Source organism: Agrobacterium bohemicum, from assembly GCF_001562555.1.
Classification (GTDB): Bacteria; Pseudomonadota; Alphaproteobacteria; order Rhizobiales; family Rhizobiaceae; genus Agrobacterium; species Agrobacterium bohemicum.
Genome location: NZ_KQ961024.1, coordinates 1 through 56992 on the forward strand (window position 1 = coordinate 1; position 56992 = coordinate 56992).

General features: G+C 56.2%; 53 protein-coding genes, 1 tRNA gene and 1 pseudogene (1 of these 55 cut by a window edge). 35 read left to right on the forward strand and 20 right to left on the reverse strand.

Going from position 1 to position 56992, the window contains the following annotated elements; translation table 11 throughout:
- Positions 1–182 precede the first annotated feature (182 nt).
- A complete protein-coding gene (locus ATO67_RS03170; RefSeq protein ID WP_067644296.1) occupies positions 183–1031 on the forward strand; it encodes an MBL fold metallo-hydrolase in 849 nt (282 codons plus the stop codon).
- A 27-nt stretch (positions 1032–1058) separates the two neighbouring features.
- On the opposite strand, the gene ATO67_RS03175 is transcribed toward ATO67_RS03170, so the two are convergent.
- Complete coding sequence (locus tag ATO67_RS03175; protein ID WP_067644299.1) at positions 1059–1562, reverse strand: pyridoxamine 5'-phosphate oxidase family protein; 504 nt, start codon at positions 1560–1562, stop codon at positions 1059–1061.
- Between the two features lie 365 nt (positions 1563–1927).
- On the opposite strand from ATO67_RS03175, the gene ATO67_RS03180 reads away from it, so the two are divergent.
- Positions 1928–2674 (forward strand): YebC/PmpR family DNA-binding transcriptional regulator, encoded by a 747-nt coding sequence (locus ATO67_RS03180; RefSeq protein ID WP_067645551.1) that lies wholly within the window; start codon positions 1928–1930, stop codon positions 2672–2674.
- A gap of 70 nt (positions 2675–2744) precedes the next feature.
- Here ATO67_RS03180 and ATO67_RS03185 read toward each other — a convergent pair whose 3' ends face one another.
- Positions 2745–3746, reverse strand: coding sequence for an LLM class flavin-dependent oxidoreductase (locus ATO67_RS03185; RefSeq protein ID WP_067644302.1), 1002 nt, complete (start codon positions 3744–3746; stop codon positions 2745–2747).
- 328 nt (positions 3747–4074) lie between these two features.
- Between ATO67_RS03185 and ATO67_RS03190 the strand changes: the two genes are divergently transcribed.
- From ATO67_RS03190 to glmM, 21 genes are all read left to right on the forward strand, one after another.
- Positions 4075–4818 (forward strand): carbonic anhydrase, encoded by a 744-nt coding sequence (locus tag ATO67_RS03190; RefSeq protein ID WP_082760141.1) that lies wholly within the window; start codon positions 4075–4077, stop codon positions 4816–4818.
- A 113-nt stretch (positions 4819–4931) separates the two neighbouring features.
- A complete protein-coding gene (ruvC, locus tag ATO67_RS03195) occupies positions 4932–5444 on the forward strand; it encodes a crossover junction endodeoxyribonuclease RuvC (protein ID WP_067644305.1) in 513 nt (170 codons plus the stop codon).
- Positions 5445–5472: 28 nt separating this feature from the next.
- Positions 5473–6090, forward strand: a complete 618-nt coding sequence (gene ruvA / locus ATO67_RS03200; protein WP_067644308.1) for a Holliday junction branch migration protein RuvA — start codon at positions 5473–5475, stop codon at positions 6088–6090.
- Between the two features lie 54 nt (positions 6091–6144).
- The gene (locus ATO67_RS03205; RefSeq protein WP_067644311.1) at positions 6145–6423 is read left to right on the forward strand and encodes an AbrB/MazE/SpoVT family DNA-binding domain-containing protein; all 279 of its coding nucleotides are present in this window, start codon (positions 6145–6147) and stop codon (positions 6421–6423) included.
- Positions 6420–6827, forward strand: coding sequence for a type II toxin-antitoxin system VapC family toxin (locus ATO67_RS03210; RefSeq protein WP_067644318.1), 408 nt, complete (start codon positions 6420–6422; stop codon positions 6825–6827). The genes ATO67_RS03205 and ATO67_RS03210 overlap by 4 nt, the downstream gene beginning before the upstream one ends.
- Positions 6824–7864, forward strand: coding sequence for a Holliday junction branch migration DNA helicase RuvB (gene ruvB / locus ATO67_RS03215; RefSeq protein ID WP_067644320.1), 1041 nt, complete (start codon positions 6824–6826; stop codon positions 7862–7864). Before ATO67_RS03210 ends, ruvB begins: the two co-directional genes overlap by 4 nt.
- Before the next feature lie 2 nt (positions 7865–7866).
- Entirely contained in the window at positions 7867–8760 is an 894-nt protein-coding gene (locus ATO67_RS03220; RefSeq protein WP_067644323.1) for a metallophosphoesterase, read from the forward strand.
- 50 nt (positions 8761–8810) lie between these two features.
- Entirely contained in the window at positions 8811–9029 is a 219-nt protein-coding gene (locus tag ATO67_RS03225) for a hypervirulence associated TUDOR domain-containing protein (RefSeq protein ID WP_067644326.1), read from the forward strand.
- Positions 9030–9043: 14 nt separating this feature from the next.
- Positions 9044–9625: a DinB family protein gene (locus ATO67_RS03230; protein ID WP_067644329.1), complete on the forward strand. Its 582-nt coding sequence runs from the start codon at positions 9044–9046 to the stop codon at positions 9623–9625.
- Positions 9618–10130 (forward strand): NUDIX hydrolase, encoded by a 513-nt coding sequence (locus tag ATO67_RS03235; protein WP_067644333.1) that lies wholly within the window; start codon positions 9618–9620, stop codon positions 10128–10130. Before ATO67_RS03230 ends, ATO67_RS03235 begins: the two co-directional genes overlap by 8 nt.
- A complete protein-coding gene (locus tag ATO67_RS03240) occupies positions 10127–10645 on the forward strand; it encodes an NUDIX hydrolase (protein ID WP_067644336.1) in 519 nt (172 codons plus the stop codon). The genes ATO67_RS03235 and ATO67_RS03240 overlap by 4 nt, the downstream gene beginning before the upstream one ends.
- The gene (gene ybgC / locus ATO67_RS03245; RefSeq protein WP_067644339.1) at positions 10638–11078 is read left to right on the forward strand and encodes a tol-pal system-associated acyl-CoA thioesterase; all 441 of its coding nucleotides are present in this window, start codon (positions 10638–10640) and stop codon (positions 11076–11078) included. Before ATO67_RS03240 ends, ybgC begins: the two co-directional genes overlap by 8 nt.
- A 260-nt stretch (positions 11079–11338) precedes the next feature.
- Complete coding sequence (gene tolQ / locus ATO67_RS03250) at positions 11339–12058, forward strand: protein TolQ (protein WP_045228480.1); 720 nt, start codon at positions 11339–11341, stop codon at positions 12056–12058.
- A gap of 29 nt (positions 12059–12087) precedes the next feature.
- Positions 12088–12549, forward strand: coding sequence for a protein TolR (gene tolR / locus ATO67_RS03255; protein ID WP_067644342.1), 462 nt, complete (start codon positions 12088–12090; stop codon positions 12547–12549).
- Between the two features lie 7 nt (positions 12550–12556).
- Positions 12557–13741 carry a hypothetical protein gene (locus ATO67_RS03260; protein ID WP_067644345.1) on the forward strand — a complete coding sequence of 395 codons (1185 nt, stop codon included), beginning with the start codon at positions 12557–12559 and terminating at the stop codon, positions 13739–13741.
- An 81-nt stretch (positions 13742–13822) separates the two neighbouring features.
- Positions 13823–15136, forward strand: a complete 1314-nt coding sequence (tolB, locus tag ATO67_RS03265) for a Tol-Pal system beta propeller repeat protein TolB (protein WP_067644347.1) — start codon at positions 13823–13825, stop codon at positions 15134–15136.
- Between the two features lie 206 nt (positions 15137–15342).
- A complete protein-coding gene (gene pal, locus ATO67_RS03270; protein WP_067644350.1) occupies positions 15343–15879 on the forward strand; it encodes a peptidoglycan-associated lipoprotein Pal in 537 nt (178 codons plus the stop codon).
- 156 nt (positions 15880–16035) lie between these two features.
- Positions 16036–17046, forward strand: a complete 1011-nt coding sequence (gene ybgF / locus ATO67_RS03275) for a tol-pal system protein YbgF (RefSeq protein WP_067645555.1) — start codon at positions 16036–16038, stop codon at positions 17044–17046.
- A 4-nt stretch (positions 17047–17050) separates the two neighbouring features.
- A complete protein-coding gene (tilS, locus tag ATO67_RS03280; RefSeq protein WP_245303813.1) occupies positions 17051–18385 on the forward strand; it encodes a tRNA lysidine(34) synthetase TilS in 1335 nt (444 codons plus the stop codon).
- Between the two features lie 154 nt (positions 18386–18539).
- Entirely contained in the window at positions 18540–20501 is a 1962-nt protein-coding gene (gene ftsH, locus ATO67_RS03285; protein WP_067644353.1) for an ATP-dependent zinc metalloprotease FtsH, read from the forward strand.
- Between the two features lie 216 nt (positions 20502–20717).
- Positions 20718–22070 (forward strand): phosphoglucosamine mutase, encoded by a 1353-nt coding sequence (gene glmM / locus ATO67_RS03290; protein ID WP_067644356.1) that lies wholly within the window; start codon positions 20718–20720, stop codon positions 22068–22070.
- Positions 22071–22131: 61 nt separating this feature from the next.
- Here the strand turns inward: glmM and ATO67_RS03295 are convergent, their stop codons facing one another.
- The gene (locus ATO67_RS03295) at positions 22132–23808 is read right to left on the reverse strand and encodes a putative bifunctional diguanylate cyclase/phosphodiesterase (protein ID WP_245303815.1); all 1677 of its coding nucleotides are present in this window, start codon (positions 23806–23808) and stop codon (positions 22132–22134) included.
- Positions 23809–23872: 64 nt separating this feature from the next.
- Between ATO67_RS03295 and ATO67_RS23440 the strand changes: the two genes are divergently transcribed.
- The 8 genes from ATO67_RS23440 to ATO67_RS03330 all read left to right on the forward strand — a co-directional run bounded on the left by ATO67_RS23440 (position 23873) and on the right by ATO67_RS03330 (position 32827).
- Positions 23873–24043, forward strand: a complete 171-nt coding sequence (locus ATO67_RS23440; protein WP_245303817.1) for a hypothetical protein — start codon at positions 23873–23875, stop codon at positions 24041–24043.
- Positions 24044–24544: 501 nt separating this feature from the next.
- Positions 24545–25351, forward strand: coding sequence for an outer membrane protein (locus tag ATO67_RS03300; protein WP_067644361.1), 807 nt, complete (start codon positions 24545–24547; stop codon positions 25349–25351).
- A gap of 212 nt (positions 25352–25563) precedes the next feature.
- Positions 25564–26742 (forward strand): phosphoserine transaminase, encoded by a 1179-nt coding sequence (locus ATO67_RS03305; protein WP_067644364.1) that lies wholly within the window; start codon positions 25564–25566, stop codon positions 26740–26742.
- 75 nt (positions 26743–26817) lie between these two features.
- Complete coding sequence (gene serA / locus ATO67_RS03310) at positions 26818–28413, forward strand: phosphoglycerate dehydrogenase (RefSeq protein ID WP_067644367.1); 1596 nt, start codon at positions 26818–26820, stop codon at positions 28411–28413.
- Between the two features lie 204 nt (positions 28414–28617).
- Positions 28618–29688 carry a Tim44 domain-containing protein gene (locus tag ATO67_RS03315; RefSeq protein ID WP_067644369.1) on the forward strand — a complete coding sequence of 357 codons (1071 nt, stop codon included), beginning with the start codon at positions 28618–28620 and terminating at the stop codon, positions 29686–29688.
- 369 nt (positions 29689–30057) lie between these two features.
- Entirely contained in the window at positions 30058–31245 is a 1188-nt protein-coding gene (locus tag ATO67_RS03320; protein ID WP_067644371.1) for an OpgC family protein, read from the forward strand.
- 174 nt (positions 31246–31419) lie between these two features.
- The gene (gene mnmA / locus ATO67_RS03325; protein WP_067644374.1) at positions 31420–32616 is read left to right on the forward strand and encodes a tRNA 2-thiouridine(34) synthase MnmA; all 1197 of its coding nucleotides are present in this window, start codon (positions 31420–31422) and stop codon (positions 32614–32616) included.
- 134 nt (positions 32617–32750) lie between these two features.
- Positions 32751–32827, forward strand: a tRNA-Met gene (locus ATO67_RS03330).
- Here ATO67_RS03330 and ATO67_RS03335 read toward each other — a convergent pair.
- The 8 genes and pseudogenes from ATO67_RS03335 to ATO67_RS03370 all read right to left on the reverse strand — a co-directional run bounded on the left by ATO67_RS03335 (position 32822) and on the right by ATO67_RS03370 (position 44460).
- Positions 32822–35074, reverse strand: coding sequence for a glycosyltransferase family 4 protein (locus ATO67_RS03335; protein ID WP_067644377.1), 2253 nt, complete (start codon positions 35072–35074; stop codon positions 32822–32824). The genes ATO67_RS03330 and ATO67_RS03335 overlap by 6 nt on opposite strands.
- Positions 35071–38313, reverse strand: a complete 3243-nt coding sequence (locus tag ATO67_RS03340; RefSeq protein ID WP_082760142.1) for a glycosyltransferase — start codon at positions 38311–38313, stop codon at positions 35071–35073. Before ATO67_RS03340 ends, ATO67_RS03335 begins: the two co-directional genes overlap by 4 nt.
- A 98-nt stretch (positions 38314–38411) precedes the next feature.
- Positions 38412–39566, reverse strand: a pseudogene (locus tag ATO67_RS03345) (glycosyltransferase family 1 protein); the annotation flags it as partial.
- Between the two features lie 72 nt (positions 39567–39638).
- The gene (locus tag ATO67_RS03350) at positions 39639–40799 is read right to left on the reverse strand and encodes a glycosyltransferase (RefSeq protein ID WP_067645561.1); all 1161 of its coding nucleotides are present in this window, start codon (positions 40797–40799) and stop codon (positions 39639–39641) included.
- Positions 40800–40863: 64 nt separating this feature from the next.
- The gene (gene katE, locus ATO67_RS03355; protein WP_103089226.1) at positions 40864–42987 is read right to left on the reverse strand and encodes a catalase; all 2124 of its coding nucleotides are present in this window, start codon (positions 42985–42987) and stop codon (positions 40864–40866) included.
- A 128-nt stretch (positions 42988–43115) separates the two neighbouring features.
- Positions 43116–43718 (reverse strand): general stress protein, encoded by a 603-nt coding sequence (locus tag ATO67_RS03360; RefSeq protein ID WP_067644383.1) that lies wholly within the window; start codon positions 43716–43718, stop codon positions 43116–43118.
- Positions 43719–43760: 42 nt separating this feature from the next.
- Complete coding sequence (locus ATO67_RS03365) at positions 43761–44111, reverse strand: hypothetical protein (protein ID WP_067644385.1); 351 nt, start codon at positions 44109–44111, stop codon at positions 43761–43763.
- 85 nt (positions 44112–44196) lie between these two features.
- Complete coding sequence (locus ATO67_RS03370; protein WP_067644389.1) at positions 44197–44460, reverse strand: hypothetical protein; 264 nt, start codon at positions 44458–44460, stop codon at positions 44197–44199.
- Between the two features lie 225 nt (positions 44461–44685).
- Between ATO67_RS03370 and ku (ATO67_RS03375) the strand changes: the two genes are divergently transcribed.
- Positions 44686–45477 carry a non-homologous end joining protein Ku gene (gene ku, locus ATO67_RS03375; RefSeq protein ID WP_067645563.1) on the forward strand — a complete coding sequence of 264 codons (792 nt, stop codon included), beginning with the start codon at positions 44686–44688 and terminating at the stop codon, positions 45475–45477.
- A gap of 10 nt (positions 45478–45487) precedes the next feature.
- Here the strand turns inward: ku (ATO67_RS03375) and ligD are convergent, their stop codons facing one another.
- From ligD to ATO67_RS03390, 3 genes are read right to left on the reverse strand one after another with little or no spacing between them, the layout of a single operon-like run.
- The gene (gene ligD / locus ATO67_RS03380) at positions 45488–47968 is read right to left on the reverse strand and encodes a DNA ligase D (protein WP_067644392.1); all 2481 of its coding nucleotides are present in this window, start codon (positions 47966–47968) and stop codon (positions 45488–45490) included.
- 2 nt (positions 47969–47970) lie between these two features.
- On the reverse strand, positions 47971–48810 hold the full coding sequence (gene ku, locus ATO67_RS03385; protein WP_067644397.1) for a non-homologous end joining protein Ku: 840 nt from the start codon (positions 48808–48810) through the stop codon (positions 47971–47973).
- Positions 48807–49073 (reverse strand): hypothetical protein, encoded by a 267-nt coding sequence (locus ATO67_RS03390; protein WP_067644400.1) that lies wholly within the window; start codon positions 49071–49073, stop codon positions 48807–48809. The genes ku (ATO67_RS03385) and ATO67_RS03390 overlap by 4 nt, the downstream gene beginning before the upstream one ends.
- A 171-nt stretch (positions 49074–49244) precedes the next feature.
- On the opposite strand from ATO67_RS03390, the gene ATO67_RS03395 reads away from it, so the two are divergent.
- Positions 49245–50708 carry a sensor histidine kinase gene (locus ATO67_RS03395; protein ID WP_157940995.1) on the forward strand — a complete coding sequence of 488 codons (1464 nt, stop codon included), beginning with the start codon at positions 49245–49247 and terminating at the stop codon, positions 50706–50708.
- Between the two features lie 3 nt (positions 50709–50711).
- Complete coding sequence (locus tag ATO67_RS03400; protein WP_067644406.1) at positions 50712–51083, forward strand: response regulator; 372 nt, start codon at positions 50712–50714, stop codon at positions 51081–51083.
- A 446-nt stretch (positions 51084–51529) separates the two neighbouring features.
- Here ATO67_RS03400 and dps read toward each other — a convergent pair whose 3' ends face one another.
- The 6 genes from dps to ATO67_RS03435 form a co-directional block, all read right to left on the reverse strand.
- Positions 51530–52018 carry a DNA starvation/stationary phase protection protein Dps gene (gene dps, locus ATO67_RS03410; protein ID WP_067644409.1) on the reverse strand — a complete coding sequence of 163 codons (489 nt, stop codon included), beginning with the start codon at positions 52016–52018 and terminating at the stop codon, positions 51530–51532.
- A gap of 114 nt (positions 52019–52132) precedes the next feature.
- A complete protein-coding gene (locus tag ATO67_RS03415) occupies positions 52133–52396 on the reverse strand; it encodes a hypothetical protein (protein WP_067644414.1) in 264 nt (87 codons plus the stop codon).
- Between the two features lie 123 nt (positions 52397–52519).
- On the reverse strand, positions 52520–54037 hold the full coding sequence (locus ATO67_RS03420) for a tripartite tricarboxylate transporter permease (RefSeq protein ID WP_067644417.1): 1518 nt from the start codon (positions 54035–54037) through the stop codon (positions 52520–52522).
- A gap of 94 nt (positions 54038–54131) precedes the next feature.
- A complete protein-coding gene (locus ATO67_RS03425; RefSeq protein ID WP_067644419.1) occupies positions 54132–54626 on the reverse strand; it encodes a tripartite tricarboxylate transporter TctB family protein in 495 nt (164 codons plus the stop codon).
- Positions 54623–55567, reverse strand: a complete 945-nt coding sequence (locus ATO67_RS03430) for a Bug family tripartite tricarboxylate transporter substrate binding protein (protein ID WP_067644421.1) — start codon at positions 55565–55567, stop codon at positions 54623–54625. The genes ATO67_RS03425 and ATO67_RS03430 overlap by 4 nt, the downstream gene beginning before the upstream one ends.
- Positions 55568–55809: 242 nt before the next feature.
- Entirely contained in the window at positions 55810–56877 is a 1068-nt protein-coding gene (locus ATO67_RS03435) for an ABC transporter substrate-binding protein (protein ID WP_067645567.1), read from the reverse strand.
- A gap of 80 nt (positions 56878–56957) precedes the next feature.
- Here ATO67_RS03435 and ATO67_RS03440 point away from each other — a divergent pair, with 80 nt between their 5' ends.
- Positions 56958–56992, forward strand: the 5' portion of a protein-coding gene (locus tag ATO67_RS03440) for a response regulator (RefSeq protein ID WP_067645566.1). The gene runs 646 nt beyond the window's last position; only the first 35 of its 681 coding nucleotides appear in the window; the start codon lies at positions 56958–56960; its stop codon lies beyond the right edge, outside the window.

Genomic DNA, 56992 nt, shown 5'->3' on the forward strand with positions numbered 1-56992 from the left:
GATCTCCCCACCTGTGGGGGAGATGTCCGGCAGGACAGAGGGGGGTAAGCCACACCCGCCAACCCCAATAGCAATCTACCTCCAATGACGACATTGTGAGCGGCCTCTACCTCTTGCGTCTGGACGATCATCAACCCTTGCCGCATCCTGCCCGCACTCGTCTCGTTATGGGAGTGGTGCCGATGCTTCGCATGCTTATCTTCGCATTGTCAGGGCTTTTGGTGGCCACTGGCGCATCGGCCCAGCAACAGCCAAGCCGCCCTTCCGTGAGCCGCCCGCCCATCAGCCAGTGTCAGGCGATTGCCCAGACCCTGCCCGGTGTGACCTTCGCCAGCTTTCAGCCTTCGAATGTTCAACTGGCGCAGGTGGCGAAGGAAGAGGTGAAGATACAGTATATCGGGCATTCGACGTTTTTGATCACCTCTCCCGAAGGTGTGACAATTGCGACGGATTATAACGGCGTCTATCTACCTCCGGTTACTCCTGCCATCGTCACCATGAACAATGCGCATTCGACCCATTACACGCTGTATCCAGACCCGGCGATCAAAAATGTGCTGCATGGCTGGAGCGATATGCCTGACGAAAAGGCCGTGCATAAGTTACAAGTGGATGACGTTTATGTGCGCAATGTCACATCGGACATCCGCAATCGCTGGGGTGGTGGCGGGCTGTTGAAGAAAGACGGCAATTCGATTTTCATTTTTGAAATCGCCGGCCTCTGCATCGGACATCTCGGGCACCTGCACTACGAACTGACGGAAACCCAATATGCGGAAATCGGACGATTGGATGTCCTGATGGTTCCGGTTGATGGGGGATTGACGATGGGGGCAGACAGCATGAGCCGCATCGTCAAACGGCTGAGGTCGGCACTGATTTTGCCGATGCACCAGCCAAGCGCTCTAGAGCAATTTCTGGTGACGTTCGGCGCCCAGTTCAAGATCGCCTATGCCAGCGATCCTGTCATTCGCGTATCCATGCGGAGCCTTCCCCGCCAACCGCAAATTCTCGTGCCGCAAGGCATGTGAATCCATGATTGGCGGGAGAAGAAGACGTTAAGCGAATGATAGATGCTGGCGTACCCCGACGTCGGGTGTCTTGTCGTCGGACAAGTTCGCCTTGGCGATTTCCCAGCCAAATTTCAGCGTGCTGTCCGTGGAGGCCCAGATATCGGCATCATCGACATGTAGCGCAAGCATCGTCAGTTGCGGATCACTCTTACCATGTTCGTACCAGGCAGCGGTCACTGAATTCCAGTATTCTTCGAGCTTTGCCTTGTCATCGCGCACTTCCAGCTTGCCGGACAGGCAGGCGTGATAGTCATGGTCTTTCCCGACAACGCAAAAGTGGGCGCGTGCGCCCGACTTCAGCGCCTGCACGATATGGGCATCCTTTTTGGTGAAGAACCAGATGGTGTTCGTCTTTGGATCCGCATGAGGAGCCATTGGCTGCATATGGCTGTGGAGGCCTTCCAGACCAAGCATGCCGGCATGAACGGAATTGATTTCGTCCCAGAGCTGCCGGGCAGGGGCTTCGCGTGCTTCACTCAGACTGACCATGGAGTAGTTTCCTTCACATTTCTCGTTATCTTTTGCGATGACGGGGACAAGGCCACCCGCATCGGCACTCCTGACCAAAACGAAGAGAATAGATTTCAGTTCCCTAAAGCGTTTCCTTGTTAACTGGAACAGTTCTGCCGGGTATCTTTCCGCCAGGCTCAAGGGCGATTGGCTCGGGCGTACCTAGGGGTGTGCCCTTCGCCAATCGATTTTGCCCTGACGAAAACCTGCTCCGGCAAAACTGTTCCAGTTAACAAGGAAACGCTTTAATGTGTTGAGAGAAGAGTGGGCGCTTGGGCTTGAACCGCAGGGCTATCACACTTATAAGCACCGCAATCCAAACAAACGATCCGATCAGGGGTGCCATGGCTGGCCATTCACAGTTCAAGAACATCATGCATCGCAAGGGAAAACAGGATTCGATTCGTTCGAAGATGTTCTCCAAACTCGCGCGTGAAATCACCGTCGCTGCCAAATCCGGCCTGCCGGATGTGAGCATGAACGCGGCGTTGCGCCTGGCGGTGCAAAACGCCAAAGCGCAGTCGATGCCGAAGGATAATATCGACCGTGCCATCAAGAAGGCGTCTGGCGCGGATGCCGAGAACTACGATTACGTCCGTTACGAGGGTTATGGCCCGGGCGGCACGGCCGTTATCGTCGAAGCGCTGACAGATAACCGCAACCGCACGGCATCCAACGTTCGCTCGATCTTTACCAAGGCTGGCGGTGTGCTGGGCGAAACCGGATCTGTGTCCTTCTCCTTCGACCGCGTCGGTGAAATCACCTACAAGGCCTCTGTTGGAGATGCCGACAGTGTGATGGAAGCGGCGATCGAAGCCGGTGCCGACGACGTTGAAAGCAGCGAAGATGGTCACACGATCATCTGCGGTTTCGAAGCGATGAACGAAGTCTCCAAGGCTTTGGAAGCGGCTCTCGGAGAAGCGGACAGCGTCAAGTCCATCTGGAAGCCGCAGAACACCGTGCCGGTGGATGAAGAAAAGGCGCAGTCTTTGATGAAGCTCATCGATAATCTCGAAGACGACGATGACGTCCAGAGCGTCTATTCCAACTTCGAAGTATCCGAAGAAATCATGGCCAGACTTTCGGCTTGATTGCCTCTCCGCTAAAATTCAACAAGCCCTCGGCAGTGATGCGCGAGGGCTTTTATGTTTCAGACATGGATCAAGCGGCTAGTTTCAACCCGCCACGCACTTCCGCAAACACTTCCACAGAGCGCAGGCGCTTTTCGATGTCGTGGACTGGCATGGAGATGATCAATTCATCCGCGCCGGTGTCTGACAGGAAATCTGCCAGTTTCCGTTCCACCGTCGTATGAGAACCCACCACCGCGTATCTCAGCGTATGATCGACGGTGATACGTTCCATGTCGCTCCAGTGAGCGTCCATGCTTTCGACGGGTTTGGGGAACTGGGTGCGGATGTTTTTCCGCAGGTTGACAAACTGCTGCTGCGCCGAGGTGAACAGGTGTTGCGCCTCTTCATCGGTGTCCGCGCCTACGCCCATGACGCCCACCATGACATAGGGTTTCGAGAGTGTGGCGGAGGGCTGGAAGCGCTCGCGGTAGATGGCGATAGCATCCATCAGCATATCAGGCGCAAAATGTGACGCGAAAGAATATGGCAGACCAAGGGCCGCCGCCAGATGTGCGCTGTAGACGCTGGAGCCCAACAGCCAGATCGGCACGTTGGTATTCATGCCCGGTACGGACAGAATTGCCTGATCCTGTATCGGTTGACCGAGATATTGTTGCAACTCGAGTATGTCCTGAGGGAAGTTTTCGGCTCCCGCATCGAGGTTGCGACGCAGCGCACGCGCAGTGCGCATGTCGGTTCCCGGCGCACGACCCAAGCCAAGATCGACGCGGCCCGGCAGCAGGGCGGCCAGGGTGCCGAACTGTTCGGCGATGACGAGGGGCGAGTGGTTGGGAAGCATGATGCCACCGGAACCGACGCGAATGCGTTTCGTTGCAGCGCCCACATGAGCGATGACGAGGGAGGTTGCAGCGCTGGCGATGCCGGGCATGCCATGGTGTTCGGCAAGCCAGACACGCTCATAACCGTGGTCTTCCACGTGGATGGCCATGCGGCGCGAATTTTCAAGCGCCTTGCTCACGTTCTCGCCTTCGCCAACTGGGGAGAGATCGAGAATGGAAAAAGGGATCATCGTACGCTCCTGACGCGTTTGATATTTTACGTTGGGCAGGATGTAAGCCGCACGGGCAAATTTGCCAGAGCAGTCGCGGCGAATTGATCGATGGATCAAAAAAACTGGTGTTGAACTGCGACGTTTTGGCACGGCACCTTGCTCGCCTTGTTGCGCCTCCTACGTGATGGTAGCGGACCGGGCCCCTCTGACCAGACCATTTTTCTGGTGATGTCGGACCGCATCGAGCGTGCTCGGTGCAGTCTGGCGGGAAACCCAAACTCTCTGAAGATGCTCGATTTATTTTAGCCAAGCGCTTCAGCGCAACTTGCGAAAGAGAGTGTCAATTATGTGCAATCTATCTCGACGTCTTTTGTTGACCGCCGGGGCAGCGACTGCCGCTGCCGCCATTCCTGCCGTGAGCCAAGCCCAGAGTTCACCCTTGCGGCAGGCAGCGCCCCTGAAACACGCGCCCGTCAAGGATGGGAAGTCAGCATTGACACCGGATGGCGCGCTCGATCTTCTCAAAGAGGGTAATCAGGCATTCCTGCGCGATGAACTGGTGTTTGCCGATCGTAACGAAGCGAGGCGGCTTGAGCTTGCCAAGGGACAGGCACCATTTTGCGCTTACGTGTCCTGCTCGGACAGCCGTGTACCACCAGAACTTCTGTTCGGGCGTGGATTGGGTGAACTCTTCATCATTCGTAACGCCGGCAATACGGTCGATACCGTCGCCATGGGCTCGATCGAATACGCCGTTGCCGTCCTCGGTGTGCCGCTCGTGGTTGTGATGGGCCATGAGAGTTGCGGTGCTGTAAAGGCTGCTATGTCGGTCGTTGAGAAAAATGCCCGCTTCCCCGGACAGATCGACAACATGATCGAGCCCATTATTCCAGCCGTGCTGGAGGCCCGTGGAATGGAGGGCGATGCCACGGAAAACGCCGTCAAACAGAATGTGAGGCGCGTCGTGCGGACATTGAGAGAGGAAAGCGACCCGTTGCTGTTGAAGCCCTTGGCAGACGGCAAGATCAAGATTGTCGGCGCCTATTACCACCTCGATACCGGTGCCGTCGATTTCTTCGATGTGATGTAAAGCAATACGGGGAACGGCGGTGTGCCGCCGCTCCCCCTCACATCAAATGAAGGATGTTGTCGTTTTGTTCACTTATCGCTGGCAGGTTTTGTCGCTCAGAGATAGGGTGCCATATGCAAAATGCGATTCGAATTATCGGGATTGATCCGGGACTGCGCCGAATGGGATGGGGTGTCATAGAAACCTTGGGCAACAGCCTGCGTTTCGTGGCGTCAGGCACCGTGACATCGGATGGCGATATGGATCTGGCTTCACGCCTTTGCCAGTTGCATGACGGCCTTGCCGAGATTGTTCATTCCCATCAGCCACATGAAGCCGCCGTGGAGCAGACATTCGTCAACAAGGATGCGGTGGCGACACTGAAACTGGGACAGGCGCGTGGCATTGCCATGCTGGTTCCGGCGCGCGCTGGGTTGCCGGTTGCGGAATACGCCCCGAATGCGGTCAAGAAAGCGGTCATCGGTGTCGGCCACGGCGACAAGCAGCAAATCCACATGATGCTGAAAATTCTCATGCCGAAGGCGGAGTTCAAGGGCAATGACGCAGCGGATGCTCTCGCCATCGCCATTTGCCACGCCCACAATCGCGTCAGCGAGCGCATGCGGCGCGTTCTGGCGGCCAGCTAACCCTTATACACATCGGACGGGCATCGACATGATCGGAAAACTCAAAGGCACTATCGATGAAATCGGCGACGACCATGTGGTCGTTGATGTGCACGGTGTCTGTTACGTCGCCTATTGCTCGACGCGCACCCTGTCACGCCTCGGCTCCGCTGGCGAAGCCGTGGTTCTCTTCATCGAAACCTATGTTCGTGAAGATCAAATCAGGCTTTTCGGCTTTCTCAGTGCGCTGGAGCGTGAATGGTTCAATCTTCTGCAGAGCGTTCAGGGCGTTGGTGCCAAGGTCGCTTTGGCGGTGCTGTCGACGCTTACCCCCTCCGAGCTTGCGAATGCCATCGCGCTCCAAGACAAGGTGGTCGTTTCGCGTGCGCCCGGTGTCGGGCCGAAAGTGGCGGTGCGTATCGTCACGGAGCTTCGCAACAAGGCTCCCGCGTTTGCGGGTGAGGCCTCCGCCTCCATCGGTTTCAAGCAGGAGCTGGGCGAGGGTGTCGCATCCGCGCCGGTGGCCGATGCCGTCTCCGCACTCACCAATCTCGGCTATTCCCGCGATCAGGCGGCCAATGCTGTGGCCGCTGCGCTGAAGAATGGCGGTGAGGGTGGTGACAGCGCCAAGCTGATCCGGCTGGGGTTACGGGAGCTTTCGCGCTAGGACAGCCTGTGTTAATTTCCTTACGATTTTAAAAAAGTAAGAAAGTCGCTTGTTATGGGGTTCCAGACAACCATCACATCCAAGGGGCAAATGACTGTTCCCAAGAATATTCGAGATCAACTCGATATCAAGCCGGGTGACAAATGCTACGTCTGGGTCCGTAATCGCGAGATGGTCGTCGTACCGCGTAACCAGTCTTTCAACGATCTGGCCGGTCTGTTGGGTGCCCCACCCAATGGCAGAAAGCTGACGATTAACGAAATGAACCCTGCGATCGGATATGCTCTGTCCGATGCCTATAAGGAATCGTTGCGCGACGAGGATGATGAATGAGCGGTCGATTTGGTATCGATACCGATATTCTCCTTCGTGTTGCTGTCATTGATGATCCCGTTCAAAGCGACAGCGTGATGAACTTCATCGACAAGCTGGGAGAAAATGACACGCTTGTCGTGGGCGTGGTCGTCATTATGGAAACGTCATGGGTCTTGGAGCGGTTTTATGGCTACTCCAAGAGTGCCGTTCTTGATTTTGTTCAGGCGATCCTCGAACGTCGTGAAATTGAGGTGCCAGACTATGAGGTGGTGGGCAACGCGATTGATATTTGCCGGAATTCCGGTGCGGATTTTTCCGATGCCGTTATTTCGGAAATGAATAGAATGGCCAGCTGCAAGATGACATACACATTCGATCAGAAAGCGGCCCGCAAAATACCCGGAATGGAACTTCTGACATGAGCGACGCGGCACGGCTGATTTCTTCGGAGAAGCGCGGCGAAGATATCGATACAACGTTGCGCCCGCAGACGCTGGATGATTTTACCGGTCAGGCGGAAGCTCGCGCCAATCTGAAAATCTTCATCGAAGCGGCCAAGAACCGTGGTGAGGCGCTGGACCACGTCCTGTTCGTCGGCCCACCCGGTCTTGGCAAGACGACGCTGGCGCAGATCATGGCCAAGGAATTGGGCGTCAATTTCAAGTCTACCTCTGGCCCCGTCATTGCCAAGGCGGGCGATCTGGCGGCGCTGTTGACCAATCTCGAAGAGCGCGACGTCCTTTTCATCGATGAAATCCATAGGTTAAGCCCGGCTGTAGAGGAAATTCTTTATCCAGCGATGGAAGACTTTCAGCTGGATTTGATCATCGGGGAGGGGCCAGCGGCGCGGTCGGTGAAGATCGATCTGTCAAAATTCACACTGGTTGCGGCCACAACTCGGCTCGGGCTTTTGACAAACCCGTTGCGAGATCGCTTCGGGATTCCCGTGCGCTTGTCCTTCTACACGGTTGAGGAGCTTGAGCTGATCGTGCGGCGTGGGGCCCGCATCATGGGATTGCCGATGACGGAAGAGGGTGCCAGAGAAATTGCGCGTCGCTCACGCGGTACGCCGCGTATTGCCGGACGGCTATTGCGTCGTGTGCGTGATTTTGCCGAGGTCGCGAGGGCGGAATCGGTGACACGTCAGATTGCCGATGAGGCGCTGACGCGGCTGCTGGTCGACAATATGGGCCTTGATCAGCTCGATAAGCGCTATCTGACGATGATTGCCGTCAACTTCGGTGGTGGGCCTGTCGGCATCGAGACCATAGCGGCTGGCTTGTCCGAGCCACGGGATGCCATCGAGGACATCATCGAGCCCTACATGATCCAGCAGGGCTTCATTCAGCGTACGCCGCGTGGCCGTATTTTGACCGCAACCGCGTGGAAGCATCTCGGCATGCAGCCGCCAAAGGATTTGGAAGCGGCGCAATTTCGTCTCACCCTCGAGGACGACTGATCATGATCACCCGCCGGACCCTGCTGAAAACTGCCGCGACAATGGCGGCGGGGCTGGTTTCTCTTGGCGCCTATGCAGGTGGCATAGAACCTTTGGCGCGGCTTTCCACCACCCGCTATCGCATCAACCCGCCGGGTTGGCCTACAGGTCAGCGACTGCGCATCGTGGCGTTGGCAGATTTTCATGCTTGCGAACCGTGGATGCCTGCTGAACGCATCGCCAAAATTTGCGACTACGCCAACACATTGGACGGAGATATCATTCTTCTGCTGGGCGACTACATGTCGGGCATGAAACTGGTGACGGGTGTCGTTCCTCCAGAAGAATGGGCACGCGCTCTGTCCGGGTTGAAGGCAACCTACGGCGTTCACGCCATATGTGGGAACCACGACTGGTGGCAGGACCTTGAAGCCCAGCGGCTGAGGCTGAAAGAGACAGTCGCACATCGGGCTCTGAGGGCCGTCGGTATTCACGTTCATTCCAACGATTCTGTCCGAAGCGGGTCTGCCGACCAGCCATTCTGGATTGCCGGACTGGAAGACCAATGGGCGTATCTTCAAGGGCGCCGAAGGACGGGGCTCGATGATCTGGGCGGAACGCTTGCGCAGGTCACAGATGATGCGCCGATCATTTTGCTGGCACATGAGCCGGATATTTTCACGTCGGTTCCTGATCGCGTTGCACTTACGCTTTCGGGGCATACGCATGGCGGGCAGGTGAACCTTTTCGGTTGGCGACCGGCAGTGCCATCCCGTTATGGCGAGCGATTCGCCTATGGTCATGTGGTCGAGGACAACAGGCATCTCGTCGTGTCCGGTGGGCTGGGATGCTCCATTGCACCCGTTCGCTTCATGTCTCCGCCAGAGGTTGTGGTGATCGAACTCGGCGGGGTGTGAGGAACCATCCCGCAGTCCGGTCATTCACCGTTTTTGGTGAGGAGCGTGTGATGACGAAGTTTCGCAAGGGTACCAAGGTTCAATGGAAATGGGGATCGGGCACGGGTGAGGGCAAGGTTACCGAGAGCTTTACCCAAGATGTCGAACGCAAGATCGAAGGCTCCGTCATCAAGCGCAAGGCAAGTGAAGACGAACCGGCCTATCTGGTCGAACAGGAGGACGGCGGTCGTGTTCTTAAAAGCCAATCTGAACTGGAAAAGCTGGACTGATCCGGGAGCCTGCCATGGCCTATGATCCGTGCCGCGTGTTCAGGAAACTCGCCCGTAACAATCTGCTGGCGAATTTCAGGCTGCACGAAACCTGCCTCCGCCTCTCACGCGATGAGCTGGTGGCCCCAAGAACAGGCTTTTTTCCGACGATCCGCGCGACCCTGAACCACATTTACTGCGTCGATCTTTTTTATATCGATGCCCTCAAGGGCGGCACATTGGGATATGCTGCTTTCTCAATGGCCGAGCCATACAGTGATATGGTCGAGCTGCGCGAAGCGCAGGCGAAACTCGACGCTGATCTCCTGGCATTCACCGATGGGCTGGCGCCTGATATGCTTGCCGATATCGTGCGCATACACAGGGCAGAGCGGATACAGACCGACCGCTGCGACGATATTCTCACGCATCTGTTCCAGCACCAGACGCATCATCGCGGACAGGTTCATGCAATGCTGTCCGGCACCTCCATCAAACCACCGCAACTGGACGAATTCGTCGTTGGTGATGATGCGGGGGTTCGCAAAACGGAACTGGACGCGCTAGGCTGGTCGGAACGTGACCTCATGCTCCCGGAAGCAAAAACATATGACTGAAGACACCCGTATCCGTATGAAATTCAAGCCGAAGCGCATTTTCCAGATGCGCGTTGCAGGCATCGCTTTTCGCGATGGCTATGTGCTGGTGCACCGGGCCACACATGAGAAATTCTGGAGTTTTCCCGGCGGCCGCGCCGAAATGGGCGAACAATCACAGGATACGTTGGCGCGCGAGATGGTGGAAGAGCTTGGCGTCGAGGCCCAGATCGGGCGTCTGCTTTGGGTGGTGGAAAACTTCTTCCATTATGAGGGCAAGGACTGGCACGAGCTTGGTTTTTACTACCTGATGGAACTGCCCGAGACGTTTCCTTTCCACGAGGAAGACATCGTGCACCGCATGCAGGATGGCAAACATCCGCTGGAGTTTCGCTGGGCAAGAGCGACCACGGAAGCCTTGACGCAGTTGGACATTCCGCCCTATTTCATCGCCGGTGAAATCGAAAACCTTCCCGCTTCCGTTCAGCACATCGTTTGGGATGACGGGAACTTGGACGACAAATGAGCGATGTCATTTCTCCACGGCACATGATCAGACTGGATCATAAGCCGCAGCTTTTCAGCTTTCGTGTGGCGGGCCTCGTGTTCCACAACGGTCATCTCCTGGTGAACCGCAGTGTTACCGACCGCTACTGGGCGCTCCCCGGTGGTCGTGCCGAAATCGGGGAGAGTTCGGAAGAAACGATCCTGCGGGAGATTGAGGAAGAACTGCATGTTAAAGCGCGGATCGAGCGTCTCTTGTGGTCAGCCGAGAGCTTCTTTTCATACGGCGAATATGACGCGCATGAGTTGGCTTTCTATTACCTGATCCATCTCGAACAGGCTTTTCCCTTTCATGAAAGCGACATCGTTCATCGTATCGTGGATGGGGTGGATGTCGAGTTTAGATGGTTGCTCGCGACCGCTCCTGTTTTGAAAGAGAGTGATTTACGGCCTGCATTTATCGCCGAGCGGATCGAGGCGCTGCCGGAACGGCACGAGCATCTGATTGTGCGTGAAGGAGTAAAGCGGCATGACTGACCTGACCGTATCCCTCTCCGGCGAACTCATCGAACACGGCCACCGGCTGACGCAGCGTGTCTATTACGAAGACACCGACTTCTCCGGCCTCGTTTATCACGCCCGCTATCTGCACTTCCTTGAGCGTGGTCGCACGGATTATCTGCGTTGCCTTGGCTGCGAGCAGAGCGCGTTGCTGACGGCGGATGAGGAGGGGCTTGTGTTCGTCGTTCATCGCATGGAAATCGACTTCAAGTCACCGGCGCGGATGGACGATGTGCTTGCAATCACCACACTCACCGAAAAAGCTGGTGGGGCGAAGATGGTGCTCAATCAGGAAATCCGGCGCGGGGAAACTTTGCTGGTTACCGCGAAAGTGATTATTGCCGTGATCAATGCCAAGGGAAGACCGCGGCGTCTACCTGATACGATTGCAGAGAAATTTTTGAAGTAAGAATTGGGAAATATGGTGCTGCTGTTTGAAGTGCCTATTTCGTAACACTCCCTTAACCATAATGTAGTCTACCTTAACCATTCGGTATTTGTGCGCCGCACGCCTTCCTTTTACCAAATTTACGGTCAAGGAAGGCTAAATGGTAATATCGGGGCACGGCTCATGGGGTTTTCGGCACTTGCCGCAGGACTTCAAACGTTGATGCGCGTTTAAATCGCCCGGTCATGCACCGGGCGTTTGGATTCGGGGATTGGATTTTTATGGAACAGGCAGGTTTGGCCGCGGCAACGCACGACGTAAGTCTTTGGGCGCTGTTCATGCAGGCTGGTCTCATCGTCAAGCTGGTTATGATCGGCCTCATCGCCGCATCTGTCTGGACGTGGGCCATCGTCATCGACAAATATGTGTCCTTCGGCAAGGCGAAGCGTCAGTTCGACCAGTTCGAACAGGTGTTCTGGTCCGGCCAGTCGCTTGAAGAGCTGTACCGGACGCTGGCGGAACGCCAGAATACGGGCCTTGCGGCGATCTTCGTGGCGGCGATGCGCGAGTGGAAGAAGTCCTTCGAGCGAGGCGCACGGTCTCCCATCGGTCTTCAGATGCGTATCGACCGTGCCATGGACGTGACCATGGCACGCGAAGGCGAAACCTTCGAAGCGCGTCTCGGTTCTCTGGCGACAATCGGTTCTGCGGGTCCGTTTATCGGTTTGTTCGGTACGGTTATCGGTATCATGACCTCGTTCCAGGCGATTGCCGGTTCCAAGTCCACCAACCTAGCGGTTGTTGCACCTGGTATCGCCGAAGCGCTTCTCGCGACGGCCATTGGTCTGGTTGCCGCTATCCCGGCGGTTATCGCTTACAACAAATTCACAGGCGATGCAGGCAAGCTCTCTGCGCGCATGGAAGGTTTTGCGGACGAGTTTTCCGCCATCCTTTCGCGCCAGATCGATGAGAAGCTGCAGACACGTCAGGCCGCGCAGTAAACGCGCACCCGAGCGAGTGGAGTAACATAATGGGAATGTCAGCAGGCGGTGGCGGCGGTGGGTCCGGTGGGCGCCGTGGTCGAGGCCGAGGACGCCGCAAGGGTGGCGCGATCAGCGAAATCAACGTGACGCCCCTCGTGGACGTCATGCTGGTGCTGCTTATCATCTTCATGGTGGCAGCACCTATGATGACGGTCGGCGTGCCTGTTGATCTGCCACAGACATCCGCCAATGCCCTAAATTCCGATACGCAGCCGATTACCATTTCCGTCAATGCCGATGGCGTGATCCATTTACAGGAAACGCCGATCCAGGCGACGGAAGTCGCTGACAAGCTGCAGGCGATTTCGACGACCGGCTATAACGAGCGTATTTTCGTGCGTGCGGACTCGGTTGCGGCCTATGGCATCGTTGCCGATGTCATGGCGCGTATTCAGGCTGCGGGCTTCAAGAATATCGGCCTTGTAACGCAACAGAAACAGGACAATTGATCTAAGTATGAAGGGCAGCGTCACCACATCTGCGATCGTGCACGCCTCGCTGCTGGCCTTTGCCCTCGTGTCTCTGGGCTCGCCAGCGCCGCTTGAGGTGTCTCAGGCTGAGTCGATGCCTGTCGATCTCGTGTCCGTGGAAGAGATGACCCAGATCCAGCAGGGCGACAAAAACGCGCCCAAGGCCGAAAAATCCGCGCCTGTTCCGACAACCCGGCCTGATATCATTCCCAATGCCCAGAACATGGGCAACAACACCGCTGATCTCGACGCTCCGCCGACACCAACGGAAAAGCCCAACAATAACGACAGTGCTGCGGCTCCGCCCAAGCAAGAAAAACCAGCGCCTGTTGTGGATACCAAGCCCAACGATGTGAAAGACATCGTCAAGGAAGAGACGTCTGCGCCAAAGCCGCAGGAGACGGCATCGCTGCCCATTCCCAAGCCGGAAATAGCGACACCACCGACGCCGACGCAACCGCCTGCCGAACAACAGGCGCAGGAGCCTCCGCCGCAAAATCAGGAGCCTGCCGAAATTCCGGTGCCGCCGAATGTGCCGCGCCCGAATTCCCGCCCGCAGCCGCCTGAGCCGAAGCCGGAGCCGCCCAAGCAGGCCGAACAAAAGCCAGCCGAGCAGAAGCCTGCTGAAAAGCCAGCGGAGAAGAAGCCGGAGCAGGCTAAATCGAACGAGAAGCCGTCCGACAAGAAACCGGCAGACCGCAAGCAGGAAACCGCCAAGTCTGCCGCTTCGCAGGCCAGCGAGTTCAATGCCGACGAGATTTCTGCATTGCTGAACAAGCAGGCTCCCTCCGGTGGTGGCGCGAAACGCTCGACCGAGACGGCGTCGCTGGGTGGCAAGAAGACGATTGGTACCGGCTTGAGTGCCAGTGAAATCGACAGTGTCAGAGGTCAAATCCAGAACAACTGGGCTATGGCATCCGGTTTGACCGGCGTTTCCGAGGTGCGGGTTGTCGTTCGCGTGTCTCTCGACCAGTCCGGCAACATCGTCGGCCAGCCGGAAGTGACTGCGACCGGCGGACCGGAAGGGACGCGACGCGCTGTTGAAGGCAGTGCGCGTCGCGCAATCTTCAGGTCTGCGCCGTTGAAAAATCTGCCAGTTGAAAAATACGATGGCGAAAGGGGATGGAACACGTTGGTCCTGAACTTCGACCCATCCGAATTCGCGCTTTAAACCGACAGTTTTGGGACCGATGGAAAGACCAATGCCCAATTCGATGTCCAATTTTTGTATGAAGCTGAAAGGCTTGTCTCAATGATCAAGTTCTCTCTCCTGCGTGCGGTAATGGTTGCCTCCGGCATGCTGTTTTCCTTCGCAGCGGTCACACCGGCCAGTGCTGAAGTTCAAATCAATATCAACAAGGGCAACGTCCAGCCGCTGCCGATTGCGGTCACCGATTTCATGTCGGGTGATGGCATCGGCGCGCAAGTTTCGCAGGTTATCGCAGCCGACCTGCAGCGTTCAGGCCTGTTTGCTCCGGTCAACAAAAACGCTTTTATCGAAAAGATCAGCAACCCGGACCAACAGCCACGCTTCGAAGACTGGAAGGTCATCAATGCGCAGGCACTGGTCACGGGCCGCGTAACCAAGGAGGCCGATGGCCGTCTGCGCGCCGAGTTCCGCCTGTGGGACACGTTTGCCGGTCAGCAGATGAGTGGTCAGCAATTCTTTACCCAGCCGGAAAACTGGCGTCGTGTCGCCCACATCATCGCCGATGCTATCTATGAGCGCGTCACCGGTGAAAAGGGTTACTTCGATACCCGCGTCGTTTTCGTCTCTGAAAGCGGACCCAAGACCGACCGAAAGCGTGCGCTTTCGATCATGGACCAGGACGGCTTCAACGTTCGCAACCTGACCACGACGAAAGACCTTGTTCTGACGCCGCGCTTCTCGCCAAGCCGTCAGGAAGTCACCTACATGTCGTTCGAGGGTCAGCAGCCGCGCGTTTATCTGTTGCAGCTGGAAACCGGACAGCGTGAAGTTGTCGGCAACTTCCCCGGCATGACGTTCTCTCCGCGCTTTTCGCCCGACGGTCAGAAGGTCATCATGAGCCTTCAGCAGGAAGGCAACGCCAACATCTACACCATGGACCTGCGCTCGCGCACCACGACGCGCCTTACCAATACGGGTGCCATCGATACGGCACCGTCCTATGCACCGGATGGTCAGCGCATCGCCTTTGAAAGCGACCGTGGTGGTCGCCAGCAGATTTACGTCATGAATGCGGATGGTTCCGGCCAGACCCGTGTGTCCTTTGGCGATGGTTCCTACTCGACGCCTGTCTGGTCTCCTCGCGGCGACCTGATTGCATTCACCAAGCAATCTGGCGGCAAGTTTTCCATCGGCGTCATGAAGCCTGATGGTTCAGGCGAGCGCATCTTGACCACAGGCTTCCACAATGAAGGCCCGACCTGGGCACCGAACGGTCGCGTTATCATGTTCTTCCGCCAGAATGCCGGTTCGGGCGGCCCGCAGCTCTATTCCATCGATCTGACGGGTTATAACGAACAGTTGATCAAAACACCGACATTCGCGTCGGACCCGGCATGGTCGCCGCTTCTGGATTGATTTTCCTATTGCGGCGGCACTGAGCACAGTTGCCGCCGTATTCTACGCATGCCCTTATCCGGAACTGCCTGCTTTCTTACCGCTACGTGTTGCGGGGACACAGAAAATGAGGCATTTCCTTTCTGTTAACCATAATTGTTTGGGGGCAATTAACTGCATTCGGTTATTGTCTGGCAACGTTACTGAATTCTAAGGAGAGACCGGCAATGAGCCGTACAAACACTTCGGCACTCGGCCCGATGCAGAGAATTGCCCGCAACCCGGCCATGATCGCTCTGACGCTTGCGCTTGCGCTGGCCGGTTGCGCCAACAAGAAGAACATGCCCAACAGTGCTGGCGAACTTGGCCTTGGCGGCGGCGCAGGCTCTGCAACGCCGGGCTCTGCCCAGGATTTCACCGTCAACGTCGGCGACCGTATCTTCTTCGATACCGACAGCACATCCATCCGCGCAGATGCGCAGCAGACGCTGCAGCGTCAGGCACAGTGGCTGGCTCGTTATCCAAACTACGCCATCACCGTTGAAGGCCACGCCGATGAGCGCGGCACACGCGAGTACAACTTGGCGCTCGGCGCACGCCGTGCCGCTTCGACCAAGCAGTTCCTGGCATCGCAGGGTGTTCCTGCAAACCGCATGAGGACCATTTCCTACGGTAAGGAACGTCCGGTTGCTGTTTGCGACGATATCTCCTGCTGGTCGCAGAACCGTCGCGCTGTCACCGTTCTCGGTGGCGCAGGCATGTAATTGCCTCGCAATTTTGTGAGGATGATTGAAAGGCGGTCTTCGGACCGCCTTTTGTTTTTTCCATAGTTTGGCCGAAGTTAAGTTGCTTTTTGATGCCAAATGGAAAAAATCCGGTTTTGCGTCGTTGGGGCGCAAATCAACCAGACAGGACGCAACATGAAGAAACTTGTGGTGGCGGGAATGCTGGGGCTTGCAGCCTGCACAGGCTTGAGCGGCACTGCCGTTTCAGGGCCGCTGTTTGGGTGGGGTGGGGGCTCTGGCACGGTCAATTCGCGACAAGCACCGGTGGTGAATGTTCAGGCGAATGACACCTACCGAGTACAACAACTGGAAGAACAGCTTCGTCAGCTCAACGGTCGTATCGAGGAAATGAGTTTCCAACTGCTGCAAATGCAGGAAACGATCCGCAAGGCGCAGGAAGACAACGAGTTCCGTTTTCAAGAACTTGAAGGCGGAAAGTCTGCCGCACCGACTGCACCGAAGAAGAAGGCCGAAGCCGATATTCCATCGTCGGGCGGCCAGGACGATGTCGCAACCATCATTGAAACGCCGTCCCAAGGCGGCGCTTCAATGGGTGGCACGCCGGGTGCAGGCCAAACGGCAACAGGTCCACGGAGCAATGCCGCTCCAGGTGAAACGACGCTCGGCTCGATCGAGCTCGACCAGCGCGGCATGCCGATTGGCGGTTCACTGAACAGCAACGCGCAGAATTCTGCAGGTGCTCTTCCCGGTGTTGAAACCGGTGGCTCCCCCAGCCCTGATCCGGTCAACACCGCAGCTTTGACCAGCGAGAACGATATCTACCAGGCGGCCTACAGCCACGTTCTGTCGGGTGATTACAAGGCGGCGGAAAAGGGCTTCGAGCAGTATATCCAGGGTTACCCCAAAGGCGCAAAAGCTGCGGACGCAAACTTCTGGCTGGGTGAGGCGCAATATAGCCAAGGCAAATTCACCGATTCAGCCAAGACGTTCCTGAACGCACACCAGACCTACAGCAAGTCGCCCAAGGCGCCTGAGATGCTACTAAAGCTCGGCATGTCTCTGGCTGCACTCGACAACAAGGAAACTGCCTGCGCAACACTTCGCGAAGTGCCAAAGCGTTATCCCAGCGCCTCCAAGACCGTTCTCGGCAAAGTCACGAGCGAACAGAAACGCCTGAGCTGCTGAGCAGGTGCTGACCGGTGATGGCGATCTGTCGTTTTCCGTAGAGCCGATTGCGCCCCTAGAGGCAGCGCGGCTGTTTATCGACAAAATTTCAAAGCCCGCCCGCATTCTCGTTGCCGTTTCCGGTGGCAGCGATTCGACCGGCCTGTTGATCGCGCTGCATCGGGTTTTGACCGATACGGGCAGCCGCGACATCTCGCTGCAAGCCGTGACAATCGACCACGCATTGCGTGGCGGGTCCGCGGATGAAGCGAGGGGCGTCGCAGAGCTTTGCGCCCGGCATGGCATTGTTCACCATATCCGCCGATGGGATGGTGACAAACCGGCCACCGGAATTTCAGCCGCCGCCCGGCTTGCACGGTATGCTTTGATTGGCGAAGTGGCAGCGGAGATCGGCGCTGATGTCATTGCGATTGGCCATACGCATGGCGATCAGCGGGAAACCATCGCCATGCGCAGCGCTCGAAGCCAGCGTCATGACAATCTCGGTCTCGCTGGTATGGCGGACGCGGTTCTCTATGCCGGTCGTCATTGGATCGTGCGCCCGTTTCTAGTCTCCACACGTCAGGATATTCGCGACTTCCTGAGAGAAAAGGGGCAATCCTGGTTCGATGACCCCACCAACAACGACGCCAAATACGAGCGGGTGCGGGTGCGGATTCGTCACTCGGAACCGCAAAGGACTTTGATTGATCAGTCAATCAACAGATCGATGCTATCTGCTGCGGCGGCGCACTGGATTGAAAAACAAGCCGAATCTCATCTTGACTGCCTGATCAAGATAAAACCCGCTGGTTTGCAGTCAGATACTGCCATCGTCCGGTATGCGCTCTCGGCGCTGGCGAGCGTCATCGGCGGCCGGCGCTTCGCAATGGCGGCGGATAGCATGGACAGGGTCATGGCATTCCTGTCCAAGGGTGAGCCAGGGCGGATAACGGCGAGCCGCGCGGTTTTCGAGCTGCGTAAGGATGCGCTTTATCTGATGCGGGAAACCCGGGACATACCATCCTTGGCGGTTGCCGCAGGTGCCACCGCCCTGTGGGACGAGCGATTCGAGATCACGAATCGGTCAACGCGTACCCTGTTGATTGGCGGCAAACACGCACGAATGGCGGTTGATCTGCCCGCCTCCATTCCAAAAAGCGTTGCGAAACGGGTAATGCAGATCACGCCTACCATTGAGGTCGAGGGTAACGAAGGGTCTGCTGCGGAGGCAGGGGAGGTTGATATTCGTCCGCTGCTTGTGCCTTACGATCTGTTTTTACCGCGGTTCGATCTCGAATTGGCGAACGTGATCGCCCGCCTTATCGGTCGTTCCGCCTACCCGCAGCCTCCGGTCTAGCCGAACCTGCGCTTTTCACACGGATTTTCTCAGAGTTTTTACCTCAAATCGCATCTGATGTCCCCGCCTGCCTTGGCAAGGGCGACTGTGCTCCTTATGTTAGGGTCAACATAATGGCGGGCGCGCATTTGCCCGTTGGAGTTCGGGGAGTTCGATGAACCCAAATTTTAGAAATTTCGCCTTGTGGGCAGTGATTGCTCTGTTGCTGATCGCATTGTTCAGCATGTTCCAGACATCACCGTCACAATCGGCTTCACGTGAGATTCCCTATTCGCAGTTTCTGCGCGATGTCGATTCCGGGCGTGTTCGTGACGTCACCGTTACCGGTAATCGCGTTCTCGGCACTTACAGCGATGGCGGCACTGCGTTTCAGACCTATTCGCCGGTGATCGATGATTCGCTGATGAATCGCCTTCAGGGTAAAAACGTCACCATCGTGGCGCGCCCTGAGAGCGACGGTTCATCCGGCTTCCTGAGCTACCTCGGTACGTTGCTGCCGATGTTCCTTATTCTGGGTGTATGGCTATTTTTCATGCGACAGATGCAGGGTGGCTCGCGTGGCGCGATGGGCTTTGGCAAGTCCAAGGCCAAGCTTTTGACCGAAGCGCATGGCCGGATCACCTTCGAAGATGTCGCCGGTGTCGATGAGGCAAAGCAGGATCTCGAAGAGATCGTGGAATTCCTGCGTGATCCGCAGAAGTTTCAGCGCCTCGGCGGCAAGATCCCACGCGGCGTTCTGCTCGTTGGCCCTCCGGGCACGGGTAAGACCCTGCTGGCTCGCTCCGTTGCGGGTGAGGCCAATGTACCTTTCTTTACGATTTCCGGTTCGGACTTCGTTGAAATGTTCGTCGGCGTTGGTGCGAGCCGTGTCCGCGACATGTTCGAGCAGGCCAAGAAGAACGCGCCCTGCATCATCTTCATCGACGAAATCGACGCGGTCGGTCGCCATCGTGGCGCCGGTCTCGGTGGTGGCAACGATGAACGCGAACAGACGCTGAACCAGCTTCTGGTCGAAATGGATGGTTTCGAAGCCAATGAGGGGATCATTCTCATTGCCGCTACCAACCGTCCTGATGTGCTTGACCCGGCTTTGCTGCGTCCAGGCCGCTTCGACCGTCAGGTTGTCGTGCCGAATCCTGACATTGTTGGTCGTGAACGCATCTTGAAGGTTCATGCTCGCAACGTGCCATTGGCACCGAACGTCGACCTGAAGGTTCTGGCTCGTGGTACGCCCGGTTTCTCCGGTGCTGACCTTGCGAACCTCGTCAATGAAGCAGCCCTTATGGCCGCACGTCGCAACAAGCGCGTGGTGACCATGGCCGAATTCGAAGACGCCAAGGACAAAATCATGATGGGTGCGGAGCGTCGCTCTTCCGCCATGACCGAGGCCGAAAAGAAGCTGACCGCCTACCACGAAGCCGGCCACGCGATTACAGCGCTGAAGGTGCCGGTTGCCGATCCGCTGCACAAGGCAACCATCATTCCGCGCGGTCGTGCGCTTGGCATGGTCATGCAGCTGCCTGAAGGCGACCGCTATTCCATGAGCTACAAGTGGATGGTTTCCCGTCTCGTTATCATGATGGGTGGCCGCGTGGCGGAAGAGCTGACCTTCGGCAAGGAAAACATTACCTCCGGCGCGTCGTCCGATATTGAGCAGGCCACCAAGCTTGCCCGTGCGATGGTCACGCAGTGGGGCTTCTCCGATGCGCTTGGTCAGGTTTCCTACGGTGAAAACCAGCAGGAAGTCTTCCTTGGTCACTCGGTTTCACAGTCCAAGAACGTTTCCGAGGCGACTGCACAGACGATCGACACCGAAGTTCGTCGTCTGATCGATGAAGCCTATACGGAAGCGCGTCGTATTCTGACGGAAAACCACGATGGCTTCGTTGCCATTGCCGAGGGTCTTCTCGAATATGAAACGCTGACAGGCGAAGAGATCAAGGCGCTGATCCGCGGCGAAAAGCCAGCACGTGATCTGGGCGATGATTCTCCGGGTCGTGGTTCTGCTGTTCCGAAAACCGGGACTAAGAAGGATGGTCCTACCGAAGCCAAGGGTGACGGTGAGACCAAGGGCGACGGCGAGGCTGAAGGCGGCCTTGAACCGCAACCGCGCTGATGTCTTGAACAGACTTGATATGAGGGCCGTCCGCTGTGCGGGCGGCCTTTTTCATTGTGCGTATGTTTCTGTCGCGCCAAACAGAGTTGGTAACAACATATATTGGCCTTTCGCGGTAATTGACGTGTTGTTTTCCGGCTTTTATGGCATCTAACCAGAAAGGCTTGGCGCGGTTTAAAAGCGCTTGCCGAGCACGGGACAAATTCTGGAGTTCACATGACACGTCGCTATTTCGGAACCGATGGTATTCGCGGGCAATCCAACGTCTTTCCGATGACGCCGGATCTGGCAATGCGGGTCGGTATCGCAGTCGGCACGATTTTCCGCCGTGGAAATCACCGCCATCGTGTTGTCATCGGCAAGGATACACGTCTGTCCGGCTATATGCTGGAAAACGCGCTTGTTGCCGGTTTTACCGCCGCTGGCCTCGATGTGTTTCTGCTCGGGCCGATCCCGACGCCTGCCGTGGCCATGCTGACGCGTTCGCTGCGCGCTGATATCGGAGTGATGATTTCTGCCTCGCACAATCCATTTTCCGATAATGGCATCAAGCTTTTCGGACCAGACGGGTACAAGCTTTCGGATGAGCTGGAACTCGAGATCGAAGATCTGCTGGACAAGGACATCTATTCGCAGCTTGCCAAGCCCCATGAAATCGGGCGAGCCAAGCGCGTGGATGGTGACATCTATCGCTATATCGAATTCGTCAAGCGTACCTTGCCCCGTGATGTGACACTGAGTGGTTTGAGGATTGCGATCGATTGCGCCAATGGCGCCGCCTACAAGGTGGCCCCGGCTGCCCTTTGGGAGCTTGGTGCGGAAGTCGTCACCATCGGCAATGAGCCGAACGGCACCAACATCAATTTCGAATGCGGCTCCACCCATCCCGAAACACTTCAACGCAAAGTCCACGAAGTTCGAGCCGATATCGGCATTGCGCTCGATGGTGACGCGGACCGCGTGATCATCGTTGACGAGTTGGGTCAGATTGTTGATGGCGATCAACTTATGGCGACGATTGCGGCTAGCTGGGCCGATGACAAAATCCTGCGTGGCGGCGGCATCGTCGCAACTGTCATGTCGAACCTTGGTCTTGAACGCTTCCTTGGAGACAAGGGCTTGACGCTGGCGCGCACCAAGGTTGGTGACCGTTACGTGGTGGAGCATATGCGTAACCACGATTTCAATGTCGGTGGAGAACAATCCGGCCACATCGTACTGTCTGATTACGGCACGACCGGCGATGGCCTTGTTGCCGCACTTCAGGTTCTTGCGCGGGTGAAGCGCTCCGGTCGTACGGTCAGCGAGGTCTGCCGCAAGTTCGAACCCGTGCCGCAATTGCTGAAAAACGTTCGCACAACCGGCGGCAAGCCGTTGGAAAACCCTGTGGTTCAGCAGGCGATTGCTGATGCTGAAAGCGCGCTGGCCAATAATGGCCGTCTGGTTATTCGCCCTTCTGGGACGGAACCGCTGATCCGCGTCATGGCGGAAGGCGATGACAGCGCGCAGGTTGAGCGCATCGTCAACGAACTGGTTGGCGTCATTTCCAACGCCAGATCGGCAGCGTAAAGTTCAGAGCTTCATGAAAAGGGTCAGCGGTGACGCTAGCCCTTTTTCACATCGTGCAATGTCATGCTGTGCGGTGATAAGACGGTTGAATCTCAGTTTCGGATGCAAGAAAATCGGAAATGGCGCTTTCTTTCATCGGGCGTGAGAACAGGTAACCCTGCACGAGATTGCCACCGAGATGGGTGATGAAGGCCATTTCTTCCTCGGTTTCGACACCTTCAACGATGGCATCAAGCCCCATTTCACGACTGAGTGTCAGCACGGATCTCACGATTTTCTCGCTGGCGGGATTGTTTTGGATTCCACGCACGAAGCTATGGTCGATCTTGATCTTGGTGAGCGGCAGGGAATGAAGCGACGTCAGGCTGGAATATCCCGTGCCAAAATCATCCAGTGAAATGCCGCAGCCGATCTGTTTCAGCAAGTCTACGGATTGGCGGGCCTGGCGTGTATCATGAATAAATGCTGTCTCCGTAATCTCGAGATCGAGACGCGAGGCATCGAAACCGCTTGTCTCGATTATGGCGATAATCGTCATCACTGCTTCCGGGCTGCTCAAATCCTGCGCCGAAAGATTAAAGGATAGCCTGACGGCATCAGGCCATTTGCGGGCGGCTTCCAATGCCTTTTTGAGCAGAGGTTTCGTCAGGCTGCCGATGATACCGGCACGCTCCGCAATTGGAATGAACTGCGCAGGCGACATATGTCCGAGAACGCTGCTATTCCAGCGGGCCAGAGCCTCGAAGCCGGTGGTTTTGTTCAGCGATACATCGATGATGGGTTGAAAGACGACAGACAGTTCCGCCATCAGATCGGCTTGTTTCAAGGTCTGTTCGATCCGCGCATCTCGATGGATTTCAGCGACGTGCCGGGCGGTGAACAGCGTGCTGTTGCCGCGCTTTTGCCGTTTGCCATGATAGAGGGCGTAATCTGCGCGGTCGAACAACTCTTCCGGTGACGATGCCAGATCAGGGAAGACCGCGATGCCAATGGAGCCGGAGATCATGATCGTCGCATCGGGAAGATTGAACGGCGAGCGCAACTGATCGCACATGCGGTCGCCCTCCGAGACGATGTTGCGATCGCAGGCGACGTCGGAAATGACAAAGGCAAATTCATCACCGCCGAGTCGTGCCAGAAACAGGTCGGTTGCGGCGAAATTTCGAGTGAGGCGGTCGCTCACTTCGATCAGCAGCCGGTCACCTGACGAGTGTCCATAGAGATCGTTGACGGGTTTGAAACCATCGAGATCAATTACACCGATGGCCAGACGGGTTTCGTTTTCGATAGCCAGTTGAAATGCTTCCGTCAGATGATTGAAAAACGCGCGCCGGTTTGGCAGTCCGGTGAGGCTGTCAATATTAGCCAGTCTCAGATTTTCATTGCTGAGCGCTTGGGTCTGTTGTTGTGCGCTGATCATTTTTTCGAAGTTGCGGTAGTTGACCGTCAGTACGGCCAGCATGCCGAAACTGACGAGCAGAATATTGACTGCAATGGCGATGAATGTGGCTTGGCCGGTCCACGCAAAAAATACGATGAATGTGCCATTGACGATGACGGCGACGAAGAAAGCCGCAGAGCGCACATGCATCAGACAGAAGATGCAGGAAATGACAGTGATAGCCATGTAAAAGGCAATGTGAGACTGCTGATACGCATCGCCATAGGGATAAAGCAGGAAAGACCACAGCGTGAAGGCGATGGAGATGCCGACCGACAGACGTTGCGTTCTCTTCAAGGAAGCAAAAGCTTCCCGCGCCGTTGGGATGACTTTGCGAGACTTCCACCAAAAGGCGACCCTGATGGCGCTGATGATTGAGAAAATCATCGGGACGACAATTGTCAGCCAGACCGGTGCTACGGACAGGTGTGTCGCGGCCAATGCCCAAGTGCTTGATATCAAGATAAAATACATGATCGGCATCTGCCTGCAAAACGCACGGTATTTCGCAATCAGCAGATCGGGATTGTGATCTGGTATTTTAACAAACTCGAGAAGGAGCTTCAGCGGCGTGTTCAAAGCTTGATAACCTTGAGAAAATTGTCTTTGCGACCTGCGGCACCGAAGTGCCGACGGAAGGCGAGGGACGGGATTCCCTATGGTATCAGCGCATCATGCCTGACCTGCACTCTTGCGTCGCTTCAAGTTCGCGACCGATACTCACTATGCAGCAGCATTGTTGTGATAAGGACAATAATATTAGCTAACAAAATATTATTCCGAATTCATACAGGGGTGGGTGATATATGACGCTCCAGGCGAAAATACCCGCATTCCGGGAGTTTTATTTTGCTTTTGATAGGGAGACTGCGGCCGAGTTGCTTGAAGAACATTAACCGTGTTTTTTAGTAAATCCAAACAAGGTACTTCGGATTTTAACAGGGATTTAACCATTTTCCTTCAGGCTTCGTAAATGAAGAATTTCACGGGTATTGCCGCGTTTGCCGCCTATACCGCTTAGGGAGCCGTCATTATGAAAAAGAGCCTGATCGGTATTGTCGCCGCTTTGATGGCAAGCCAAACCGCCTTCGCAGCCGATGTGTATCAGGAGCCGCCACCTGCATTCCCTGATCAGGCACCAGAAGTGACCGTTCAGGAAGCAAGCGGCTGGTACCTGCGCGGTGATGTCGGGTACTCGTTCAACAAGTCGCGGAGCTTTGAGTTCAGCCGCGCAGCAGGTGGAACAAACACCCTCATCCGCTCGTCAAGAACATCGTCGGATGACAGTTTCCTTTTCGGTGCGGGTGCCGGCTATCAGATCAACAACTACCTGCGTACAGACTTGACGTTCGACTACATGGGGAAATCCGACTATCGCGGTCAAGCCGATTCGGCTGGCGGTGGTATCGATAATTTCCGCTCATCAATGCGTGCCTACAGCCTGCTGGCCAACGCCTATGTCGATCTTGGAACATACGGTCGCATCACTCCTTATCTGGGTGCAGGTATCGGCGGAGCTCACGTCAAGTGGGATAAGGTTCAACTTGACAGCGGTTGCTGCGAGTTCGAAGGTAAAGGCAACTGGCGCTTTGCTTACGCGTTGATGGCTGGCGCATCTATTGACGTGACATGCAACCTCAAAGCCGACGTGGGTTACCGTTTCCGACAAATCGGCAGTGGTGAAATGTTTGGTGGTACTGGTGCTGTCAGTTCAGGACGTGACAAGGGTTTGACCTCGCATGAGGTTCGCCTAGGTGGCCGCTATGTCTTCAACGGTTGCGACACAGCACAGTATATCCCGCCGGCAGACATTCCGCTTCAGCCTGCGGTTTACAAATAACCGTTACGTTTGAGCTTTAGACATAGACCGCTCGTGTCCATCAAGGATGCGGGCGGTTTTCGCGTTTTGGGGGGTCTTCCTCTATGACGCATATGGGCCAAGATTCTTTTTGCTTGCGACATATTCTACTTGACTGCGACAGGCGACGAGCATAGCAACGACGGCAGGACACCTCTCCCTAACGAGAGGCGCCTATCTGAAAGGATAGTCAAATGACAGATATAGTGAAGCCGGACACCCGTCCGGGCAATACGCATTTTTCTTCTGGTCCCTGCTCCAAGCGCCCCGGTTGGTCGCTAGATGCTCTTGCCGATGCACCTCTTGGTCGTTCGCATCGCGCCAAGGTTGGCAAAGCCAAGCTCAAGCAGGCCATCGATCTTACCCGCGAAATTCTGAACGTTCCCGCCGATTATCGCATTGGTATCGTACCTGCGTCCGACACCGGCGCCGTTGAAATGGCTCTGTGGTCGCTGCTCGGCGATCGCGGCGTCGATATGGTTGCCTGGGAAAGCTTCGGTGCCGGTTGGGTAACCGACGTCGTCAAGCAATTGAAGCTCAAGGATGTTCGCAAGATCGAAGCCGATTATGGCGTTCTTCCAGACCTTTCCACAATCGATTTCGACCGTGACGTGGTCTTTACCTGGAATGGTACGACCTCTGGTGTTCGCGTTCCAAACGCTGATTTCATTCCCGCTGATCGCAAGGGCCTGACAATTTGCGACGCTACGTCCGCGGCATTTGCGCAAGACATGGACTTCTCCAAGCTCGACGTCGTGACCTTCTCCTGGCAGAAAGTCCTGGGCGGCGAGGGCGGTCACGGCGTCATCATCCTGTCGCCACGCGCCGTAGAGCGTCTGACGACATACGTCCCAGCATGGCCGTTGCCGAAGATTTTCCGCATGACATCAGGCGGCAAGCTTATCGAAGGCATCTTCACCGGCGAGACCATCAATACGCCGTCCATGCTGTGTGTCGAAGATTATATCGATGCGCTGTTGTGGGCGAAGAGCCTCGGCGGTCTCAACGCGCTTATGGCGCGTGCCGATGCAAACGCGAAAGTCATTTTCGATTTCGTAGCAGAACACAACTGGATTGCCAATCTGGCGGTGGTGGACGAGACGCGCTCCAACACGTCGGTCTGCATTAAGATCGTCTGCAAGGATGTCGCAGCTCTCGATGCTGCTGCGCAGGCCGATTTCGCCAAGGGCATGGTTGCCCTTCTCGAAAAGGAAAACGTGGCGCTCGATATCGGTGCCTATCGTGATGCGCCATCCGGTCTTCGCATCTGGGCCGGTGCGACCATCGAAACAGCCGATATGAAGGCCGTTATGCCTTGGTTGAAATGGGCATTCGAAACGCAGAAGGCTGCGGTTTTCAAGGCTGCTGCCTGATCTATTCCGGCCCTGCGACGGCAGGGCCGCGCATTTTCGCTTTCAAGACTGAACCCTTTTCAAGGAGCCCAAACCATGGCACCTCGCGTACTCGTATCTGACGAACTGTCGGAAACCGCCGTCCAGATTTTCCGCGATCGCGGCGTCGAAGTCGATTTCCAGCCGAAGCTCGGCAAGGACAAGGATAAGCTGGCCGAAATCATCGGTAATTATGATGGTCTGGCCATCCGCTCTGCCACCAAAGCTACGGAAAAGCTGATTGAAGCCGCTACCAACCTCAAGGTCATCGGCCGCGCCGGTATCGGTGTCGACAACGTCGATATTCCAGCGGCGTCGCGTCGCGGTATCATCGTCATGAACACCCCGTTCGGTAACTCCATCACCACAGCTGAACATGCCATCGCGCTGATGTTTGCCGTTGCTCGCCAGCTTCCTTCCGCCGATACGTCCACGCAGGCTGGCAAGTGGGAAAAGTCCAAGTTCATGGGTGTCGAAATCACCGGCAAGACGCTTGGTGTCATCGGTGCTGGCAACATTGGCGGCATCGTCTGCTCGCGTGCCATCGGCCTCAAGATGAACGTTCTGGCCTACGACCCATTCCTGTCGCCAGAGCGCGCGCAGGAAATGGGCGTGACCAAGGTCGAGCTGGACGAATTGCTGGCACAGGCCGATTTCATCACGCTTCACGTTCCGATGACGGACAAGACCCGCGGCATTCTCGGCGCTGAAAACATTGCCAAGACCAAGCCTGGCGTTCGCATCATCAATTGCGCTCGTGGTGGCCTTGTGGATGAGGCAGCACTTGCCGAGGCCATCAAGTCCGGCCACGTTGCCGGTGCCGGTTTCGACGTGTTCGAAGTCGAGCCTGCGACCGAGAGCCCGCTTTTTGGCCTGCCGAATGTCGTTTGCACGCCGCATCTCGGTGCATCCACCACCGAGGCGCAGGAAAACGTGGCGCTTCAGGTTGCCGAACAGATGTCGGATTACCTGATCAAGGGTGCTGTTTCCAACGCCATCAACATGCCGTCGATCACCGCTGACGAAGCACCACGCCTGAAGCCGTTCATCAAGCTGGCAGACGTTCTCGGTTCCTTCGTTGGTCAGGTGCAGGAAAGCGCCACCAAGGAAATCGAAATTCTCTACGATGGCGCAACCGCCAACATGAACACCAAGGCGCTGACATCTGCGCTGCTGGCCGGTCTTATCCGTCCGCAGGTTGCCGATGTGAACATGGTTTCCGCACCTGTCATGATCAAGGAAAAGGGTATTATTCTTTCCGAAGTCAAGCGCGACAAGACCGGCGTTTACGATGGTTTCATCAAGCTGACCGTGAAGACCGAAAACCAGGTCCGCTCCGTTGCCGGAACGGTGTTTTCGGACGGTAAGGCTCGCTTCATACAGATCAAGAACATCAACATGGATGCCGATGTCGGTCAGCACATGATCTACATCACCAACACAGACGTTCCCGGCATGATCGGCTTCATGGGCACCACGCTCGGCGAAGCCGGCGTCAACATCGCCAACTTCCAGCTGGGTCGCGAAAAGGAAAGCGGCGATGCGATTGCGCTGCTTTATGTCGATGGCCCGGTTTCCGAAGAGGTGCTGGACAAGCTGCGCGCCAACCCGGCCATCCGCCAGGTCAAGTCACTGTCTTTCAACATCGACTGAGACTTTCGCCTTACATTCTATCGCAGTCATCACCCGGCACAGGAGAAATTCTGTGTCGGGCTTTTTGTATTTACGATCAAATATTTATCTATGGTTGTATATCACGAAAAATTTTATGCCATTCCCCTAAAAATGATGATCCATAGTTGCTATATCGACGATGATGAGCCGATCCTTGGGAGGGCGGCGTAATAGGAGAAGACGATGTTTGCTGCCATTAGGCGCTTTAGAGGTTTGTTTGCTGTTGCCGCATTGGGCATAGCAGTGTCATTCATTGCTGTGGATATGGCCGAAGCACGACGGGCAAGCGGCGGATTTGGCAGCCGTGGTACTCGGACCTTTTCTGCGCCGCCTGCGACAGCGACCACGCCAGGCCAGGCCGCCCCGATCAACCGTAGCATGACCCCGAATACCAATCAGGCGACACAGCCCGGTGGCGCGGCACGTCCTGCGGCCCAGGCTCCGCAACAGAGCCGCGGTATGTTTGGTGGCATGATGGGCGGCCTCATGGGTGGCTTGCTGATGGGTGGCCTGTTCGGCATGCTCATGGGCGGTGGCTTTGGCGGTATGGCCGGTTTCTTCGGCCTGTTGATCCAGGGTCTCCTGATTGGCGGTCTCGTGATGCTGGCTATGCGTTTCTTCGCATCGCGCCGTCAGGGCAAGCCTGCTTTCGGCGGTGCGGCTGGTAACGACTCTGCGCGCAACGACTATTCCGCGCCGCAGAGCAACCAGAATTCGATGGGTGGCTTCAAGATCCCGCAGATGGGCTCCAAGGCCGGTTCTTTCAGTGGTGCTGCCGCCGCTGAAACGACTGCCCCTGTTGCGCCAAAGCCGGTGCCGCATGAAAATGCCATGTCGGAAGGTGACGAAATCGGCGTGACACAGGTCGATCTGGAAACTTTCCAGAAGACGTTGCAGAACGTTCAGGCCGCTTATGCTGCCGAGGACTACGGTACACTTCGCAAGCTGACGACGCCGGAAGCCATGTCCTATCTGGCCGAGGAACTGAGCGACCATGCCACAAGCGGCGTTAAGAACGACGTGCGTGACGTGACCCTGTTGCAGGGTGATGTTTCAGAGGCCTGGCATGAAGAGGGCAAGGACTACGCCACCGTCGCCATGCGCTACTCCGCGATCGACGTGATGCGTGACCGTAACACCGGCAAGATCGTTGAGGGTGACGAGCACAAGCCGGAAGAATCGACTGAGCTGTGGACGTTCGTTCGACAGAATGGTTCGGAATGGCAGGTTGCCGCTATCCAGGCCGCTGCCTGACAGGTTGAAAAAACTGAATAAAAATGTGGCCGGTGCAGAGCTCTTCTGCACCGGCCACATGCGTTCTGAAGCCCCTGTATTTCAGGCGATCTCGGCATTTCAACCCCTAAGTCCTTGTTCCTGCTTGCCGCAGTTCATCCACGCAATTGCCCTTTTTTATTCATCCGGTGTTCAGTTGGTCCGCTCTAACCAAGGGTGGAACACAGCAATGTGAAATCATAGCGAGCGCTAAAACTTCGTTTTTATCGGAACCGTAGCTTTAAAACCGCGTTCACGATCCAAGTCAGGATGGCGACCCAAGATCCATCCAGTCGTTCGGATCAGGCAACTTTTGTTCAAAGGCGCCTGCGAGTATGGAGAGCAATCTAAATGAAACGCTTCGACCTGATCGATGGGATGCGAGGGTATTTTCTCGTCTTCATGCTTATCAACCACCTCGTTTTTGCAGGCGGTCTTTGGCTGATGGAAATCAACCATAGACAACTCGCATTCGTGGAGGACGCGCAGGGATTCGTGTTCCTGTCCGGTCTGCTGATCGGTATGGTCTATGCACGAAAGATGATGAAATACGGATATGAGCAGGGTCGCGACCTCATCTGGGCGCGGGCACTCGAGCTTTATAAATATGCAATGGGCCTTGTCATTGCGGTTCTGTTTGTTCGCATGGTCATCCCGCACGCACCATACATCTGGTACAATTGGTTGGGCATGACATCGTTTGACGATCCGCTGCGCCTGGCGGCAATTGCCACTTTCCTCTTCCAACCAACCTTCATGGATATCCTGCCGCAGTATATCGTCTACATGGTGTTTGCACCGTTGCTGGTGAAGCTTTGCCTGGATGGCAAGTGGGCCTACGTCGTCGCTGGCTCGTTGCTGGTCTGGATGGCCGGTCAGTTGGGCTTGCAGCAACTGTTTACCGCGCCTGTGAACGAGCTCGTCAAAGGTGCAGATGAGCAGGGCATTCGCGTCAGCTTCAACCTGTTCGGCTGGCAGCTCGTGTTCTATTCCGCTCTGGTGATGGGTGCTATGACGGCGCAGAACAAGATTGCCTGGACGAAGATTTTCTCGCCGCAACGTAGCTGGATTCCCAAGGCTGCTCTGCTGGTATGCCTTTTCTTCGTTCCGCTTCGCATCGCAACCGCCTGGAATCTGATGCCTGAGTTCATGCTGGGCAAATTCTCGACAATGGAAATCCGCGCCGACTTCGGTCCGGTTTATCTCATCAACTTCCTCGCCGTTGCCGTTGGCCTGACATGGTTGCTGATCGCCGGTCCGAAGCACCACAACCCGCTGGTCCAGAAGGCTGCTGCCGCTGTAATCTGGGTTCTGTCGCTGAAGTTCCTGCAGCTTCTGGGGCGCCACTCGCTTCAGGTCTATGTCTGGCACGTCGCGATCGTCTACGGCATCTATTACCTCGATGGCCGCACCGCAGAGCTGACGCAGGTCGAAAAGACAATCATCGCGCTGGTTGGTGTGGCGATGCTGGCTCTTCCTGCCCTGTGGCGCGAACGCGAAAAGTGGATTGGCAGTGGCCAGAAGACCGCTGGCGCGTAACGTACAAACTTGATTTCCCATTCGTAGAGGGCGGCTATGTCGCCCTCTACTTGCGTGTTGGCTGATTTTTTTCTATATGCAGGCCTGAAAAATCTGGCTGAACGCCTAGTGGCGATCCAGATACGACAGGCGGCGGGGCCTTGAACCCCGGTATGACTGACGATTGGAAAACACGTGAACACGCTCGACTTTGATAAGAAGCCGGAAGATACCCGTATTGTGGTCGCCATGTCCGGCGGTGTCGACTCTTCGGTGGTTGCTGGCATTCTGAAACGCGAGGGCTATGATGTTCTCGGCATTACCCTTCAGCTGTATGATCATGGTGCCGCTGTGCATCGAGCTGGCTCCTGCTGCGCTGGCCAGGATATCGATGACGCTCGGCGGGTATGCGAAACGTTTGGCATTCCTCATTACGTTCTCGACTACGAGGCACGTTTTCGCGAAACCGTTATCAACCCCTTTGCCGAAGCCTATGCAATGGGCGAAACGCCTGTTCCTTGCGTAGCGTGCAATCAGACGGTCAAATTTGCCGATCTTCTAGCAACCGCCCAAGAACTGGGTGCCGATGCTTTGGCAACCGGACATTATATCCGCTCGCGGCTCAACCCTGTCGCCGGTCATCCCAATCGCCGCGCGCTGTATCGCCCAATTGACAGTGACAGGGACCAGAGCTGGTTTCTGTTTGCCACGACGCAGAAACAGATCGATTATCTGCGCTTCCCGTTGGGCGGCCTCTCGAAGGCGGAGACGCGTGAGCTTGCCGAAGAAATGGGTCTGGTCGTCGCCAAGAAGGCAGACAGCCAGGACATCTGTTTCGTGCCGCAGGGCAAATATACCGATATCATCAACAAGCTGAAGCCGAACGCGGCTCTGGTCGGCGATATCGTCCATCTCGACGGGCGCGTGCTGGGGCGTCATGACGGCATCGTTCACTACACCATCGGCCAGCGGCGCGGCATCGGTGTTGCAACCGGTGAGCCACTCTACGTCGTGCATCTGGATGCCCGCGGCCGCCGCGTCATTGTCGGCCCACGCGAGGCGCTGGAAACTCACCGCGTCTATCTGCGTGATATGAACTGGCTGGGCGATGCATCGCTGACGGAAGATGCAGGGCAAGGCTTTGCGTGTTTTGCCAAGGTGCGCTCCACACGCCCGCCCATGGAGGCCGTGATTCACAGCGATGAGCGCGGCGTCTATGTCGATCTGTCGGTCGGTGAAGCAGGTGTGGCACCGGGCCAGGCCTGCGTGCTCTACTCCGCACCCGGCCCGGATGCGCGCGTTTACGGCGGAGGGTTCATTGAACGTTCTGAACGATCCGCCGACGCGGAAGCCTCCTTGAAGACGCTTCTGCAAAGGCCGGTGGCTGCTTGAAACGACAGGCTTTTTAGCGCGACGCAGAAAGCGGTCCTTTTTGCACATCTTGCGCTTGACACTTTAGGGAGCGGCACCTTATAAGCCGCTCATCCTTTGGAACGGACAGTTATAAAACTGTCACGTGCCTCTGTGGCGGGGTAGCTCAGGTGGTTAGAGCAGCGGAATCATAATCCGCGTGTCGGGGGTTCAAGTCCCTCTCCCGCTACCACTTTTCCAGATTTATCTGATGTTTCAATATCTCCGCAAGCGGTTGATGCACTGAGCGTTTACCGTTGAAAAAACGAGCGCCTAGCAATCCGTTCTCGCAGGCACGGTCGTCGTCCCAGCCGGGGTGGTTGAGGATGGGGTAGAGGCAGATGCCTTCTATGGGTACGCCTTGTCTCATGGCAGCGGTGACTTCTGTGTGGATGTAGGACATCCAGCTTGCTCTCCTGTCTCCTTCGATGCCTGTTTCGGCAATGAAAATTGGTTTGCCGTAGCGGGCGTAGGTCTCTGTCAGGATGGTTCTGAACGGTTTGTAGAGGGGATGGTCCATGTCGATGGGCAGGCCGCCGTGGATCCATTGGTTGTTGTGGTAGTAGTTGACGCCGATGATATCGAGATATTTGTCGGCTCCACCGATTTGCGGCCATATTCGGCCTGACAGCAGGTCCCAGCCCTGAAATTGCGATTGACGATGGCCTTCTGCCACGCCTCTTTCCCAAGGGCGTGAGGGGTCGGTGATGACGTTGATGACTGGGTCGCAATGGACGAAGCGCGCTCTGCTATCCACTGCCAGAATGGCATCCATTGCAGCAATGGCGGCACGTGCCAGCTGAACTTTCAACTCGAAGCCGCGCCCGTGGGCGAAAGGATTGAGATAGCCTGCATCTCCGCCACCCCATGAGAAGAACGAGATTTCGTTGACGGGCGAATAGTAGGGAATTTCGCCGGTCTGCTCTTTAATGAGCTTTGCGGTAGCGGTGGCAAATGCGGCGAAGCGGTCCACGAAATGCGGCGACCAGATATCGATATCGTCCGGCCATCCATAATGCAGGAGGTCCCAGATCACCTGTGTGTTGGTGTCCTTCGCTGCATTCAGCATCGGTATGAAACTCGACCAATCGTAGTGGCAGGGCGCCTTTTCGATCAGGTGCCAGCGCAACCCATCGCGCACGGTGCGGATGGAGTAGGATGCGAGTTGCCGGTAATCTTCTGTCGCATAAACGTCGTGTTCGGTAGCGGCGATGACATCAAGCCGCTTACCGATGGTCTGACCGTCTCGTGGGCGCAGGCGATGGGTTGAGCACTCGAACCCGCCTTGAAGAAAAGACTGGAGCAATCCTGTCGGGCCGGATGCCGGTCTCTCCGCGATCACGGCGTTGATGAGGCGCTCCCATTGCGGAACGACCGCAGAGGCGCTGTAGCTGGCTTCTACCTTGTGGCGAAGAGCCTGCCCAAGCGTCTCGCGCAAGCTTGCGGAAGTGCTGAGCCTTATGATCGCATCAGCAACGGACGAGGGGGAGTTGTAAGGCACGAACAGGCCGGAGACGCCGTCTTTGATCTGCTGCAGCGCGCCATTGTCTGGTGTGGCGATAACAGGCAGCGCCGCTGCTCCTGCTTCCGCGATCACATGTGGCATTCCTTCGCCTCTGGAAAGCCAAACGAAAATGTCGAGAGCCGAAAGAAGGGCGGGGATGTCCTTTCTGTCTCCGAGAAAGCTTAGGACATCATCCAGTTGTTTCGACGTCGCCAATGCCCGCAACTGCTCGGCATAGTCTGGCATGAATGCATCTGGCCCGCCGATGATCACGAACCGGACATTGGTATCTTGAGCGTGCACCAGCGCCGCTGCTTCGATAAAGTCCTCGACGTTCTTCTTCGGGTCCAGCCTTCCGACCCAGCCGACGAGGAGCCTGTTTTCATCTACACCCAGTGAACGGCGAATGGCTGCTCGTCCTTTATGATCGAACTCGGAGAGATCGACCATGGACGGTATTTCAATGACGTCATGCTCGCGACCCGGCATGACGGACGCAGCCGCGTCACATATGGATCGGCAAACGCCGACATAGCGGCTGGTGAAGTGCTTCGGCCCGGCCAGCGCTTCGGAGACCAGTCCGCCGTGTTCGATCAGTGGTGGGCGCCAGTGAAGATGCTCCAGCGCAGGGTAGATGTCAGCCACGTTCTGGCAGGAAATGACGACGTCGTAGCCCGGTATCTTGTTTGCGAGGTAGGACGCCGTGTCCTCGAAAGACATGTCGTAGGGCGCAGTGTCGACATCGACGCCAAGTTCACTCAGTTGCTCATGCGTCTGACGCGGCATGTTCGGTTTGTGAAAACATGCCACGACTTCGATGCGGTAGCGGGTGGGATCGAGATTGCGGGCCAGTAGCCGAACCTCTGTCTCCTCTCCACCCACGACGAGCCACGCGAAGACGAACAGGATGCGAATAGGCGGCTCTTGCGGCGTCATTTGTGAACCTTGAAAACGATCTGCATAAATTCCGGGCGGTTGGTAACGAGGTCGGCGAGGAAGTCCGGCCCGTCCTCAAGAGGGACGATGTGCGTTATCATTTGATCGCGGATGATGCCGCCGTGGCTCTTCAGCAGGCTCATGGTTTCATGGGCGAGACGTCGCCTGTCCCATTGACCGGAAAGCCCTCGCGGCACGCGGTTGATCTGGGCGCAGCGAATGTTGAGGCCATTATGGTGGAACTCCTCGCCCAACCGCAGACGGTCCGCGCCGCCTTGGTAGAAGGCGAGATCGATGACCGTTCCTTGCGGGCGCAACGCCTTCAACGCAATATGGAGGCTTTCCGCATGGGCGCGGGTCTGGAAGACGATATCGGCACCGCGGTCGCTGCCGCCATTGTGCCAACGTGCCTTGGCATGCTGCCATGCATCATGCTCCGTCATCGCAGTGAAGCCCATGGCTTCGGCCTTTTTACGCCTGAACTCTGATGGATCAGCAATGATGATGCCGAGCGCGCCAGCCCTTTGCGCGAATAGCGCCGTCATCAGGCCGACGGTGCCGGCGCCAACGATAATGACGTGTCGTCCGGCAATACCTGCTCCAAATGATGGGACATTGCTCCCAAGGAGGTCTGCATCTGCATGCAGGATACCATTGGCGGCGATGGGGCTCATCTGTGCAGCGAATACGCCGAGAATAGGGTCGATACCATCAGGCAGTGGAACCAGCACATCATGAAACGGGTCGGCGGTGTGGCCGCTTTTGTGACCGTAGGTTCCCGCGACGACATCGCCGGGTTGGAAGCCAGCTGCTTGGGATTCCGATACGCGGGCGACTTCCATGTAACCGAGAAACGGTACGGGATAATGCAAATCAGGTTCGTTTTCGAGAAAGACACCTCTGTTCCCATCGAACCGTGAGTGGAAATAGGGGTTGGTGTTCTTCATGAACGTCAACTCGGTTCCCGCAGAAAAACCGGTATAGAGGGTTTCCAGACGGACCTGACCATCAGAGGGTGGGCCTTCTTCGTAATCGAACAGGTAGGCTTTTCCCGGAGCCTCGATGCCAAGCGAGCGGATGATGCGATGACCCGGAGCAAGCCCTTGCGGTTCTTCCGTGCGGGATGGGTGAGCCAGAGGGGCCGGTGGATTGCGAGTAACAGCCGTATGCTCAAGTCTCACTGGCTCACCGTCTCGTGCCGATGTGGCAACCGCCAATGCGACGCGGTGCGTGACCAGGGCATCCTGATAGGTGCAGCGAATGTGATTTTCGCCGCCGCTGATAGCGTCGATGAAATCGCGGTCTTCACGCCAGACCGGATCGCCTTGCGCGTGACGGACAGGTCTTCCGGCGCCGACATCCACCATGATGTCGTGATCCGTCAGTTCGATGGCCAGGCGGTCCGCGAAGATGTTGAGGCCAACCTTGTGGCTCCATCCCAGCAGACAGGTGGAAGAAATGTTGGCGATGACGCCGGACTGAAACGTTAGACTTGCTGTCGTGACCGCTGGCACATCGAGATCGGGAAAATCCGGGCGATCCTTGAAGCCGACACGGCCATAAACATCGGTAACTTCGCCGACGAGATAACGGGCAAGATCGATGATGTGGGTTGCCTGCTCCACCATCTGGCCGCCTGAGAGCTCGGATTTCCACCACCATTGCGGCGGTGGGGTCTGGTCCAGCCAGTAACCTGAAAGAAGTTGTGCGGGGTTGTCAGCCAGACGGTTGCGCGCCTCATCGACGGTATCGAGGTAACGCCAGTGGTAACCGACACCCGTTATCAGCTTTGCGGCTTCGATGGCGGTGCTGAGTTCTTCGGCTAAAGCGAGATCGAGCGTGATCGGCTTTTCGACGAAGAAGGGTATTGCGCGGCTGATCAGATCGCGCTCCGCATCTCCATGGGCGAAGGGGGGAATGCAGATATAGACCGCATCCAACGTCTCCTGCTCCAGCATTGCGCGGTGATTATCGAAGGCTTTTGCACCGAAGCGAGAGGCGGCCTGCTCAGCGCGTGCGAAATCCGGATCGGCAAATGCGACAAGTGCGACGTCCTCAAAACCGGCGAGAATATCCAGATGGCGGTTCGCAATACCGCCGACACCGATAAAGCCGATGCGTGCCTTTTTCATGGAAACGTGTCCTTGTATGGGTTGAGTGTGGCGAGAAAGAACGCGTCGGTAAACTGCTGCGGTTTCGGTCGCCATGCGTTGAGCTGAGAATTCATTGTTGAAGCGTGTGCAGCCAGCTTGTCCGATGGCCTTGGTCTTTGCAGGGTCATTGAGAGCGTCGATCACCGCAGCGGCCAGAGAGATAGGGTTTCCAGCTTCGGCCAGGAATGGATGCTGCGCTTCCAAGGCCTCTATGTTGCCGCCAATACTGGTTGCGACGACCGGTAGCCCAATCGACATGGCTTCCAGTACCGCAAGCGGCAGTCCTTCGAACCGCGATGGTAAGACGAAAAGATCGGCGCTGGCCATGAGGTCGGCAATATCACTGCGGTGACCGGCAAACAGCACGTGTTCTCTCAAAGAGAGCTCATCGACCAAGGCCTTGACCGCTTTCAGCTCCTCACCTTTGCCGACCAGAAGAAGCACGGTGGACGGGTGAGCGGCGAGAATGATGGGTAAAGCTTTGATCAGTGTGGTGTGGTCTTTTTGCCGGGAAAATCGGGCAACCGTAATGAGAACTTTTTTACCCTTGAGATCATCGGTCAGGTCGATGTGCCGGTCCTGTCGGCACTCCAATGCAAATGTGCCATTGCGCACCACTGTCACGTCATCGGGATCGACGCCATTGTCTTCGAAACTGGCTTTGGATGCCTGTGAGACGACGATACGATGAGCAAGTGACGCGCATTCGCGTTCATATTCACGCTTCTGATCGCCATCCGTCAGAAGGTAGGGCAGATGTTCCGTTCTGATGACGGGAATATTGCAGGCAATGCCTGCTCTGGCGGTCTTGTGTCCTTCCCAACCAATGCCCGCGTGGACGTGAAGCAGCGAGGCGTCCGAGGTTTTCAGCCATTTTGAAAATTCTGCATCGTCGCTGAAGCTTTTGACGGCCAGACCATGACGTGCGGCTTTCGAAATCAATTCGTCCGAAGTGCCGGATGGTGCTGCAATGGTGACATCCCAACCATCGCCCAACGCTCGACCGAGCGTCAGCATGTGTTCACCCATGCCGGACGGGTCGAGACTGTCAGTTGCAAGGACGATCCTATGACGACCGTTGCTCATAGGCCGCTGACAGCCGCGATGTCGTTGTGTGACACGACAGAAGGTTGGCTCTGTTTGCGGATCACAGGCTGAGCAGTGGTGACAGCCGCGTAGGGATGTCTCCGAACCGCTTCATCCATCAACGCCTTCATGCCGAGAAACGTCTTGTTCCAGGATGACGCGTCGAGCATGACGTCGACAGGGACCAACCAGTTCTGACCGGACTTTTTCAAAGCAAGCGCTTCATCGCAGGCTTTTGCAAACCCGGCAGCATCGGCGGCAACAAAAACGCCTTCGACCTCCCCGTAGTGACGCATGACATCGGTAATCGGTGTGCTGACCACCGGACGACCTGCCGCGAGATATTCGGGCGTCTTCGTTGGACTGATGAATTGCGTCGAGCTGTTCAGTGCAAAGGGCATGAGTGCTGCGTCCCACCCGGAGAGATAGGCGGGCAATTCCCTGTAATCTTTCTGACCGAGGTAGTGAATATTGAGAGCTCTCGGAAGGTCTTCAGGCGCAATTTTCGCCACCGGGCCGATGATGATGAAGGAGAGTTGCGGTCTGGCTTTGGCCACTGCTTCGATCAACGCCAGATCCAGACGCTCATCTATAACGCCGTAATAGCCGACTTTCGGGCCAGGTATCGACATCTGATCTGCTGGCTCCTGCCGATCCCTACGGGCGGCATGGAAATGCGCGACATCCACGCCCGAGGGGAAGGCATGAATGTTGTCATGCCGATCGCGTTTCGCCTCGTAAAGGCTGTAACCGCCGGTGAAGACGACGTCGGCGCGCGCCATCAGCGCTGCTTCCATTTCCTTCATGCGTTGAGGTGCAAACTTGAAATTCGCCAGCTCATCCATGCAGTCATAAACAACTGCCGATGCATCGACGTGGTGTGCGAAGCCGTACATCGCAGGTGTGTAGAACCAGAGGATAGGCAGCGCCGCGCCATACATTGCCAACAGGTCATCCAGCAATTTGGCAAGGGCGCGTTCGCGATCAGCTTCGCTCCACCAGTGGGGGATGCGAGGACGCACGGATTTGACCGTCGTACCCTCGAAAGGATGAATTTCGAGATAGGCGAGGTGGTGGTCTGTCGGGATGAATTCTTCGAAGAAGAACACCGCTCTGTCCTTGGCAAAGCGTTCCATCAGATGTTGCGGACGCTGAAGAACGAAATCCCACCGCAGGTGCGAAAAACAGATGAGCGGCGCGTTGCGCTCGTTCATTGCATGTAGTGGTGAAGATATCGAACTGGAGAGATTCATTGGTGCATCCGCGTTTGAGGGCGTACTCAAACCGGGGGAAATAGGGTTTGTTCCTGAGCTATTGAAAACTTTCTAATGCTCTGAAATTCCCATGAATTTACGCAATTTCGTGACCGAATGTTGCCATGTCCAATCATCGAGAACGGCTTGTCTCGGGGAAAAGGTCGAGATGTGTTCCAGCATCGTAAGGATGCCCTCGTGAAACTGGTCGGCCGATGCAACGAGACCGGTCTGCGGAGTGATGTATTGAAGACCGCACTTGAGGTCGCTGTTGGCCAGCACCGGCAAACCGGCAAGCATATATTCGGTAATGATTGCTGGAGCGCCGTCATCGACACCACACACGACGCCGATTTTGGCCATATTCATCAAGCGGTTGATTTCAGAAAACGGTACGCCGGGCGGCCCGACGAAATCGACATTGATGTCCAGTTTCTGAGCGTGCCGTTGCAGATCGTTACTCATTTCGCCGTAGCCGAAGACGCATAATGCGCGGATAGACCGGGGGAGTTTCGCCAAGGCCTCGAAGAGAATGTCGTGACGTTTGTAGCTCTGTGCGGCGGCCACGTAGATGACATCGTAGGGTTTCTCGCCCTTGATTGGATAGAACATGCAGTCGGATGCGAACTCCGGTCCAATGGGCAGGACTGCAGTTTTTATATGTGAGTGGCGTTCGATAATCTCACGAGATTGCCATTCGGCACCTGTCAGGATCAAGTCGAAATGTCTGCTGACATCCGGCGGCACCCGCAGGGCAGGTGCGTCTATGGAATTATATATTTTATAGCTTTTCTGGCAGGCGTTTAGAATATCTTCCGATACGCCAAGTCCCCAAACGCATAGGATTTCGGGTGCGCCAAACGTATCGATGTAAGCCAGCATGTCATTGGAGCTGAAAGGGGCATCAGGCCCGTCCATCTGAAATGCCCGCCGGATGAGGAGGGGAGCCTTGCTCATATCTGGTGGCGGCAGATCACCGCCGCGCCAATGGGTCCAGATTTCAACGACATCCACAAGACCCGCTTTGACGCATGCGAGAGGAAGGCGCTCGATGTATCCACCCTCGACGTGGAAATCCGCAATGACCTCCGAGGCACGTGCTGGCCGACCACGGTTTCCACTTTGCCATTGATGTTTGAAGTGTTGGACGCTTGGAACTTCGTCGGGGAAAGTGCTGCCGTCCTGATAGTCGCTGATGACGACGAGGCGTCGTAGCTTCGGGTTTTGTGTCATCGCCGCGTTCCAGCCTGTCATCCAAAATCAAAAGCGCGACACCGGAATGTCGCGCTTTTCGTATTCATTTACTTTTAGGAGGCGCAGACGCTTTGCCAAGCTTTACCGATGGCTCGCGGCCCCAGACCCGTAAATCTGCGAGTTTCGAAACAAAATCCGTTGGGTCTTCATCCTGCGGCAATGCGATGACACCTTCATCGATTGCGTCCGCGATACCTGCTTTTTGAAGCAGGGGAGTAGCGGATTCGACGTAACCGATGAATTTACAGTGCTGGAAGGCATCTGCCACGAAGTCTCGCGCGGTCGCTTCATCGATCAGGTCGTCTATACCATCCGGCGAGGTCAGCAGAGCAACCGCGTCGAAGAGCACCGAAGGGCCGCCATCTATCATGTGGTGAGCCTTGATCATGCTGGCATCGGAGGCTTTGACGCCGCCAACCTTTGGAGCAATCAACTCGAACACGGCTTTTTCGGCAGTAATGGCGTCGGTCAGGGCCTTCAACATGCCAACATCGACACCATCCGTGATCAGAATGCCGAGCTTTCGACCTTCGAAACGCTTCGGACCATTGTTCACGATGCTGAGTGCGGGCGATGGGTCGAGATCCTGACGGGTTGGCATGGCAGCATCAGCGTGTTTTGGCATCGCCTCGAGGCCAAGCTTCTGCGCAACCGTTGCGGCCAGCGTTTCATCGATATTCAGCAGATGCGATACCATGCGTTCGCGGATCACAGGCATTTCGACCTTGCTGAGTTCGAAGGTCAAAGCCGCTGCAATGTGGCGCTGTTCTGCGCCTGTCTGGCTGATATAGAATTGCCGCGCCTGGCTGTAATGGTCTGCGAAGCTTTCAGGACGCAGGCGTGCCTTGGTGCCCTGTTCTTCTGCGGGAAAGTGGCGATATCCCTGAGTGGGCGATTCTCGCGGGCCTTCGCCATGCGAGTTCGGTTGGTAATTGACCCGGCCGACAGGGTTGCGCATGGCCATATGACCATCCTGCTGGAAATGTGCGAAAGGACACTTCGGCGCATTAATGGGCAAGTGGGTGAAGTTTGGACCGCCAAGGCGCTTCAACTGTGTATCGAGATAGGAAAAGTTGCGGCCCTGCAACAACGGGTCGTTGCTGAAATCGATACCCGGCGGCACGTTCTGGGTCATGAACGCAACCTGCTCTGTCTCGGCAAAGAAATTGTCGGGCATACGATCCAGCACCATACGACCGATGGCCTTTGGCGGCAGGATTTCTTCCGGGATGATCTTCGTGGGATCGAGAACGTCGAAATCGAAGTTATCGGCAAATTCCTGATCGAACAGCTGGACCTGCAGCTCCCATTCCGGGAAGTTGCCTGATTGAATGGAATTCCACAGGTCGCGACGGTGGAAATCCGGGTCGGCACCGTTGATCTTGACCGCTTCATTCCAAGCAACGGACTGGAGACCCAGCTTTGGCTTCCAGTGAAACTTGACGAAGGTGGATTCGTCCTTGTCGTTGACGAAGCGGAAAGTGTGGACGCCAAAACCTTCCATAAACCGCAGCGAGCGAGGGATGGCTCTGTCCGACATCGTCCACATGATCATGTTCATGCTCTCAGGCGTCAGGCTGATGAAATCCCAGAAATTGTCATGGGCCGTCTGCGCCTGCGGGAAGGCGCGGTCCGGCTCCTGCTTGGCAGCATGGATGAGGTCTGGAAACTTGATGGCATCCTGAATGAAGAAGACCGGAATGTTGTTGCCAACCAGATCCCAATTTCCCTCTTTGGTATAGGCCTTGACTGCAAAACCACGCACGTCGCGTGCCAGGTCGGCGGATCCCTTGTTGCCCGCTACCGTGGAGAAGCGCACGAAGACGGGCGTCTTTTCGCCCTTGCGCTGGAAGAGGTCCGCCTTGGTGTACTGCGCAAGCGAATCATAGTTTTCGAAATAGCCGTGAGCTCCATAGCCACGCGCGTGAACGACGCGTTCCGGTATCCGTTCGTGATCGAAATGGAACATCTTCTCGCGGAAATGAAAGTCATCTACGACGAGCGGACCACGCGCGCCGATCCGCAAAGAGTTCTGATCGTCCGAGACGGGGCCGCCTTGGGCCGTCGTCAGGACGGGTGTGTCTCCCTCCGCAAACTGGTGGAGTTCCCCACCCGATCCGCGTTGCATTTTCTGATCGTGGATGGTCACGATGTCGGTTTTCTGCATGGATTTTAGGGCAGCCGGTTTTTTGGCCATGGTGGTTCTCCTCATCGTTTCGATCTCGACTGCGTCAGCACGACCCAGACGTAGAAAGGCCGCCCGAAAGAGGCGGCCTCCTCACTCATCAGTCTGGCTTAGAGGCCGGGACGGCCGTAGCGGGTGCGCTCTTTTTCGATCTGTTCGGCATTGTAGGGATCGAGCGTATCGTCGAATTTTTCCCAACCCTGCTCATTATAGGCCACGCGGCGTTCAGACGGATCGACCCAGTTCGAGCGCTTGAGAATGGCTTCGGCTTCAGGCACCATAGCATCATCGACCTTTGCAGTGACGATGGTGCCGCCACGGCGCACGCCTTCGGCGTAGACATGGGCGTCTTCTTCAGAAACGCCGTTGTCTGTCATCGCGCCGACGATGCCACCGGCAGCTCCACCTGCGACAGCACCGGCAACGGCACCTGCGGCGGTGGCTGCAAGCCAACCTGCGGCGACGACCGGGCCGACGCCTGGGATCGCCATGATGCCGAGGCCGGTCAGAAGACCGCCCGCACCGCCGACGACGGCACCGATACCAGCACCGGTGCCAGCGCCTTCGGCGGCTTTCGATTCGTCGGTGTGATGGTTATCGGCGTTGTTGGAAACGATGCTGATGTCATCGGATGGTACGCCAGCAGATTCCAGGGCGTTAACCGCCGAGCGTGCATCTGAATGATCGTCGAAAAGTCCGGTAATGGTTTTCATATTATTTTCCTCGTATTTCGTTGGCATCATGCGATTGCGACGTTACTTGGCGACGACGTTGCCCTGGTAATCCATGGCGATCATAACGGCCTTGCCGTCCTTCATGGCTGCCGCCATCCAGATGCCCTTGTCGTCCTTCTTGAGATCCTTGACGTCAGAGAAACCGGCTTCTTCGATGCGGGTCTTTGCCTGCTCTTCGGTGAAGCTGTTTGCACCTTCGACAGGGGCCGTCGGGTTCTTGGTCTCCGGCGTTGCAACTGCTGGTGTGTTACCATCAGTGCTTGTCGCTGGAGCCGTCGTGGACGGAGCCGTCGTTGCAGGTGCAGTTGTCTGGGCAGCAGCTGTCAGGGCAGTAGCGCTCAACAGCGCTGCTGCAAGAATAATCTTCTTCATGGTGATTTCCTCTCATGCGGACCGTTCTTTACAGCTCCGTGGCTCAATAACCGTCCGTCAGACCATTCGTTCCATATTAGTGAAATTAAATGGACTTTGACGGCTGTCCTGTTTCGATCCTGACAGGGATTGCTTTGGAGGCAGGTGTCGTCGACAATTCGTCGTGATGGTCGATGGAAATCAACGTGTTGGCCTCTGGATAGTAAGCACCGATGGTGCCGCGGGGCAGGTTGTGAGCGCGCACGGAAAAGCCGCCCAGCTCTCGTCTCTTGCCATCTTCGAAATCACTGACCAGCGTGATTTCCTGGCCTTCATGCAGGCCAGCCGCAGCCATATCCTGCGCGCACATCAAGACCACATCTCTGGTTCCCTCAATGCCCCGGAAGCGGTCGGAATACTCGAATGGGCGCGCTCATGTCCCTAACAACTGCGACTTCTGGATTGTTCCAACGGCACTGATTTCAGGGCGCCGAATCTCATGCCCCTGCGTCAGACGATGTTTTCGTCGGTGTCGGCAACGATGTTGGCGCTGCGCCGTTTATCGGAAAAGCAATCAAAGAGGGAGTTCGCGGTCATGCCACGTCACGTTTTCTGGAAAGGACATCTACGGCTTTCTTTGGTTACGGCTGCGGTGTCCCTGACGCCTGCGACCACGGAAAGCGCTAAGGTCAGATTTCACATTCTGAACCGCAAGACCGGCAACCGTGTTGAAAGCCATTATGCCGACAGCACGACGCACCGCCGCGTGGCAGACAAAAATCAGGTCAAAGGATTTCCCAAGGAAGATAGCGGCTTCGTTTTGCTGGAAGACGACGAGATCGATGCTGTCGGGCTGGAAAGCACCAAAACCATCGATATCCAGACGTTCGTTCCCGCAGGCTCGATCGACTGGATATGGTATGACCGCCCGCATTTTCTGAAACCTGAAGACAAGATCGGTGCCGAGGCATTCGGCGTCATCAGGGATGCGATGAGGGCCAATAATGTCTCAGGTATCGCGCGGCTGGTGATTTATCGCAGGGAACATGCCGTCCTGCTGGAGCCTGCGGGCAATGGCATCATTTTATGGACACTGCATTACGCCGATGAGGTGCGCGAAAGCATCGATACGCTGGAGCCTAAAAAGAAACTCGATTCCGATCTCCTGTCACTGATGGAAAAGCGGATCGAGGAAAATACCATCGCGTGGAAACCATCCGTCACGCAGGACAAGGTTCAAAAGAAGATCAAGGCGCTGCTCAAATCCAAGGAAAAGAGTAAAACATCCTCGAAATCCAAATCCTCGCCTGCCAAAAAGAGTGGCGGCAACGTCATCAACATTATGGATGCTCTTAAAAAGAGCCTCGCCTCTGAGAAACGAGGCTGAGCGATTCTAACTATTTCGGCAGCGGTTGCGCGGCATCGAAAAAGCCTTTCCATGGGTCATTCTTCATCGCAGAAAGACGCGGTGCGATGTTGGTGACGGTGAAATAATCAGGACTGATCTGATCTGACAATTCGGACCATTCCAGCGGCATGGAGACAGCAGCTCCGGGTCGTGCTCTTGACGAGTACGGGGCAACGGCGGTGTTGCCGCGGCCGTTGCGAAGATAATCGATGAAAATGCGACCACGCCGCTTGGACTTGGTCGAGACGGCAATAAATTTGTCCCCGTCATCTTTCGCCATGCTGACAGCCATGGCTTTGGCGAATGCCTTCACCGCCGTCCATCCTGCCTGCGGCTTGAGAGGACTTACGACATGTAACCCTTTGCCACCGGATGTTTTGACGAAGGCCGCCAGCCCTGCATCCTCAAAACGCTGCTTCAGCTCAAGCGCCGCGCCAATGACATCGCTCCAGGTCACGTCTTCCCCGGGATCGAGATCCATGGTGATCATATCGGGCTTTTCCCAACTGCGCGTTGTCGCGCCCCAGGGGTGAATTTCCAGCGCTGCCGACTGAACCAGTGCCATCAGCCCGTCGAAGTCTGTGATGCGAATCAGTGGTTCGCCCCGCTTATCCTTGGGGTCCGCAATCTGGCCGATGGCTTTGTTGGTGCCACGCCACGGATGTTTCTGGAAAAAATGCGGTCCGTCTATGCCATCCGGGCAGCGAAGAAGGGCGAGCGGCCTGTCTACGATATAGGGTGCCATCAGATGCCAGACCTGCGCGTAATAATCGGCGAGACCTTCCTTCGTCACGCCGTCGTTTGGCCAATACAGTCGTTGCGGGTGGCTGAAAGTGACACTTGTTTTGGGGACAGGCTTTGCCGAACTTTGCGTATCCTCGCGATGGATATCTTTCGCATTCTTGTCCTCTCGAATACCCCGAAACGATGCGTGGCGCAGGTTGCCATCCGCAGACCACGTGCGAAACTCCACCTCCGCAACGATCTCCGGTTTGACGAAAATCAGGTCCCGTTTTGCCAGCGCGGTGAGTTTGTCGACAAACGGGCTCGATTTTTCCTTGAGAGGCTTCAGTGTATTGAACAGCGTTTCCGCGACATCTGCCGTAAAACCCGTTCCGACGCGTCCGACGTGGTGCAATCCATCTTTATCGTAGACACCGAGAGCCAGTGAACCGATGGCCTGATCCGAGGTGGATGACAGTGTAAAGCCAGCGATGACGAATTCCTGACGGCTGGAGCATTTGGACTTCACCCATTGTCCCTTGCGTCCGGAAAGATATTTGCTGCTTTTCTGTTTGGATATCACACCCTCTAGGCTCAGGCGGCAGGCGTGATCAAGGATCATCTCGCCGCTTGCCTCGAAATGCTCGCTATATCGCAAGACAGCATCGCCGGATGGCAGCAGCTTCTCGAGAAGATGCTTGCGCTCGATCAGCTCCGCGTTTTGAAGGCTTTGGCCATCCAGATGCAACAGATCAAAGGCATAATAGCGGAAGCGGTCCGTTCGACCACCGCTCAAGTCCTCTTGCAAGGCTGAAAAATCCGATGCGCCATTGTCGCGTTCCACGACGATCTCTCCATCGAGTATCGCATTTTGAACGGGAAGCGCGGTGAAAGCCTTGACGACCTCAGGGCCAAACTTTTCGGTCCAGTCCAACCCGCTGCGGGTCAGGAGTGACACTTTGCCATCATCGATCCGAACCTGAACGCGGTAACCGTCGAATTTGATTTCGTGCAGCCAACGGTCTCCTGCGGGCGGCTTGGGTTTGAGGGTCGCGAGGGCAGGCGGGATAAAATCCGGTAAGGCTGCCTTGCGTGCGCCTTTTGGAAAATCATGCGTCTGCTTGATGCCCGCAGCAGTTTCTGACTTCTTGCTGACCGGCTTGGAATTCCAAGTATCGTCAGGGTTTGCGGTCACGTCCCTGATATCGCGCCCCGATTTGACGGAGTTAGGCTCCTCCACCAGAATATCCTTGTCACCCTTCGAGCGGGCCTCTTCATCCTCTACCTTGATCAGCAGCCAGTTTTCGCGGGTCTCGCCGGGCTTTCCGTGCATACGAACCAGATGCCACCGGCCTCTCAGCTTTTCACCATCGAGGTCAAACTCCAGATGGCCTTTCTTGTATGCTTTTTTGGCGTCGCCGACGGGGTGCCACGTGCCCTTGTCCCAGAGGATCACCGTGCCACCGCCATATTGGCCTTTGGGGATGACGCCCTCGAAGTCGCCGTAGCTCAAGGGATGGTCTTCCACGTGAACGGCAAGCCGTTTGTCTTCCGGGTTGAGGCTGGGGCCACGCGTCACCGCCCAGCTTTTGAAGACACCACCCATTTCCAGCCGGAAATCGTAATGAAGCCTGCGGGCGTCGTGTTTTTGTATGACGAAAGACGAACCCTGAACCTCACTCTTGGTGCCGCGTGGCTCAGGTGTCTGGTCGAAACGGCGTTTCGAGTTGTAGCTTTGCAGGCCCATAGTCAACTCGCTTTTTTCGTTCTGGTCCCGCTGGCTGGCTTCCTGGCGGTTTTTTCAGCCGTACCCTTGCCTCCGGCAGCGCTGCGGCGCAAAGCCTCCTTCAAATCTACGACGTTGTCGCGCTTTTCCTCGACAGGCTTCTTGATCGGGCGGCCCTCGATTTTGGCTTTGACCAGCTCCGCCAGGGCATCGTTGTAACGATCGGCATAGTCCGCAGGATCGAATTTTCCGGCACGTTTCTTGATGATGTGGCCAGCGAGTTCCAGCATCTCATCATCGAATTTCAGGTCTGGAATGGATTTGAACGTAGTGTTCTGTGAGCGCACCTCGTAATCGAAGCTAAGCGTCGTCGCGATCAGCGCCTTACCGTGCGGGCGAATGATGAGGTTGCGGTTGCGACGAAACAGCACCGCCTCTGCAACGGCGACCACATTTTGCCGCTGCATGGCCTGCGCCAGCAGGCTCAAAGCGTCTTCGCCATCGCCATCGGTGGCGGCGAGGAAATAGGGGCGGTCGAAATAGAGCTTGTCGATGTTGTCGCACGCAATGAAGTTTTCGATGCGGATGATCTTGTTGCTATCGGGCATGAGCTCTGCGATTTCGTTACCCTCAACGATGACGTGGTCGCCATTGTCGAGTTCGAAGCCTCTCACCTGATCGGATTTTTCAACCTGCTCTCCGGTATCGCTGTCGACATATTGCCGCTCGACGCGGTTTCCTGTCTTTCGATTGACGATGTTGAACGAAATCTTTTCAGATGAGGTGATGGCGGAGTACAATCCAACCTCGCAGGCAAAATCCGCGAACTTGATGTGGCCTTTCCAGCTTGCCCGGCGTGTCATGAATGCGCACCTCCGTGCCGGGGTTCAAGTCGTAGATGTTTGATCGACCTGTCGATCATCCTGATGTCTTGTGCGGTCACGACGGGGATCGGGTCCGATGCCATCGCTTCCAGGACTTCGGGTGAAAGTCCACCATTGCGCATGACCCACTCCATCGCGTCGCGCGTTTCGCGCTCCGCTCGCAGCTGCGCGTGAAGCGCCAGTATCAACCGATCTCTGACGTCACACGATTTCTGATCCTGCTTCTTCGGTACTCGAGACATGAACCGCTCCTGCGCGATATTGTTGGATTGCTAATCTAACGTCTCCACATGCCCGTCGTTCCATGATTGGCGGCTCTTCTCAATCGTCCATGCGTTCGCTGGAGTCATCGTGGAACCAAATGCGAGCAGCCGAGTTGATGCGCTTGGGGCTAAAGACGTACGGGGACAGCTTTGAATTTTGTAGGCGGCGGTGAATGCGGAGACTTGTTCCGGAATTTTGCTTGGGATGATAGCCCTCTAGGCGTCCCAGATACCTGGCCGGTCGAACTTCAAACACTTGTCAACGTCATGCTCGGCTCCCTGCAACCCATGTTGATGGTGTGGGGCCCGGCGCAAATAACGCTTTATAATGATGGCTACGCGGCAATGTGCGGCAACCGCCACCCCGCATTCTTCGGTCATCCGTTTCGCGAGCTCTGGCACGATATCTGGGATGCCGTTGACCCGATCATTTCTGCGGCCTACGCCGGGCAGGGCACATCGATGGATGACATCGAGTTTATCATGCACCGCAAAGGTTATGCCGAGGAAACCCATTTCTCGTTTTCTTATACGCCTGTGCGAGATCAGGCGGGTGTTGTGCTTGGCATGTTTTGCGCCTGTTCTGAAATAACCGGTGAGATCATCGTCCGGCGTGAGCAGAAAAGCCTTCATGAGAAGCTGCTGCAAATATTCGAAATGTCGCCGGCAGGCATCGCCACACTGGGTGGCCCTGACCACATATTTGAATTTGCGAATGAAGAATATTATTCGATGATCGGTATCGGCCGCGATATCATTGGGAAATCCGTTGCAGAGGCCGTGTCCGAGGTGGTCGACCAAGGCTTTATCGACCTCCTTGATACAGTTTATAAAACCGGAGAACCCTTCGCGGCGAGAGCTATTCCCGTCGAGCTCAATCGCGGGCCTGATGGTGAGAAGCAAAAGCGGTTTATAGACCTTGTGTATCAGGCGATGCGTGCGCCGTCCGGTGACATTACGGGCATATTGGTACAGGCACAGGATGTAACGGAACGTCTGGCCGAGCAGAAGCACAGGGAACTGATATCGCACGAGCTTGGCCACCGGCTCAAGAACCAGTTGGCCATGGTTCAGGCAATCGCATCTCAAACGCTTCGTTCGGCAGAAAACCTGGATTCTGCGCGCAAAATACTGTCTGCTCGCATCGGAGTTTTGAGTGCCGCGCATGACACAGTCATACAGGGTGGCCTGGGAACGTCCACTGTCCACAAACTGGTCAATCAGATGCTTGAAGTTCACGACGATCCAATGGCGTCGCGATTTACAGTTTCAGGAGCCAACCTGCGCGTGGGTTCACGCCCGTCCCTGTCTCTTTCATTGATCATGCACGAGTTGGCCACGAATGCGGTCAAATATGGAGCGCTGTCGGTGCCAGATGGCAAGGTGGATATTCGTTGGCATATTATTGGTGAAGCCAAAGACAGATTCGAGCTTGTCTGGACGGAAATCGGAGGCCCGGAAGTCGCGGTTCCGGAACGTGTCGGTTCCGGCTCACGGCTTATCAAGGCTGGTCTCGCTGGCGCCGCCAATGGGCGCGTCGATATTTTGTACGATGCCCGTGGTCTGCGTTGCGTGATCTCAGCCGACCTTGCCAGTTTTCAGCAGGAGCATTGATCGATGCAACCGCCAGCACGACTTCTCATCGTTGAGGACGACGGGCTCATTCGTCTCGATCTGGTTGACATGGTTTCGGATCTCGGATTCCTGGCTCAAGAGGCAGCAACAGCTGATCAAGCGGTCGAGATGCTGGAAACTGAAGTCCGTATCGACGCTATTCTGACAGATATCGATATGCCCGGCTCGATCAATGGGCTGGGGCTTGCCAATGTAGCACACCGGCGCTGGCCGGACATCAAGGTCGTCGTAATCTCAGGCAGATACAATCCCGCCGACGGCGTGTTGCCACCGGGGGCGGTTTTTCTAACGAAACCGGTCTCCCCCGATCTCATCGAAAAGGCACTGATGGACGTAGGTCTGCCTCTGTACTGAACGATCTCCACTGCCGTGGCCTGAAAGTAACGGCTGCAAACCATCTGCATTTTTGACAAAAATAATCATTGAAAATTCGTTAAAATCTGATTCGACATGCGATTCGATCAGGTGTAAAAGATAATTGTTCATGGAATGAGTACTGATAATTCGCATCTTTCAGGAGGATGAGCCTTGTCGTACGTGGCTTTTCAACGTGTGGGTACACAATTGTCTCCCCAGCAGGTCACTGATCTTCAGACTATATTTGATGGCGTTTGTTTTGAATGCCTTGAAGATCGGAGCAGTCAGGTGGCGAATAAATGCGCGGCAGTTCTGATTAGAAGTGCCCAACGCGGCATTCTGGATCATGATATGCTTCGCGACATAGGTAAGGCGGTTCTGCGCCCCCACTAATCAGATTGAGACAGTCCAAGCGCCCGGTTTCCCGGGCGCTTTTGTTTTGGTCAGCTCTTTTCCTGGATATGGGCTTCAAGAAACCAAAGCGATTTGTCGAGGTCGCGTGACGCAGCCGTGAAAATGTCGGCTGTGTTCGGGTCGCCTGCATCGTCCGCCTCATCGACAGACTTTCGAATAAGATTGGCGACGTCGCCGTAACGTTCTATCAACTCGTCCAGATGGTCCTGGATTTTGAAAATGTCCGTTGGATAGGCTTTGAGTTTCGACGTCGATGTAACCGACTGTACGCTTCCTAGCGCTGTGCCACCCAATTGGACGGCGCGTTCCGCAATCGTATCGCTGTGCTTATCCAGCTGACTGCGGAAGGTATCAAGCAACTCGTGGATGGCTATGAATTGCGGGCCTTTCAGGTTCCAGTGAGCCTGCTTCGTTACCAGAGAAAGGTCGATAACGGAGGCAAGGGCCTCGTTCAAGAGCCCTATGACGGTCGCTTTGGTATTTGAAGGTAGATCGTTTCGGGTCTTATGAGTTCTCATGTCGTTCTCCTGAAACGCGATTATGTTCTGATTTTTAAACGTCCGGGAAATCAACGACTTGGGGCGTCAGTCGTTCCATTATCTGTGATGGAAAATATATATTCTTTACGAAATCTAATTATCTGGCGGGACATCGCTCATGATCACACGGTTCATCAAGATGAGGGAGCGGTCTGGTGCGATACGATAAGTTTCGTATGCCCGGCGCCCGTCTCCCATGCTGAAGTCGTGACTGAAGGTGCTGCCTATGGGAGATTTGGTCAGTTTGGTCCTTGGCTGACCATTATAGGTAATGCTGCCCGGAATGGGCTCTATAGCGTTTGAAGCTGTTGTGCATGACGCAAGCGCCACAACGAAAAGCATGGCCAGTTTGCGCATGATATCTTTCCCAGATGTTGTCTAACTATTGTAAAGATAACGGCATCCTGTCTGTTCCATCGCGGCCATAAAAAAGCCCCGCACTCTTTCGAATGCGGGGCAGGCCCTTGGGAGGGAGCTTGATCAGTCTTCGTTGGCAGCAAGCTGTGTCAGCACCTGTCCGCGACCGCGAATGCGCATGATGAGCGGCACGAAGAAGGCCGCGGCTGCAACGGCAAACAGGGCCACTGCAATCCAAGACGTGAACAGTACGGATGGATCGCCCTGGCCGATGGCCAGTGCACGGCGTAACTGCTGTTCGGCCAGTGGTCCGAGGATGAGGCCGACGACGGCAGGCGCAATCGGGTAACCGAAGATGCGCATGACATAGCCGAGAATGCCAAAGGCGAGCAGCATGCCGAGTTCGAAGACCGACGGGTTCGCGCCGATAGTGCCAAGCGTCGCGAACAAGAGAATGCCGGCATAGAGCCAAGGCTTGGGAATGGTCAGCAGCTTTACCCACAGGCCGATCAGCGGCAGGTTGAGAACCAGCAGCATGAGATTGGCGATGAACAGGCTTGCGATCAGACCCCAGACGAGTTGCGGATTGGTCGCGAACAGAAGCGGGCCGGGCTGAAGGCCAAACTGCTGGAAACCGGCCAGCATGATGGCGGCTGTTGCCGTCGTTGGCAGGCCGAGCGTCAGCAGTGGAACCAGTGTACCGGCGGCAGATGCGTTGTTGGCCGCTTCGGGACCCGCGACGCCTTCGATGGCACCGTGGCCGAATTCTTCCGGGTGCTTCGACAGCTTCTTTTCTGTTGCGTAGGACAGGAAGGTGCCGATTTCAGCGCCACCTGCTGGCATCGCGCCAATCGGGAAGCCGATTAACGTGCCGCGCAGCCACGGCTTCCAGGACCGTGCCCAGTCCTGCGCGCTCATCCAGACAGACCCCTTGACGGCTTCGACCTTTTCGTCGCCGCTCTGGCCCTGCGCCACGATGAACAGTGTTTCGCCGATGGCGAACATGGCGACGGCCAGTGTTGTGACTTCCACACCGTCCAGCAGGTCGGGAATGCCGAAGCTCATGCGCGTCTGGCCGGTCAACTGGTCGATGCCGACAATGGCCAGCGTGAAGCCGATGAACAGAGAAGTGAGGCCGCGCAGTGCGGAATCACCAAATGCCGATGACACGGTGACGAAGGCCAGCACCATCAGCGCGAAATATTCGCGGGGCCCGAAGACCAGCGCCAGCTTGACGATGTAAGGGGCAACGAAGGCAAGGGCGATGGTCGCTATCAGGCCGGCGACGAAAGAGCCGATGGCAGCAGTGGCAAGTGCCGGTCCTCCGCGCCCCGCTCGGGCCATCTTGTTGCCCTCCAGCGCGGTGACGATAGAGGCGCTTTCGCCGGGCGTGTTCAACAGGATCGACGTGGTCGAGCCACCATACATACCGCCGTAATAGATACCGGCAAACATGATCAGCGATCCGGCAGGATCGAGCCGGTAGGTGACGGGCAAAAGCAGTGCGACAGTCAAGGCCGGACCGATGCCGGGCAAAACGCCGACAGCGGTGCCGAGTGTGACGCCGATCAACGCATAAACAAGGTTCATAGGTTGCGCGGCAACCGCCAGACCCTGCAGCAGAAATTCAAAAGTGCTCATGGACAGTTGTCCCCCTGTCGGGTGAAGCCTTTGCTGCGCTTAAAATGCGGGCGCGAAGGTTTCATATCTTGTTGTTTATCGAGTGGATCGGCCGTTAGAAAAACAGCCGTTCCAAGGGACCAGCGGGCAGCGACAATTGCAGCAATTGCGCAAAGATCACCCAGATGATGAAGCTAAAAACGATACCGATGGGGATCGAATACCAGAGCTTGCGTTTGCCGAATGCGCGTGCCGTGAAGGCAAAGAGCAGGCCTGTTGCAATCGAGAAACCAGCGATTTTGAGCAGCAGCATCTGCGCGGCAAGACCGGCAATGACCCAGAAGACGGGTCCCATTTCCTGTCGGTCGCGGGTCGGAAACTCATTGCGCCATGCTTCGAACCCGGTCCAGATGGCCAGGCCGATAAGACAGAAAGCAATGGCGTAAGGAACGGTTGCCGGGCCGACCGGAGAATAACCGGCTACACTGGCAAGCCTCGCCGAATCCCAGAAAATAACGGCTGCAATCGCCACCAGAAAAACGGCGATCGCGAACGCCGCCCAATCAGGGCGGCGCTTTGTGGGTTGGGAAGGGGATGAACCCTGGCTCATTTTACCAGTCCGATGTCTTTGAGAATGGCTTCTGTGGAGGCAGTGTCTTTTGCAAGCTGCTCCTTGAAAGCATCACCTGCAAGATATGTGTCCATCCAGCCCTTGGTCTTCAGCGTTTCCTGCCACTTGGCAGATTTCGCCAGCTTTTCGATATCGGCACCAACGGCCTTTTCCTGCTCAGGTGTCAGGCCTGGAGGAGCGGCAACCATGCGCCAGTTCTGGATCACGACGTCGAGGCCGCTTTCCTTCAATGTCGGTGCATCGATACCTTCAAGCTTCTGCTCGCTGGAAATCGCCAAAATACGAACCGTTCCGGCCTTAACCTGGCTTTCGAACTCACCGTAGCTGGAAATGCCGGCTGTTACCTGCGCGCCGAGAATGGAAGCAAGAGCTTCACCGCCGCCGGAGTACGCGATGTAGTTGATCTTGGTTGGATCAACGCCTGCTGCCTTGGCAATCAGGCCAGCTGTGATGTGGTCAGTGCCGCCAGCCGAACCGCCGCCCCAGGACACGCTGCCCGGATCCTTCTTCAGCTGCTCGATGAGCTGGCCGATGTTTTCGATCGGCGACGAGGCAGGAACGACGATGGCTTCATATTCGCCGGTCAAACGCGCGATAGGCGTGACTGCGCTCAGCGTAACGGGTGCCTTGTTGGTGAGAATAGCGCCGACCATGACGTAACCGCCGACGATCAGAGCATTCGGGTTGCCCTTCTGTTGGCTTGCAAACTGTGCAAGGCCGATCGTGCCGCCAGCGCCGGGAACGTTTTGAACCTGAACGCTCTTGGAAATGCCTTCTTCCTGCAACACGGTCTGCAAGGACCGTGCCGTCTGGTCCCAGCCGCCGCCGGGATTTGCCGGGGCGATGATGGTGTAGTCGGCTGCTGCCGCGGGAAATGCAATTGCGCCTGCGAGAAGCGAAGCGATGAGGAAATGCTTCAAAGTGAACCCTCCTTGTATGCCGTTTCGGCATGTTGTTGTGATCGCGGAAGGGGCGCGCACGGACGACATCAAGGGTGGCAATCAGCGACCCGAACCATCTGTCCTGTGAGACTTTCCTCCCGCTTCTTCAGTCCGCCTCCACGGATGAACGAAGAATTGCACAGCACCATAGAAAGCTGTCATCTAACTGACGCTCGGCAACTCCTCAGCACATTTACTGTCTATTAATTTTTGAAAGGCGTCTACTGGGCGCGTAAAGCTTCGTTCCAGCGCTCTATGATGCGCGCGCGCTTGACCTGATCGAGATAGACCATCAATCCCGGACTGACCGGAACGGGCCGCAACTGCGCGCCGTGGATGGCCTGCATCATATTTGCGGTGTTCTCGCCCGCCACATCGGGGCTGACGGCCGGTATCTGCAACTGCCGCGCCATGATGGTCTGGCCTTCCTTCGACATGAAGAATTCCAGATAGCGGCGGCCAAGCTCCGCATTTTTCGCCGCCTGCGGCACCAGCCCGATGCGTGACATCACGACGGTGTAATCCTTGGGCAGTACGATACCGACATCGGGATGGCGCGAAGCCCAATCCGCCGCGTATGAACCGAGAATGTTGTAGCCAAGGATAAAACGACCATCCGAAATACGGTCCAGAATGGCGGAACTGGTGGAGTAAACCTTCACGCCCGCCGTGCCCATGCTTTTGATGACGTTCCAGATATCGCCGAACTGCTCCTGATCCCGCGACATGAACAGAAAGCCAACGCCAGAGCGTTCGATGTCATAGGTTGCAATGCGCCCATGCACCTGCTTGGCATGGCGCTCCAGATAATCCACGAATTCGGCGCGGCTGGCCGGGGGCTTTTCGGTCTGGAAGCTGGGCTTGTGATAGACGAAGACGGCGGGCTCGAAAGTTAGCGCGTAGGCCGTGTTGCGCCAGTTGGCCCAGGCGGGCCAGCGCGCGCTCATGGGCAGATCGGACCGCTGGGCGTAACCGTCATTGCTGAGTTTGACCTGAAGATCCATGGCGGAGGAGAAGGCGAAATCAGCGGTTTTTTTGCCCGCATCCGTTTCGCTCACGATGCGGTCGTAAATCTCGCCGGTGAGCATATCCTCGTAGGAGACAGCCACGTCAGGGTTGGCTTTCTGGAAACCTTCGATCATCGGCGTTGCCAGTGGTTCGTCAAGGGACGAATAGACAATGAGCGTTTCCGCATCCGCTTTGCCGGAGCGCGCGGGAAAGATCATCGGCTGCGCCTGCAAAGCGTTTGCAGTGGCAAAGAAAAGACAGAGGTGAAGAAGAATACGCATGGAAAGATCATGCCGCAGCCTCTTGCCATTCACAAGACGGCATCGCTTCGATAAATTTCCCGCAAATGGAGGGCGTCAGCTTGCGAATTCTGCTGGTTGAGGACAATCAGGTTCT

What these genes read in the sequence shown, in the direction of transcription:
- ATO67_RS03175 (WP_067644299.1), bottom strand. Translation starts at nt 1,562, where the DNA reads ATGGTCAGTCTGAGTGAAGCACGCGAAGCCCCTGCCCGGCAGCTCTGG.
- katE (WP_103089226.1), bottom strand. Translation starts at nt 42,987, where the DNA reads ATGCAGAAAACCGACATCGTGACCATCCACGATCAGAAAATGCAACGC.
- ATO67_RS23440 (WP_245303817.1), top strand. Translation starts at nt 23,873, where the DNA reads ATGGCGCTGATGATTGAGAAAATCATCGGGACGACAATTGTCAGCCAG.
- ATO67_RS03315 (WP_067644369.1), top strand. Translation starts at nt 28,618, where the DNA reads ATGTTTGCTGCCATTAGGCGCTTTAGAGGTTTGTTTGCTGTTGCCGCA.
- ATO67_RS03230 (WP_067644329.1), top strand. Translation starts at nt 9,044, where the DNA reads ATGGCCTATGATCCGTGCCGCGTGTTCAGGAAACTCGCCCGTAACAAT.
- ATO67_RS03185 (WP_067644302.1), bottom strand. Translation starts at nt 3,746, where the DNA reads ATGATCCCTTTTTCCATTCTCGATCTCTCCCCAGTTGGCGAAGGCGAG.
- ku (WP_067644397.1), bottom strand. Translation starts at nt 48,810, where the DNA reads ATGACACGCCGGGCAAGCTGGAAAGGCCACATCAAGTTCGCGGATTTT.
- ku (WP_067645563.1), top strand. Translation starts at nt 44,686, where the DNA reads ATGCCACGTCACGTTTTCTGGAAAGGACATCTACGGCTTTCTTTGGTT.
- ATO67_RS03400 (WP_067644406.1), top strand. Translation starts at nt 50,712, where the DNA reads ATGCAACCGCCAGCACGACTTCTCATCGTTGAGGACGACGGGCTCATT.
- ATO67_RS03235 (WP_067644333.1), top strand. Translation starts at nt 9,618, where the DNA reads ATGACTGAAGACACCCGTATCCGTATGAAATTCAAGCCGAAGCGCATT.
- ATO67_RS03425 (WP_067644419.1), bottom strand. Translation starts at nt 54,626, where the DNA reads ATGAGCCAGGGTTCATCCCCTTCCCAACCCACAAAGCGCCGCCCTGAT.
- ATO67_RS03420 (WP_067644417.1), bottom strand. Translation starts at nt 54,037, where the DNA reads ATGAGCACTTTTGAATTTCTGCTGCAGGGTCTGGCGGTTGCCGCGCAA.
- ruvA (WP_067644308.1), top strand. Translation starts at nt 5,473, where the DNA reads ATGATCGGAAAACTCAAAGGCACTATCGATGAAATCGGCGACGACCAT.
- ruvB (WP_067644320.1), top strand. Translation starts at nt 6,824, where the DNA reads ATGAGCGACGCGGCACGGCTGATTTCTTCGGAGAAGCGCGGCGAAGAT.
- tolQ (WP_045228480.1), top strand. Translation starts at nt 11,339, where the DNA reads ATGGAACAGGCAGGTTTGGCCGCGGCAACGCACGACGTAAGTCTTTGG.
- ATO67_RS03390 (WP_067644400.1), bottom strand. Translation starts at nt 49,073, where the DNA reads ATGTCTCGAGTACCGAAGAAGCAGGATCAGAAATCGTGTGACGTCAGA.
- ATO67_RS03365 (WP_067644385.1), bottom strand. Translation starts at nt 44,111, where the DNA reads ATGAAGAAGATTATTCTTGCAGCAGCGCTGTTGAGCGCTACTGCCCTG.
- ATO67_RS03220 (WP_067644323.1), top strand. Translation starts at nt 7,867, where the DNA reads ATGATCACCCGCCGGACCCTGCTGAAAACTGCCGCGACAATGGCGGCG.
- tolB (WP_067644347.1), top strand. Translation starts at nt 13,823, where the DNA reads ATGATCAAGTTCTCTCTCCTGCGTGCGGTAATGGTTGCCTCCGGCATG.
- ATO67_RS03340 (WP_082760142.1), bottom strand. Translation starts at nt 38,313, where the DNA reads ATGAGCAACGGTCGTCATAGGATCGTCCTTGCAACTGACAGTCTCGAC.
- ATO67_RS03370 (WP_067644389.1), bottom strand. Translation starts at nt 44,460, where the DNA reads ATGTGCGCGCAGGATATGGCTGCGGCTGGCCTGCATGAAGGCCAGGAA.
- ATO67_RS03225 (WP_067644326.1), top strand. Translation starts at nt 8,811, where the DNA reads ATGACGAAGTTTCGCAAGGGTACCAAGGTTCAATGGAAATGGGGATCG.
- pal (WP_067644350.1), top strand. Translation starts at nt 15,343, where the DNA reads ATGAGCCGTACAAACACTTCGGCACTCGGCCCGATGCAGAGAATTGCC.
- serA (WP_067644367.1), top strand. Translation starts at nt 26,818, where the DNA reads ATGGCACCTCGCGTACTCGTATCTGACGAACTGTCGGAAACCGCCGTC.
- ATO67_RS03170 (WP_067644296.1), top strand. Translation starts at nt 183, where the DNA reads ATGCTTCGCATGCTTATCTTCGCATTGTCAGGGCTTTTGGTGGCCACT.
- ATO67_RS03415 (WP_067644414.1), bottom strand. Translation starts at nt 52,396, where the DNA reads ATGCGCAAACTGGCCATGCTTTTCGTTGTGGCGCTTGCGTCATGCACA.
- ATO67_RS03320 (WP_067644371.1), top strand. Translation starts at nt 30,058, where the DNA reads ATGAAACGCTTCGACCTGATCGATGGGATGCGAGGGTATTTTCTCGTC.
- ATO67_RS03305 (WP_067644364.1), top strand. Translation starts at nt 25,564, where the DNA reads ATGACAGATATAGTGAAGCCGGACACCCGTCCGGGCAATACGCATTTT.
- ftsH (WP_067644353.1), top strand. Translation starts at nt 18,540, where the DNA reads ATGAACCCAAATTTTAGAAATTTCGCCTTGTGGGCAGTGATTGCTCTG.
- ATO67_RS03300 (WP_067644361.1), top strand. Translation starts at nt 24,545, where the DNA reads ATGAAAAAGAGCCTGATCGGTATTGTCGCCGCTTTGATGGCAAGCCAA.
- ATO67_RS03360 (WP_067644383.1), bottom strand. Translation starts at nt 43,718, where the DNA reads ATGAAAACCATTACCGGACTTTTCGACGATCATTCAGATGCACGCTCG.
- ybgC (WP_067644339.1), top strand. Translation starts at nt 10,638, where the DNA reads ATGACTGACCTGACCGTATCCCTCTCCGGCGAACTCATCGAACACGGC.
- ATO67_RS03350 (WP_067645561.1), bottom strand. Translation starts at nt 40,799, where the DNA reads ATGACACAAAACCCGAAGCTACGACGCCTCGTCGTCATCAGCGACTAT.
- ATO67_RS03190 (WP_082760141.1), top strand. Translation starts at nt 4,075, where the DNA reads ATGTGCAATCTATCTCGACGTCTTTTGTTGACCGCCGGGGCAGCGACT.
- dps (WP_067644409.1), bottom strand. Translation starts at nt 52,018, where the DNA reads ATGAGAACTCATAAGACCCGAAACGATCTACCTTCAAATACCAAAGCG.
- ATO67_RS03205 (WP_067644311.1), top strand. Translation starts at nt 6,145, where the DNA reads ATGGGGTTCCAGACAACCATCACATCCAAGGGGCAAATGACTGTTCCC.
- ATO67_RS03260 (WP_067644345.1), top strand. Translation starts at nt 12,557, where the DNA reads ATGAAGGGCAGCGTCACCACATCTGCGATCGTGCACGCCTCGCTGCTG.
- ATO67_RS03210 (WP_067644318.1), top strand. Translation starts at nt 6,420, where the DNA reads ATGAGCGGTCGATTTGGTATCGATACCGATATTCTCCTTCGTGTTGCT.
- ATO67_RS03240 (WP_067644336.1), top strand. Translation starts at nt 10,127, where the DNA reads ATGAGCGATGTCATTTCTCCACGGCACATGATCAGACTGGATCATAAG.
- glmM (WP_067644356.1), top strand. Translation starts at nt 20,718, where the DNA reads ATGACACGTCGCTATTTCGGAACCGATGGTATTCGCGGGCAATCCAAC.
- ATO67_RS03180 (WP_067645551.1), top strand. Translation starts at nt 1,928, where the DNA reads ATGGCTGGCCATTCACAGTTCAAGAACATCATGCATCGCAAGGGAAAA.
- ruvC (WP_067644305.1), top strand. Translation starts at nt 4,932, where the DNA reads ATGCAAAATGCGATTCGAATTATCGGGATTGATCCGGGACTGCGCCGA.
- ybgF (WP_067645555.1), top strand. Translation starts at nt 16,036, where the DNA reads ATGAAGAAACTTGTGGTGGCGGGAATGCTGGGGCTTGCAGCCTGCACA.
- ATO67_RS03435 (WP_067645567.1), bottom strand. Translation starts at nt 56,877, where the DNA reads ATGCGTATTCTTCTTCACCTCTGTCTTTTCTTTGCCACTGCAAACGCT.
- ATO67_RS03335 (WP_067644377.1), bottom strand. Translation starts at nt 35,074, where the DNA reads ATGACGCCGCAAGAGCCGCCTATTCGCATCCTGTTCGTCTTCGCGTGG.
- ligD (WP_067644392.1), bottom strand. Translation starts at nt 47,968, where the DNA reads ATGGGCCTGCAAAGCTACAACTCGAAACGCCGTTTCGACCAGACACCT.
- tolR (WP_067644342.1), top strand. Translation starts at nt 12,088, where the DNA reads ATGGGAATGTCAGCAGGCGGTGGCGGCGGTGGGTCCGGTGGGCGCCGT.